The 56,263-nt window shown below is 66.2% G+C and carries 54 protein-coding genes, 1 tRNA gene, 1 other RNA gene, 2 pseudogenes and 2 riboswitches (1 of these 60 cut by a window edge); of the genes and pseudogenes, 24 read left to right on the top strand and 34 right to left on the bottom strand.

Annotation, left to right across the window (positions count from 1 at the left end; genetic code table 11):
- The 3 genes in view from MJ777_RS02300 to MJ777_RS02290 are tightly spaced (at most 51 nt apart) and all read left to right on the top strand, a layout consistent with a single transcriptional unit that may run on beyond the window.
- Positions 1-962, top strand: the 3' portion of a protein-coding gene (locus MJ777_RS02300) for an NAD(P)-dependent oxidoreductase (RefSeq protein WP_239307839.1). 25 nt of this gene lie to the left of the window's left edge; 962 of the gene's 987 nt are visible here — the last part of the coding sequence; its start codon lies off the left edge, out of view; its stop codon occupies positions 960-962.
- Between the two features lie 3 nt (positions 963-965).
- On the top strand, positions 966-2,123 hold the full coding sequence (locus tag MJ777_RS02295; protein ID WP_239307838.1) for a glycosyl hydrolase: 1,158 nt from the start codon (positions 966-968) through the stop codon (positions 2,121-2,123).
- A 51-nt stretch (positions 2,124-2,174) separates the two neighbouring features.
- Entirely contained in the window at positions 2,175-3,068 is an 894-nt protein-coding gene (locus tag MJ777_RS02290) for a hypothetical protein (protein ID WP_239307837.1), read from the top strand.
- 166 nt (positions 3,069-3,234) lie between these two features.
- Here the strand turns inward: MJ777_RS02290 and MJ777_RS02285 are convergent, their stop codons facing one another.
- The 4 genes from MJ777_RS02285 to MJ777_RS02265 form a co-directional block, all read right to left on the bottom strand.
- Positions 3,235-3,393: a hypothetical protein gene (locus MJ777_RS02285; RefSeq protein ID WP_239307836.1), complete on the bottom strand. Its 159-nt coding sequence runs from the start codon at positions 3,391-3,393 to the stop codon at positions 3,235-3,237.
- Positions 3,394-4,687: 1,294 nt separating this feature from the next.
- Positions 4,688-4,927: a DUF397 domain-containing protein gene (locus MJ777_RS02280; protein WP_239307835.1), complete on the bottom strand. Its 240-nt coding sequence runs from the start codon at positions 4,925-4,927 to the stop codon at positions 4,688-4,690.
- Positions 4,924-5,784: a helix-turn-helix transcriptional regulator gene (locus MJ777_RS02275; protein ID WP_239307834.1), complete on the bottom strand. Its 861-nt coding sequence runs from the start codon at positions 5,782-5,784 to the stop codon at positions 4,924-4,926. Before MJ777_RS02275 ends, MJ777_RS02280 begins: the two co-directional genes overlap by 4 nt.
- Positions 5,785-6,397: 613 nt before the next feature.
- The gene (locus tag MJ777_RS02265) at positions 6,398-7,906 is read right to left on the bottom strand and encodes an NAD(P)/FAD-dependent oxidoreductase (protein ID WP_239372820.1); all 1,509 of its coding nucleotides are present in this window, start codon (positions 7,904-7,906) and stop codon (positions 6,398-6,400) included.
- Between the two features lie 122 nt (positions 7,907-8,028).
- On the opposite strand from MJ777_RS02265, the gene MJ777_RS02260 reads away from it, so the two are divergent.
- A complete protein-coding gene (locus tag MJ777_RS02260) occupies positions 8,029-8,721 on the top strand; it encodes a TetR/AcrR family transcriptional regulator (protein ID WP_308194817.1) in 693 nt (230 codons plus the stop codon).
- 303 nt (positions 8,722-9,024) lie between these two features.
- On the opposite strand, the gene MJ777_RS02255 is transcribed toward MJ777_RS02260, so the two are convergent.
- The 4 genes from MJ777_RS02255 to MJ777_RS02240 are packed head-to-tail and all read right to left on the bottom strand — an operon-like array spanning position 9,025 to position 10,290.
- A complete protein-coding gene (locus MJ777_RS02255; RefSeq protein ID WP_239345325.1) occupies positions 9,025-9,462 on the bottom strand; it encodes a type II toxin-antitoxin system VapC family toxin in 438 nt (145 codons plus the stop codon).
- Positions 9,459-9,695 (bottom strand): type II toxin-antitoxin system Phd/YefM family antitoxin, encoded by a 237-nt coding sequence (locus MJ777_RS02250; protein ID WP_239307831.1) that lies wholly within the window; start codon positions 9,693-9,695, stop codon positions 9,459-9,461. The genes MJ777_RS02255 and MJ777_RS02250 overlap by 4 nt, the downstream gene beginning before the upstream one ends.
- Positions 9,696-9,721: 26 nt before the next feature.
- Positions 9,722-10,033 (bottom strand): type II toxin-antitoxin system PemK/MazF family toxin, encoded by a 312-nt coding sequence (locus tag MJ777_RS02245; RefSeq protein WP_239307830.1) that lies wholly within the window; start codon positions 10,031-10,033, stop codon positions 9,722-9,724.
- Positions 10,030-10,290, bottom strand: coding sequence for a pilus assembly protein HicB (locus MJ777_RS02240; RefSeq protein WP_239307829.1), 261 nt, complete (start codon positions 10,288-10,290; stop codon positions 10,030-10,032). Before MJ777_RS02240 ends, MJ777_RS02245 begins: the two co-directional genes overlap by 4 nt.
- Before the next feature lie 171 nt (positions 10,291-10,461).
- Between MJ777_RS02240 and MJ777_RS02235 the strand changes: the two are divergent.
- A pseudogene (locus MJ777_RS02235) lies at positions 10,462-10,557 on the top strand (Fe-S cluster assembly protein HesB); the annotation flags it as partial.
- Positions 10,558-10,980: 423 nt separating this feature from the next.
- Here MJ777_RS02235 and MJ777_RS02230 read toward each other — a convergent pair.
- The 4 genes from MJ777_RS02230 to MJ777_RS02215 form a co-directional block, all read right to left on the bottom strand.
- Positions 10,981-11,388, bottom strand: a complete 408-nt coding sequence (locus tag MJ777_RS02230; RefSeq protein ID WP_239307828.1) for a type II toxin-antitoxin system VapC family toxin — start codon at positions 11,386-11,388, stop codon at positions 10,981-10,983.
- The gene (locus MJ777_RS02225) at positions 11,379-11,648 is read right to left on the bottom strand and encodes a hypothetical protein (protein WP_239307827.1); all 270 of its coding nucleotides are present in this window, start codon (positions 11,646-11,648) and stop codon (positions 11,379-11,381) included. The genes MJ777_RS02230 and MJ777_RS02225 overlap by 10 nt, the downstream gene beginning before the upstream one ends.
- 233 nt (positions 11,649-11,881) lie before the next feature.
- Entirely contained in the window at positions 11,882-13,150 is a 1,269-nt protein-coding gene (locus MJ777_RS02220; protein ID WP_239307826.1) for a hypothetical protein, read from the bottom strand.
- Complete coding sequence (locus MJ777_RS02215) at positions 13,150-13,632, bottom strand: hypothetical protein (RefSeq protein ID WP_239307825.1); 483 nt, start codon at positions 13,630-13,632, stop codon at positions 13,150-13,152. Before MJ777_RS02215 ends, MJ777_RS02220 begins: the two co-directional genes overlap by 1 nt.
- A 430-nt stretch (positions 13,633-14,062) precedes the next feature.
- Here MJ777_RS02215 and MJ777_RS02210 point away from each other — a divergent pair, with 430 nt between their 5' ends.
- The 3 genes from MJ777_RS02210 (at position 14,063) to MJ777_RS02200 (ending at position 15,288) form a co-directional block, all read left to right on the top strand.
- Entirely contained in the window at positions 14,063-14,284 is a 222-nt protein-coding gene (locus MJ777_RS02210; RefSeq protein WP_239345329.1) for a type II toxin-antitoxin system HicB family antitoxin, read from the top strand.
- On the top strand, positions 14,281-14,508 hold the full coding sequence (locus MJ777_RS02205) for a type II toxin-antitoxin system HicA family toxin (protein WP_255723979.1): 228 nt from the start codon (positions 14,281-14,283) through the stop codon (positions 14,506-14,508). Before MJ777_RS02210 ends, MJ777_RS02205 begins: the two co-directional genes overlap by 4 nt.
- Positions 14,509-14,676: 168 nt before the next feature.
- Positions 14,677-15,288 carry an HhH-GPD-type base excision DNA repair protein gene (locus MJ777_RS02200; RefSeq protein ID WP_370652624.1) on the top strand — a complete coding sequence of 204 codons (612 nt, stop codon included), beginning with the start codon at positions 14,677-14,679 and terminating at the stop codon, positions 15,286-15,288.
- Between the two features lie 117 nt (positions 15,289-15,405).
- Here MJ777_RS02200 and MJ777_RS02195 read toward each other — a convergent pair whose 3' ends face one another.
- The 5 genes from MJ777_RS02195 to MJ777_RS02175 all read right to left on the bottom strand — a co-directional run bounded on the left by MJ777_RS02195 (position 15,406) and on the right by MJ777_RS02175 (position 21,326).
- Positions 15,406-17,538: a SpoIIE family protein phosphatase gene (locus tag MJ777_RS02195; protein WP_239372816.1), complete on the bottom strand. Its 2,133-nt coding sequence runs from the start codon at positions 17,536-17,538 to the stop codon at positions 15,406-15,408.
- A 278-nt stretch (positions 17,539-17,816) separates the two neighbouring features.
- A complete protein-coding gene (locus tag MJ777_RS02190; protein ID WP_239311670.1) occupies positions 17,817-18,872 on the bottom strand; it encodes a M56 family metallopeptidase in 1,056 nt (351 codons plus the stop codon).
- Positions 18,869-19,303, bottom strand: coding sequence for a BlaI/MecI/CopY family transcriptional regulator (locus MJ777_RS02185; protein ID WP_239311668.1), 435 nt, complete (start codon positions 19,301-19,303; stop codon positions 18,869-18,871). Before MJ777_RS02185 ends, MJ777_RS02190 begins: the two co-directional genes overlap by 4 nt.
- Positions 19,304-19,395: 92 nt before the next feature.
- Positions 19,396-20,769: a PH domain-containing protein gene (locus MJ777_RS02180; protein ID WP_239311666.1), complete on the bottom strand. Its 1,374-nt coding sequence runs from the start codon at positions 20,767-20,769 to the stop codon at positions 19,396-19,398.
- A gap of 83 nt (positions 20,770-20,852) precedes the next feature.
- Complete coding sequence (locus MJ777_RS02175) at positions 20,853-21,326, bottom strand: PH domain-containing protein (protein ID WP_239345337.1); 474 nt, start codon at positions 21,324-21,326, stop codon at positions 20,853-20,855.
- A gap of 411 nt (positions 21,327-21,737) precedes the next feature.
- Here MJ777_RS02175 and MJ777_RS02170 point away from each other — a divergent pair, with 411 nt between their 5' ends.
- Positions 21,738-22,583, top strand: coding sequence for a CPBP family intramembrane glutamic endopeptidase (locus MJ777_RS02170; protein ID WP_239311664.1), 846 nt, complete (start codon positions 21,738-21,740; stop codon positions 22,581-22,583).
- Between the two features lie 219 nt (positions 22,584-22,802).
- On the top strand, positions 22,803-24,479 hold the full coding sequence (locus MJ777_RS02165) for a CYTH and CHAD domain-containing protein (RefSeq protein WP_239372814.1): 1,677 nt from the start codon (positions 22,803-22,805) through the stop codon (positions 24,477-24,479).
- Between the two features lie 106 nt (positions 24,480-24,585).
- Here MJ777_RS02165 and MJ777_RS02160 read toward each other — a convergent pair whose 3' ends face one another.
- On the bottom strand, positions 24,586-25,476 hold the full coding sequence (locus MJ777_RS02160; protein ID WP_239311660.1) for a helix-turn-helix transcriptional regulator: 891 nt from the start codon (positions 25,474-25,476) through the stop codon (positions 24,586-24,588).
- Positions 25,477-26,101: 625 nt separating this feature from the next.
- On the opposite strand from MJ777_RS02160, the gene MJ777_RS02155 reads away from it, so the two are divergent.
- On the top strand, positions 26,102-26,563 hold the full coding sequence (locus tag MJ777_RS02155) for a DUF5666 domain-containing protein (RefSeq protein WP_239311658.1): 462 nt from the start codon (positions 26,102-26,104) through the stop codon (positions 26,561-26,563).
- A gap of 301 nt (positions 26,564-26,864) precedes the next feature.
- Here MJ777_RS02155 and MJ777_RS02150 read toward each other — a convergent pair whose 3' ends face one another.
- On the bottom strand, positions 26,865-27,119 hold the full coding sequence (locus MJ777_RS02150) for a hypothetical protein (protein WP_239372812.1): 255 nt from the start codon (positions 27,117-27,119) through the stop codon (positions 26,865-26,867).
- 64 nt (positions 27,120-27,183) lie between these two features.
- Between MJ777_RS02150 and MJ777_RS02145 the strand changes: the two genes are divergently transcribed.
- Together MJ777_RS02145 and MJ777_RS02140 are read left to right on the top strand one after the other, a co-directional pair.
- A complete protein-coding gene (locus MJ777_RS02145) occupies positions 27,184-27,438 on the top strand; it encodes a hypothetical protein (RefSeq protein ID WP_239372810.1) in 255 nt (84 codons plus the stop codon).
- 182 nt (positions 27,439-27,620) lie between these two features.
- Positions 27,621-28,346, top strand: a complete 726-nt coding sequence (locus tag MJ777_RS02140) for a response regulator transcription factor (protein WP_239372808.1) — start codon at positions 27,621-27,623, stop codon at positions 28,344-28,346.
- A gap of 141 nt (positions 28,347-28,487) precedes the next feature.
- Here the strand turns inward: MJ777_RS02140 and MJ777_RS02135 are convergent, their stop codons facing one another.
- Positions 28,488-29,495 carry an aldo/keto reductase gene (locus MJ777_RS02135; RefSeq protein ID WP_239345350.1) on the bottom strand — a complete coding sequence of 336 codons (1,008 nt, stop codon included), beginning with the start codon at positions 29,493-29,495 and terminating at the stop codon, positions 28,488-28,490.
- An 841-nt stretch (positions 29,496-30,336) separates the two neighbouring features.
- Between MJ777_RS02135 and MJ777_RS02130 the strand changes: the two genes are divergently transcribed.
- Positions 30,337-30,540 (top strand): cold-shock protein, encoded by a 204-nt coding sequence (locus MJ777_RS02130; RefSeq protein ID WP_013872098.1) that lies wholly within the window; start codon positions 30,337-30,339, stop codon positions 30,538-30,540.
- A gap of 365 nt (positions 30,541-30,905) precedes the next feature.
- Here MJ777_RS02130 and MJ777_RS02125 read toward each other — a convergent pair whose 3' ends face one another.
- Both MJ777_RS02125 and MJ777_RS02120 read right to left on the bottom strand, forming a co-directional pair.
- Positions 30,906-32,051, bottom strand: coding sequence for an aspartate-semialdehyde dehydrogenase (locus MJ777_RS02125; protein ID WP_239345354.1), 1,146 nt, complete (start codon positions 32,049-32,051; stop codon positions 30,906-30,908).
- The gene (locus MJ777_RS02120) at positions 32,048-33,316 is read right to left on the bottom strand and encodes an aspartate kinase (RefSeq protein ID WP_239308302.1); all 1,269 of its coding nucleotides are present in this window, start codon (positions 33,314-33,316) and stop codon (positions 32,048-32,050) included. Before MJ777_RS02120 ends, MJ777_RS02125 begins: the two co-directional genes overlap by 4 nt.
- 797 nt (positions 33,317-34,113) lie before the next feature.
- Between MJ777_RS02120 and MJ777_RS02115 the strand changes: the two genes are divergently transcribed.
- From MJ777_RS02115 to MJ777_RS02105, 3 genes are all read left to right on the top strand, one after another.
- A complete protein-coding gene (locus MJ777_RS02115) occupies positions 34,114-35,409 on the top strand; it encodes a nitrous oxide reductase family maturation protein NosD (protein ID WP_239372806.1) in 1,296 nt (431 codons plus the stop codon).
- Positions 35,410-36,603: 1,194 nt separating this feature from the next.
- A complete protein-coding gene (locus MJ777_RS02110; protein ID WP_239308298.1) occupies positions 36,604-37,188 on the top strand; it encodes a TerD family protein in 585 nt (194 codons plus the stop codon).
- Positions 37,189-37,373: 185 nt separating this feature from the next.
- The gene (locus MJ777_RS02105; RefSeq protein ID WP_239372846.1) at positions 37,374-38,378 is read left to right on the top strand and encodes a zinc-dependent alcohol dehydrogenase family protein; all 1,005 of its coding nucleotides are present in this window, start codon (positions 37,374-37,376) and stop codon (positions 38,376-38,378) included.
- A gap of 63 nt (positions 38,379-38,441) precedes the next feature.
- On the opposite strand, the gene MJ777_RS02100 is transcribed toward MJ777_RS02105, so the two are convergent.
- From MJ777_RS02100 to ffs, 6 genes are all read right to left on the bottom strand, one after another.
- Positions 38,442-39,692, bottom strand: coding sequence for a Fic family protein (locus MJ777_RS02100; RefSeq protein WP_239372804.1), 1,251 nt, complete (start codon positions 39,690-39,692; stop codon positions 38,442-38,444).
- 123 nt (positions 39,693-39,815) lie between these two features.
- Positions 39,816-40,262: a hypothetical protein gene (locus MJ777_RS02095; protein ID WP_239308296.1), complete on the bottom strand. Its 447-nt coding sequence runs from the start codon at positions 40,260-40,262 to the stop codon at positions 39,816-39,818.
- A gap of 246 nt (positions 40,263-40,508) precedes the next feature.
- The gene (gene recR / locus MJ777_RS02090) at positions 40,509-41,105 is read right to left on the bottom strand and encodes a recombination mediator RecR (protein WP_239308295.1); all 597 of its coding nucleotides are present in this window, start codon (positions 41,103-41,105) and stop codon (positions 40,509-40,511) included.
- Positions 41,106-41,166: 61 nt separating this feature from the next.
- Positions 41,167-41,589, bottom strand: coding sequence for a YbaB/EbfC family nucleoid-associated protein (locus MJ777_RS02085; RefSeq protein ID WP_239308294.1), 423 nt, complete (start codon positions 41,587-41,589; stop codon positions 41,167-41,169).
- A gap of 108 nt (positions 41,590-41,697) precedes the next feature.
- Positions 41,698-44,055, bottom strand: coding sequence for a DNA polymerase III subunit gamma and tau (locus MJ777_RS02080; protein ID WP_239372802.1), 2,358 nt, complete (start codon positions 44,053-44,055; stop codon positions 41,698-41,700).
- Between the two features lie 90 nt (positions 44,056-44,145).
- An RNA gene (ffs, locus tag MJ777_RS02075) (signal recognition particle sRNA small type) lies at positions 44,146-44,242 on the bottom strand.
- 132 nt (positions 44,243-44,374) lie between these two features.
- On the opposite strand from ffs, the gene MJ777_RS02070 reads away from it, so the two are divergent.
- Positions 44,375-44,459, top strand: a tRNA-Ser gene (locus tag MJ777_RS02070).
- Between the two features lie 562 nt (positions 44,460-45,021).
- Entirely contained in the window at positions 45,022-46,254 is a 1,233-nt protein-coding gene (locus tag MJ777_RS02065; protein ID WP_370651417.1) for an adenosylmethionine--8-amino-7-oxononanoate transaminase, read from the top strand.
- Positions 46,255-46,439: 185 nt separating this feature from the next.
- On the opposite strand, the gene MJ777_RS02060 is transcribed toward MJ777_RS02065, so the two are convergent.
- The 3 genes from MJ777_RS02060 to MJ777_RS02050 form a co-directional block, all read right to left on the bottom strand.
- Positions 46,440-46,874 (bottom strand): DUF3151 domain-containing protein, encoded by a 435-nt coding sequence (locus MJ777_RS02060; protein WP_239308291.1) that lies wholly within the window; start codon positions 46,872-46,874, stop codon positions 46,440-46,442.
- Positions 46,875-47,167: 293 nt separating this feature from the next.
- Complete coding sequence (locus MJ777_RS02055; protein ID WP_239308290.1) at positions 47,168-47,899, bottom strand: transglycosylase family protein; 732 nt, start codon at positions 47,897-47,899, stop codon at positions 47,168-47,170.
- A gap of 5 nt (positions 47,900-47,904) precedes the next feature.
- Positions 47,905-48,071, bottom strand: a riboswitch (cyclic di-AMP (ydaO/yuaA leader).
- A 363-nt stretch (positions 48,072-48,434) separates the two neighbouring features.
- Positions 48,435-48,635 carry a peptidoglycan-binding protein gene (locus tag MJ777_RS02050; RefSeq protein ID WP_239308289.1) on the bottom strand — a complete coding sequence of 67 codons (201 nt, stop codon included), beginning with the start codon at positions 48,633-48,635 and terminating at the stop codon, positions 48,435-48,437.
- A gap of 4 nt (positions 48,636-48,639) precedes the next feature.
- Between MJ777_RS02050 and MJ777_RS02045 the strand changes: the two genes are divergently transcribed.
- A complete protein-coding gene (locus tag MJ777_RS02045) occupies positions 48,640-49,152 on the top strand; it encodes a hypothetical protein (protein WP_239372848.1) in 513 nt (170 codons plus the stop codon).
- Here the strand turns inward: MJ777_RS02045 and MJ777_RS02040 are convergent.
- From MJ777_RS02040 to MJ777_RS02030, 3 genes and pseudogenes are all read right to left on the bottom strand, one after another.
- A pseudogene (locus MJ777_RS02040) lies at positions 49,116-49,289 on the bottom strand (transglycosylase family protein); the annotation flags it as partial. The gene MJ777_RS02045 and the pseudogene MJ777_RS02040 sit on opposite strands and share 37 nt — an antisense overlap.
- Positions 49,290-49,408: 119 nt before the next feature.
- Positions 49,409-49,583: riboswitch (cyclic di-AMP (ydaO/yuaA leader) on the bottom strand.
- A gap of 542 nt (positions 49,584-50,125) precedes the next feature.
- Complete coding sequence (gene fbaA, locus MJ777_RS02035) at positions 50,126-51,163, bottom strand: class II fructose-bisphosphate aldolase (protein WP_239308287.1); 1,038 nt, start codon at positions 51,161-51,163, stop codon at positions 50,126-50,128.
- A gap of 108 nt (positions 51,164-51,271) precedes the next feature.
- On the bottom strand, positions 51,272-51,514 hold the full coding sequence (locus MJ777_RS02030) for a hypothetical protein (protein WP_239372800.1): 243 nt from the start codon (positions 51,512-51,514) through the stop codon (positions 51,272-51,274).
- A 503-nt stretch (positions 51,515-52,017) separates the two neighbouring features.
- Here MJ777_RS02030 and MJ777_RS02025 point away from each other — a divergent pair.
- From MJ777_RS02025 to MJ777_RS02010, 4 genes are all read left to right on the top strand, one after another.
- Positions 52,018-53,040, top strand: coding sequence for a CAP domain-containing protein (locus tag MJ777_RS02025; protein WP_239372798.1), 1,023 nt, complete (start codon positions 52,018-52,020; stop codon positions 53,038-53,040).
- A 387-nt stretch (positions 53,041-53,427) separates the two neighbouring features.
- Complete coding sequence (locus tag MJ777_RS02020; protein ID WP_239308285.1) at positions 53,428-54,495, top strand: NAD(P)-dependent oxidoreductase; 1,068 nt, start codon at positions 53,428-53,430, stop codon at positions 54,493-54,495.
- Entirely contained in the window at positions 54,488-55,000 is a 513-nt protein-coding gene (locus MJ777_RS02015) for a GNAT family N-acetyltransferase (RefSeq protein ID WP_239345382.1), read from the top strand. Before MJ777_RS02020 ends, MJ777_RS02015 begins: the two co-directional genes overlap by 8 nt.
- A 234-nt stretch (positions 55,001-55,234) precedes the next feature.
- A partial coding sequence (locus tag MJ777_RS02010; protein WP_239372796.1) for a nucleotidyltransferase occupies positions 55,235-56,263 on the top strand: 1,029 nt, incomplete at its 3' end.

The raw sequence follows: 56,263 nt of genomic DNA, 5'->3' as shown, positions 1-56,263 counted from the left end.
CCGGTTTCATCGGAGCCCATGTAGTGGACCGGCTCCTGGACGCCGGCCACGATGTGATCTCGCTGGATCTGAATGCGCGCATGACCGATCCACGTGCCGACCACCGGATTGTGGACGTTCTGGACCTCTCCGCGCTTACCACGGTTTTTACCGGCTGTGACATGGTTTTCCATCTTGCTGGCATGTCCAATGTTGATCATGCTTTCGCCGATCCGATCCGAACGGTGCGCCTCAATGTGGAGGGCACGGCCAACGTGTGCGAGGCCGCCCGTGCCACCGGAGTGCGCCGCGTGCTGTTCGCGAGCACGGTCTGGGTGTATGGGGCCAGCGGGGGCGATTTGGATGATCCACGGTCGTTGACCGAGGACGTGGAATTCGCGATGAGCCGTGCCGGCCACGTCTACACGTCAACCAAGATTGCGGCCGAACTGCTCCTGCAGAGTTATCAGCAGACCTATGGCCTGGACTTCACGGTCCTGCGCTACGGCATCCCGTACGGTCCGGGCATGCGCGACGAGCTGGTCTTGGCTCGCTTCCTGCGGAAGGCGCTCAACGGGGAGCCGCTTACCGTCGCTGGTGATGGGCAGCAGTTCCGTAACTACGTCTTCGTCCGTGACCTCGCGGATGCGCATGTGCTTGCCATGGATGACGCGGCCCGTAATGAGACGATCGCGCTCGAGGGCAACGAACGGGTCAGCGTGCTGGCTATGGCGCAGGCGGTCCAGGATCACTTCCCCGGCGTCGAGATCGAACACGTCCCGGCACGCCCGGGTGACTTCCGGGGCCGGTCGGTATCGAACGCGAAGGCCGAGAGGCTGCTCGGCTGGCGGCCGATCACCGGCTTTGCCGACGGTGTCAGGCAGTATGTCGAGTGGTACCTGGCGGACCGACAGCCCACGAGTGACCAGCCGGTATCCGCCCGTCGGGCTGATGGGGTCGGCGCCCCGGTCTCCTCCGAGTAGAGCATGACGGACGATCACACGGAGGAACCGCTGGCCTTCCCGACGGGGCGGGAAGGCCAGCCTGGCCGGCGGGCGCTTTTGCTGTCGGGCTCGCTCGGGATGGGCCACGACGTCATGGCCCAGGCCTGTGCGCACTCGCTGGCTCTGCGTGGATTCTCCACTCGCACGCTGGACTCCCTGCGCATGATGGGCGGCCGGGCCGGGTCGGCGGGTGAGGGTGTTTTTCGCGGGATGCTGGCCGTTCCTGGGCTGTATGATGCCCTGCACTTTTCGCAGATGCGTCCAGGCGGCGGGCTGGCGAGGGCGATCGAGGCGACTTCGTCACGCTTTCTCGTACCCAAACTCCGCGTGGAACTGCGGGACCAGCCAGTGGAGCTGCTGTTGTCAATCTTCGCCACCGGGGCCGCCGCGGCCAGTCGGATCAAGCACGAACATCCCCGGATGGTGACCACGGTGTTCTGCACAGATGTCTGTGTCCACCGACTGTGGATACATGAAAATACCGACCTGTATCTGGTCACCTCAACCACGGCGGCGCGGTTCGTCCGGCGTTTCCATCCAGAGGCGAGGATCGCGGTGGTACCCACGCCGGTCCGTCAACCGTTCTATGACCCACCGACACAGGAGGCGGCCCGTGCGGCCCTCGAGATTCCCGCGGACGCCCGGTGCGTACTGTTGATGTCGGGTTCCTGGGGCCTCGGGCCGCTGGTCGAGGGCGCTCAGGCACTTGCCGAGGCCGGTATATGGGTGCTTGTGGTAGCTGGACGCAACGTCTCGCTTGCGGCACGCCTACGAGAACGTGCGAACACGCACCCACGGATCATCCCTTTCGGCTTCACCGACCGTATCCCCGAGCTGATGGCAGCAAGTGATCTTGTTGTCACCTCGTCGGGTGACACCTGTAGCGAGGCGCGGGTCATCGGTCGTGACCTCCTGTTGCTGGACGTCGTCCCCGGCCACGGCCGCGACAACCTGCAGCTTGAGCTCGACCGGGGGCGCGCGGACGTGACCTCCGCCGGTGCCATGTCCCTGCGTCGTTCGGCGCTCGCCGCGCTGGACCGTATCAAGCCACCATCGGTACGGGTGGTCGGGACGCCCGAGGCCTGGGAGCAGGCATTTGGTGCCGCACTCAGTCAGGTCGAGCTGGCTAATGGCTGGTAACGGCCAGACCGGCCGTATCCTGGCCGTTATCAGTCGTGTCCGGGAAGACATGTGAGCGACGCGCTCGTTGTCGGCGTCCCTGTCACTGTTGTGTCGGCGGCGCTGTATGGGACGGCTCCGCTCATCCAGGCTGTCGCGGCACGCCAGGCCCCGCCCGGTGGCGGGTTGGGGCTTGGCCTGCTGTTACGTCTTGTATTGCGACCGTTGTGGCTGCTTGGGCTCGCTGTTGAAGCCGGGTCGTTCCTGTTGGAGGTACTCGCGCTGTCGGTGGCGCCGGTCGCTCTTGTTGCTCCGCTCATGGCGGGCGACATGGTGGTCTTCTCGTTGCTGGCCCGGCGTTACCTGGGAGAGCGGATCAGCCGGGTGGGTTGGCGTGGGATGGCGTGCCTCACCGCGGGAATTGGGCTGTTGGCCCTCGCTTTCAGCAGCGGGGCCAAGGTCGGCACACCAGCAAGCAATCATGATCTGGCGTTGTTCCTGGCTTGTGGGCTGCTGTTCACAGCGGTCGGGGCGTGGCTGGCGAACCGGGCGGGGCGTGGGGGGCGGATCGCCCAAGCGGCTTTGCTGTTCGGACTGTCGGCCGGAGTCTGCTACGCCATCGCGACTCTGGCGACTCGCCAGATCGGCCTGTATCTGGACAATCATGAACTGGCCGGACTGCTGTCAACACCGACCCCTTATGTGCTGATCGCCTTTTCCGTTCTTGCGTTGGGCCTGGAACAGCGAGGCCTACAGGGCCGGGCCGCAGTGATCGCGTTCCCAGTGACCAGCGGGGTCTCAGCCTTTTTACCGGTCATGATTGGTTTGACCTTGTTTGACGAGACGGCGCCAGAAGGACCCCAGATGGCGGCATTTGTCATTTCGCTCGGCCTGGTCGCGATCGGGATCTTCGGTCTCGGTCGGGACCGTGCCGCGAGTGTCACGCGGGAGTCCGCAGCGGTCTGAGAGCGTGTGTGAGATCGGGCTTTCGATCAGGGAGCCGCGTCCAGGTAGCTTCCTGGCAAGGCTGTGGGCTGCACCGATACCGGAGGAGCGGTATCGGTGCAGCCAAGAACACGGCCAGGTGCAGCCTGGACGCGGCGAGCCGGACAGCTGACTGTCGAAACACGCCTTAGGGCTGAAATCGCTCCATTGCCCTGCGGACGCGGGAGTTCGCCTGGGCAAAACTGATCTTTCCGTCGACGTACGCCGCAAGAGCGTTGCGGCGCACCCGCTCGGTACGCGGGTCCTCAAGCGGGGTGTTGAGCAGGTTCGTCGTGGCAGTGGCCACGCTGATCACCTCCCGTTGTGCGGGAACAGGACGACGAAAAATCCGCCTGACATGCGCCAGGCGCGATTTGGATCAATGAGCTTCCGGGCCGACGGGGTTGGCACCCTGCCCGCGAAACGGTCGATCGCCTACGTTCCGCCAGTGCGCAATCGACGAAGCTGACTGGATCTAAAGGTCGGATGGGGGGAAAGGCCGAAACGCCCTGACCTTCGGGCCTCTGCCCAGGCTATGGCGTACATGACGGCTTCGCTCCCTATAGCGACAACGGGCACCAGCACCCGATGAGATAATCGAAATTTTGTGACACTACGTCAACGGGAAGGACGGCAAAGCGAGCGGACAACAAGAAAAGGATCACAAGGCAAGGACCACAACCCGACCCGACCTCTACAGAGTGCGCTGTCGGGGGCCCGATCGCAAGGCCTTTTTCATGATGTTGCTATCCGCGCTCGTCTGATTACTTTTTCGGCCGCGTCGTGCCACGGGGGTTCCGGTTTGCGATGGTTCAGCCGAGCTTCTGGAGGTGGTGAGGCGGGGCAAGAGTCGAACCGTCCCGGCATCAGAGCCACCTCAGGAGGTGCAGACGACGGCGCAGGTGAGTCGATGCCCCACCTCGCCATTCCTAAATTATGACAATTGCTGCATATCGGACACGATAAACTTCGCCTATCTGGACGAGATACTCTCTTAGGGGCTCCGGCAATAGGACTGTCCGGCTCGCGCCGCCCGGTCGGCGCTTCGCATCATCGCTCCCTGTCCATCGCTGCGCGATGCACGGGTACCCCGGCTCGTCAGTCGCCACCCAACACCTCCGGTGACTCCCTCCGCAGCCTCGCGATCCATCCGCCCGGGCGCCGCTCCCTGATCGAACGCCCTATTGCCGGAGCCTCTCTTATCACGTCCAGGCCGGGGCGCGGCCGGATCGGTTACGACATGGGCCGTATCCGTTCGGTGCGGGCCTTCCTCGGGAGCCGCCCACCCGTGGCCTGCCGACGGAAAGATAGGTCCACGATTGTCCGAAATGATCCTTGCGGGGTACCCTCAGGCTCCTTTGTGAGCCTGAGGGTACGCAAAAATCCAGCACACCCGGGATCTCTGGCCAGACGAAAAATAATGCTTACACGATTTTTGGCATACTAGCCCGCTTGGTGGTTCCGGGCGAGTGAAAAACCATGATCGCACTCTCTTTGGCCGCTGGGACCGTATGTCCCGGGTTCATTCCGGTGCCGAGCGGTCTGAGCGACATCCGGCCGCCCGGCAGCACCGTGTTGGCCTGTGGTTGTGATTCGGCGGGTCAGATCTGATCGAACTCGCCGTCCCTGACACCGGCAAGGAAGGCATCCCATTCGCCACCGGTGAAGGCCAGGACCGGGCCGGCTGGGTCCTTCGAATCGCGGACGAGGATGCCGTCGGCAGCGACCGCAACCTCTACGCACATGCCGCCGGCACCATTGCTGTAGCTGCTTTTGCGCCACACGGCCGTCTCGGCATCGATATCGATCTTGCTTGTGGTTGACATGCTGTTTTCAGTCATTTCATTTCCTCCGTCACTCTGGCTATCATCTCAAGGGACTGGTCGGGGCGAAGCGCGGCGGCCAACAGGTAGTCGGTCTTCAGCCGGTAGTGCCGAATTTCCGCCGCCCGTTCAAGATAGAGGCTCCCTGTCGCTTCCTCGATATAGACAACGTCGTGGTCTGTCGGGTCCGGAAAGCCGAGGATCGCGAAGGTGCTACCCATTCCCGCGTGGGCACCCGCGACGAAGGGAACGACCTGGAGAGTCACATTGGGTAGTTTCGCTCGCTTGATGAGATACTCGAGCTGCGCTCGCATCACGGCCGTACCGCCAACCGGACGGTGTAGCACCGCCTCGTCGAGGACGACCCACAACCGAGGAGGGTTGTCGTGCGTGAGTCGACTCTGTCGATCGAGCCGCAGTGCGACTCTGCGCTCCAGGTCCTCCTCCACGATCTCTGGGTTGTTGGCGCGGATGACGTGGCGGGCGTACTCGGCTGTCTGTAACAGTCCATGAACGAGCTGCGCCTCGTACACGCTTATCGAAGAGGCATCTCCTTCGAGGCCGATGTAGATCTCGAACCATGGAGGAACCACATCGTGGTAGGTATGCCACCAGCCACGTTTGCGAGACTCGCGGGCAAGCGCGAGGAAGGCTTCGCGTTTGGTCTCGTCCGTGACGCCGTAGAGCTGCAAGAGATCGTGGACGTCGCGGGTCCGGACCGGTACGCGGCCGTTTTCCATTCTGCTGATCTTTGAAATTGAGCAACGGAGGAGTTCGCAAGCCTGATCGACGGACACGTCAGCTTCCTCACGGAGCTGGCGGAGTTCGGCGCCGAGTCGCCGCCTTCGGACGGTTGGACCACTGTTAGTGCCCATTAATCCCCTTCGCGTAGAGCATTGCTACATTCTGCCAGTGCTTCATCACTTTTATGTGCTGGATGATGCTTTCCGTAACGACACGGTCGCGATTGCTCTTGCGGGAGCCGCCCGATGCGCTCATGCTGTTTGTGTTGATACTTTAAGTAAGATCAATAATTCGAAGGGTGAACTGTTGTCATGGCTGCGATGGGGGGAGATCAGGTGGGCGCGGGTGAAGCGATGATCAGACGCCGCTTTCTGGTCTTTGACGGAGACGGCGAGCTTGTCGCGACCTTCCCCGAGTGGGGTTCAGCCCATGCCTGGGCACATCAGCGGTCCATGGAGCCGCGTACGCCACAACCGGTTCAGATCGAGGACCGGTGTGACCGCCGGACGTGGACCATCAAGGCGGGACGTTGCCAGCTGACAGTATGGCGTAGCGATGTCGAATACCGCTCGTGTACACCAGAGGCCACGGCGGCGACTGACCGGTGGGAGCGCGCCTGGGCTTCCTGACCGACCGATAAGACCCACCGCGGTCAGGAAGCCATTACTACCAGCCTGGCTATGATCAGCAGCGAGGCCTGCGGCGCGACCGTAGGTGGCCGGCGCGCACGCTCGAAATCGCCCGCTACTGAATGCGGCGTTGGTGGTCGCGTCGCGGGAGGATGGGCGCGTCGCGGCCGGTGCCTATCGGTCGGCCGGAGGGCGCGGCCGGTGTCTTTTGTTCGTGGTATTCCTCTTCGACGTTGACGGTCCAGATGTCGTGGTGGGTGCCGTCGAGAATGTTCTCGACTGTGCGCATCGCGGTGAGCATGGAATGGTCGGCGTTGTTGTAGCGGTGCATGCCGTTGCGGCCGACGGGGTAAACGTTGGGGACATTCACGGAGATCCATTCTCGGATGATCTCAACGTTATGGCGGTAGTACTGGTCGTAGGTCGGGTATGCCTTCGGCACCCGCACGACGTAGCCGCGTTCGACCGCGCCGTGGCGTACGAGTCCGAGCAGCTCCAGTTCACGGGTGGCGAGCGCGATCAGCTCGTCGTCGAGCTTCGTCCACATGTCGTCGCCCTCGAAGACGAAGAATTCCAGGCCGAGACAGGTCCGCCCTTCCTTGACGAGGTAGGGCGACCAGGAGCCGTAGTTCTGGATCCGGCCGACCTTGACGCCCGGGTCATGGATGTAGATCCAGTTATCGGGAAAACTGAACTCGGCGGGGACGACGAGCGCGACGGTGAGGTAATCGCGGTAACGTAGATCGTTGGCCGCTTCGATGACCCTGGCAGGCGGTGGCGGGTCCATGCCCAGCACGAGGGCTGACAGTGGTGTTGAGGAGATCACCTGGTCGGCCGGCACCCGTGTGTGCTCGCCAGCCTTCGATTGGACGGTGACCGCGACCGCACGGCCGTGCTCATGGTGGATGGTCGTGACGGCGGTGTTCAAGGTGACCGTTCCGCCCATCTTCTCGATCTTGTCACGGCAGGTCTCCCACATCATGCCGGGGCCGTACTTCGGGTAGTGGAACTCCTCAATGAGGCTGGTGATGTCCTTCTGGTTTCGCCTCGGGAGGACCGCGTTGACGATCGCGGAGGACAGCGAGAGGTTCTTCACCCGCTGTGCGGCCCAATCCGCCGGCATCTCGCTGACCGGGATTCCCCACAGCTTCTCGGTGTAGGTTTTGAAAAACGTCCGGTACAGCCGCCAACCGAAGCGCGCGACCAGCCACGCCTCATAGTTGCTCTGATCCCGCGGCGGACGCAGCCGCGCGCGGGCGTAGGACCCGAGGGCGAGTGCCGCGTGCCCAGGCCCGAGGTTGCGCAGGGCGTTGAAGGCGCGCAACGGGTAGTCGTAGAGCTTCCCCTGGTAATATATCCGGCTCATCCGAGGCCGGAGCAAGAAGTCCTCGGCAGGCAGGATTTCGTGCCACAGCACCTCGACGGCCGCGACCTTGGTGAAGAACCGGTGCCCGCCGATGTCGAATCGCCAGCCGTCGCGCTCGACGGTACGGCTGATCCCGCCGACCACGTCGTCGGCTTCGAACACCGTGACGGCCGCGCCGCGAGCGGCCAGCTGATAGGCGCCTGTCAGGCCAGCCGGCCCGGCACCAATGATCACCGTGTGCGGAACCTGAGTCGACATGAGTTCTCCCACTCTTTCGCTGGGGCGACGAACGGCGCCACCGTGAGACGCATCTGCATAGCTTCTTGGACGGTGTTGCCTAATTTTCGAGATACCTGAGTCCAGGAGGGTAGCGTGGGTCCGTGGCCATCGACGCAGCGGGTGCCAGCGCCGTCGCGCTGGGCCGAGGCCGGCTGGCCAAACGCGAGGCGATCATGAAAGCCGCGTTCGAGGTCTTCGCGCGGCAGGGTTACATCGCCACCAGCCTCGACGACATCGCGTCGGCCACCCCGGTCTCCCGCCAGACTGTCTACAACCACTTCGGCGACAAGGAGAAGCTCTTCCTCACCGTCATCGACGAGATGATTACAGCGAACCTCGACGCGCTACGCAACGCGACGAACACATTTCCCGCACGCGTAGAGACTGTCGATGACGCCTCGACCTACCTGCTTGACCTCGCACGACGGATCACAGCGGTCTACGCCAGCCCGACCACCAGCGCGTTGCGCCTAGTTATCCAGACCGAGGCACCCCGCCACCCCCAGCTCCTAGCCTTGTGGCGTTCCCGTGTCACCACACCCGTATGGCCAGCCCTCATCGGCAACCTTGCCCGCCTCGCTCACGCCGGCGCCCTAAACATCGACGACCCAGCCCGCGCCGCCGGTCAATACCTCGCCCTCATCATCGGGACCTCCTGGCAGATGACAGAACTCGGCACCTTCGCTCTCACCGCGCCCTCCGATCGCGACGCCCCGGAACTCGACACCGCCATCCGAGCCAACGTCGCCCTTTTCATCCGTGCCTATGCACCCATCGCCACTCAGGCCTTTTAGGGCGTGTCTGATGGATGGTGGTCGATGTGGGCGATGATCCAGAAAGTGCCTGCAAGGCGGAGCAGGCCCGGATAGCGGTGTTCTATCCGGACCGACGGCAACGCGGCAGGATGCCTTCCGGGCATTGAGAACAGGGACCCGCACGGACGCGAAGCGTTCGGTGGGGGGGCGAAGCGATCGAAGATCCATCAGACTACGCCCTAGCCGTCCTGCTATTGGAAGTCTGTGAGTTCTGCTATTGGCAGAGCAGGGTGCGGCGCGGCCTGACTTGCGGCCGAGAACGTCAGTGGCCAAGGTGCAGGTTCAGGCTTCTGCCGTCGCAGGTACCGGGACGGCAATGACGGTAAGCCCGTCAATGCTGGCGAAGTCGGCGGGGTTGCAGGTGTATACGGGCAGGTTCTTGGACAGCGCGGTGGCGGCGATCATTGCGTCATACGCTCGGGCCGCAGGCTTGCGACCGGCTTGGCGCAGCGAGGCCGCCACCCGTCCGAACGCTCGTGCCGCTGCGGCATCGAAGGGGAGCGGATCAAAGTCGGCCTCGGCCTGCTGTACCTGGGCCTGCCTGTTGGCACGCTCGCCGTCCGTGGCTGCGGCGAGCGTGCCAACCGAGAGTTCGGCCAGCGTGACGGCGGTGATGAGCGGTTCCGCGGGCAGGCCGTCCGGGTCGGGTATGCGTGGCAGATGGATGACCGTGCTGGTGTCGAGCACCCCGCGCGGGTGGCGTACGGCGGGATCGGTCACAGTGCGGGGTCCAGCATGCTGTCGATGTCCTCGCGCAGGAGTACCGGGTCGACACGCGGTAGACCGCGCCAGCGCTCCAGCAGCAGCGCGGCTGACAGCGGGCGGCGTGGCAGGGGCCGGAGTTCGGCGACCGGATGACCGTCCCGGGTCACTGTCAGTGCCTCTCCGTTTGCGACCCGGTCCAGAATCTGGCCGCCATGATTGCGGAGATCTCGAACTGTTACTTCGATCATGAAATTAACGTATCACGCGTGAGACGTCAGCGTTCGGGCGTGGCCAGGATCTTGAAAAGCATGGTGTTGGTGTCGGTGAGCGTCTGGACGTCGACCCGGCGCAGGTATTCTTCTAGCGCGGCCTTGGCCACAAACGTGACCAGGCCCATCACAGCCCACTGGCCCTCGCCCAGCCGGACGCAGAACCCCTCGTCGGTGGCGTGCTCCACGACCAGCGCGACCAGCACGGTCGGCTCATCGACGATCTCGTTGTAAACCGTGGAACTGATGACCAGCACCGCCTGGGCTGTCGGTCCGGTGCGGGTGGTCCAGATCTCGCCGCGCCGCGGCGACCTCATTCGGCGGCGCCCGCCAGGTTGGGCAGCCCGGCCGCCGCGAGTGCCCGCTGGTTGGCCTCACCGAAGGCGAGCGCCACCTGGGTGATCGCCGGGTTCGCCCGCATCCAGGCAGCGTGGGCGGCACAGCGCCGGCGCATGTCCTCGGCGTCGAGCACGCGCTCGACCCACGCGTTCATCGACGTGTCCGCTGCCTCGGCATACCGCTTGACCGCCTCGTATGCCTCGTCCGAGAGCCGAAGCGTAATCGTCCGTGTCACGCGTAATATGCTAGCAAGATCTGCTATCAACATCCGTGGCGAGCCGGATACGCCGTCGCGGTGCCCCGCGAAGTCCGCGGTGTTCACGTGCGTCGCCTGCCAGCTCACAGGGGCGTTTCTGTCGCCCATCGGTGCGCGGCTCGCCGTGACATGGTCGGCTACGGTGATGGCGTGGGACTGCATCTGAGCCGGATCGACGAGGCGGACGAGCCGCTGTCGAAGGACCCGCTCGCGTTGTTGATCGTGATGGTGCTGGACCAGCAAATCGGACAAACAGCGAACGATGTTGGGTGATCCGTCCCGATTGGTATGCGGAAAGCGCTCGCACGGACGCGGAGGGTCGCCTACGAGGGGAGACGGTCTCCTCGGCGTGCGCTGTGCCCTCGGCCGTTTGGCGCCGTGGCCGTCGGGTGCCTATGGTGATCTGACTTTCTCCCCGCCGTCCTCCGCGACTGGCGGGGTTTTTTTCTAGATCGGGTACGTCATGACCCCGCGAGTCGCGGTCTTCATCGACTACCAGAACGTTCACTTTTCGGCGCGAAGCAGGTTCCAACCGGCCGACGCGCCACGTCACCACGGTCATGTTGATCATAGCCGGGTGGCTGAGCGGATCGTCGCCGGTCGACGCTTCGGCGGCGAGTTCGCGGCAGTCCGTGTGTACCGAGGCTGTCCGAGTCCGATCGCCAACCGCTATGTGATTAGTTCTATGGCGCAGCGTGGGCCAGTCGCGGCAATGTATTTGGCGTCACAGGTGAGAAGGACGGCGTCGATCTGTTCGGCCAGTGCGACGTAACCGGCGCCGTATGCGGTCATGTTTTCTCGAAGTTCCCAGACGCGTTGGGCGGTCGGCCCGCCGAGCAGTTCGCGACGGATCGGTAGGCGGATCAGGTTGGCGACGAGATTCGGGGCGTGCTCGGCTAGGCGGCTCGTACGTCTGGCCAGGCCGCGGAGCGCCGAGATGACCTCGATGTCCAGATGGGCGGGGGCGTAAGAGGCGTCGCCGCTGGCCATACGATCCCTCGCGGCCTTGCGCCGTGGGCTGTCATCCCCGGCGAGTAGATCGACGATCACGGACGCGTCAACGACGATCAGCCCCACCGTGCCTCCTGCGCATCACGGACTGCGCGTACGGCGGCGACCGCGTCGTCCGTGGTAAGCCCTACCGAGGCGCGAGCGCTGTCGATGTCGGCGAGTACCTCGTCCATGGTCGGGGTAGTCGCCTCGCGGCTGAGTACGTCGAGCACGTAGGCGTTCAGCGACTGCCGGCGCGCTTTCGCCCGTGCGGTCAGAGTGGCACGTACTCGAGCTGGGAGCGCCCGGATGGTGAGGTTGGTCGTGATCTCTTCGGCAGTAGTCATGACGTCATTCTAACGTCGAAGTCGCGTCTCGGCGACGTCAGATGTCGATCAGGTGAACAGCATGTGTCGCGCCATCGCGACGCTGCCGTCGCGATGGCGCGGGACAAACAAGGAACGGATGACGGGCGCCGGGTTGTGCCGGTGGGGTGCCTGCCTAGAGGGTTTCAGCGTGGGCCCAGGGCAGATCTGTGCGGTGGGTGGCCAGGGCGGGCGCCTGGCCACCCACGGGATCGTCACGATCCGAAGCAGGCCGCTGCGCCCCCGGCCGCGAGGATGGTCACCGAACACCACGTAGTGCGCGGATAGTAGGCCTTCATAACGACCGCAGCCGTGGCCGCTCTGTCATCGGAAGGAACGTTCTGGACTGATTCGGCGAACTCGGCGCCGAGCAGATTACGGAACAGCAGAAGGTGCTGGGAGGTCGGGCTGGCGCTGGAGAGCGGTACGAAGGTGACGCCCGGAATGCTGTCGATCGCCGACCGCTGCGCCTCAGTGCCGACCGCGAAGGTGTAGTAGCCGGAGGAATCGAGACTGGTCGCGTCGTCCGCGCGGCAGCCATAGTCGATACTGCCGTCGGGTAGCGTGTTGACGACGACAGGCAGCGGCGGCTTGGCCAGGTTGTCGCACAGCGACCAGTAGCGGATATCGGCGTCGGCGGCCGGCCACGGAGCCGGATCGTCACCCGTCGGTGTTCGGGGGGCCTTGCCGTGCACGACGAGCACCGAGCCGTCGGCTGGCGGCGTCACGCTTGCCGACAGGTAGGCGTTGTCCAGATTCGGGAAAAGGCCGCCGGTGCCCGAGGCGCCGCGCGCGAACTGAGGACTCGCCGCGCTGGCTGTGACGGTTGGCTGGGACGCGACCATATCGGGCCCGGAGTCGGCCGCGGTGCTGGCGCCGCATACCGGCGGCGTGTTCGAGACATCGTCCTGGGTGAAGGTAAGGGTTGGCAGATGGACGTCGGCCGCATTCCCACCGGCCGGAAGGTAGACGCGATAGATGAGGTAGCCGGTCGCGCCCGACGTGGTTTCCGCCGGCGCCAGCGGTAGCGTGTTGCTTTCGCCTGCCACCACGTCCTGGGTCAGCGTGACGGTGAAGTTGCCGCCCGGTGCCGCGGTCTGTTGCCACGGATTCACGCTGCCAGCGTCCGGGGCGGTCAGGAAGTCGGGGAGCCCAGAGCTGACCCCGTTGGTCGTGAACGGGGCGCGGTTGGAGCTGTACACGGTCAGGGAGGTGTAGCGGGCGTCGGCGTAGGAGCCCGCGACCGTGATCTTAAGACCGTCCTCGACCGTGAACGGCGTCGTCCAGTACACGGCGTCGCTGTCCGGGAGCGCCACGTTGGCAGTAGAGGGCGTTGTCTCCAGCCGCCAGGCGCATGACGGTGTCGACGCCGAAGCCGCGGCGAGGGCCGGCGTGTCGACGGCGAGAGTCGTCGGCGCGGCCAGCATGGCCACGGCAAGCGCCGCTGCGGCGTGGAACCGGCGGCGCTTCCTGCTCCTCGCCACTACGAGCACGTCCAGGCAAGCGAGCCGTCGATGGCCGTCCCCGCGGGGGTCGTCAGGTCGACGGTGGATACGCCGCCAGTCGCGCTGATGCTGGTGGGTACGGCGCCGGCGGGCAGAGTGACGTTGCTGCCATCGGGTTGCGTGAGCTGGAGTGTGAGGACACCGGTGTAGCTGCCGGGGCCGCGGTAGCCGGTCGCGAGGACGTTGAACGAGAGGGTGTAGCCGTCGATGGTGGCGGTACTCGCCGAGGCCGTGTACGTGAGCCGCCCGGCTGAGCAGTCGACCGTGGTGGCCGCCGTCCCGCTGAGGCTGACGGGCTCGGTGATCGAGAGCGTGACCGATCCGTCGCCGGTTTCGGGCGTTGCGGCGCTCGCGGCGCTCGCGGTGGTCGCGAGGCCCGCGGTGACCGCGAGGCTGGCGGCGGCCACGCCAGCCACTCGGACGGCCCGGCCGGGGGATCTCCGGATGCGGTGCTTACCCATGGCGTCTGCTCCTCAGCTCTCGGACCTGCGGCCGTATCCTCACCGGCTGGTGTGTGAGTTCGCCGTCCAGAACGTTCGAGTTCTATGAGTAAGTTAAGAGCGCCCGAGGATAGGACTGTCCGGCTCGCGGCTCGCGGCTCCCCGCGTCCCGCCCGGCCGCGTTGTCGTCAGTCGGCGCCCAGCACCAGGGCGCCTTCCTCCGCCGCCTTGCCGGACCGGGCGCGGATGAGCCGCTCACTGATCGAACGCCCCATCCTCGGACGCTCTTATTGGCATGGTGCTGGACCAGTAAATCGGACAAACAAGGAACGGATCGCGACGCGGCTCTCGATAAGTATGGAATCGATGACGGAACGTGGGTGCGGTCTGGGTGGCCTGCCGCTGGTAGGTACGCGCGCGATACGCGCCTGACAGGGCTACCATGATCTCCATGGAGCGAGCTGTCCGGCTGACCGCGATCGTCACCCACGAAGGCGACTGGTACGTGGCGCGGGCCCTTGAGGTCGAGGTGGCAAGTCAGGGCCCAAGCGTGGAGGAGTCGCTGGCGAACCTGCGCGAGGCACTGGAGCTGTACTTCGAGGATGAGCCGGTTCCGACGGTCTCCGTTGACGGGCCGATCGTCGCGCCCGTCGACGTCCGCTTGCCAGCGTGACACCCGCGCTCCCCAGAGTCTCAGGTCCGGAGGTTGTCCGGGCATTGCGTCGTGCGGGCTTTGACGAGGTGAGCACAAGAGGCTCGCACTGCAAGCTCCGGCACAAGGCTGCGGCCCGTACCGTGATCGTGCCGCTGCACCGTGAACTGGCGACGGGTACCCTCGCCTCGATCCTTCGCCAGGCCGGTATGGACGCCGAGGAGCTGCGAACTCTGCTCAGCTGAGCGGGGCCGTGGTCAGCCAGCCGATGCTGGGCGTCAGGCCGCACAGCAGTGAGCCCAGTCCAAAAAGGTGGCGAGGCCGGTCGGCACGACCGCGGTGCACCGCCCGGACGCCGACGGTCGGGTGGGACGGGACGCGGCGGCGTCGACTGTGCAGCGACCGGACCAGCGATGCGACGGCTGCCCCGGTCCGGCTACGGTGATGTCGTGGGACTGCATCTGAGTCAGATCGCCGAGGCGGACGAGCTGCTGACGAACGATCCGCTCGCGTTGCTGATCGGGATGGTGCTGGACCAACAGATTCCTCTTGAGCGGGCGTTCGCGGCTCCCTGCGAGCTGGCCCGACGGCTTGGTCGTTCCCTGAACGCGGCGGATCTCGCCAGGGCCGACCCAGACGAACTCGGCGCGGCCTTCTCCCAGCAGCCGGCGCTGCATCGGTTCCCCGGTTCGATGGCCAAGCGGGTGCAGAGCATGTGTCAGCTCATCGTCGACACCTACGACGGCAACGCGGCTCGCGTGTGGACGACCGCGGCCGACGGCAAGGAGCTACTGAGGCGGGTGGCGGCACTGCCGGGTTTCGGTACGCAGAAAGCCAAGATTTTTGTGGCGCTTCTTGGCAAGCAGCTTGGCGTGACGCCGCCAGGCTGGCGGGAGGTGTCCGCACCGTTCGGGGATGACGGATCGTACCTTTCTATCGCCGACATCATCGACACGGTCACCCGTGACAAGGTTCGTGCCTACAAGAAGGCGATGAAGGCCGCCACCAAGGTATCTACCGGCTGAACTGCGGTTTTGTTGTTTCCAACATACGTGTCATTGCCGTACCGCGCCACGCGGTAGATGAGCATGTGCGGGGCGGGCGGCCGGATTCTTGACGAGTTGCCGTCCAGCTGCACCCAGTCAGTCGTTTTCAGTCGGCGCAGGGAGATCGAGCTGGAACCAGACGGTCTTACCGGTCCGGGTGGGCCTGGCGCCCCAGCGGGTGGCCAGTTCGGCGACGAGCTGCAGGCCGCGGCCGCCCTCGTCGTCGACGGTGGGATGCAGCAGGCGGGGAACCCGGGTGTCTTCGTCGGAGACCTCGACATAGAGGGCGTGCTGGCCGCGCCGTAGGATCAGTTGGCCCGGGGCGTTCGCATACCGGATCGCATTGGTGACCAGTTCGCTGACCAGCAGTTCGACGGTGAAGGCAGCGCCTATGACTTCCCAGCGGCTGAGGGCGCTCAGGACGGCTTCGCGCGCGGCCTTGGCTGCCTGGGGACGCGGGGCGATCGCGGTGGTGGCGGTGGTAGCGGTGGTGGTGGCACGGACGAGTAGCAGCGCGACGTCATCGTCGTAGCCTTCGCCCCGGTCGATGAGGCTGAGCATCCGGTCGGCGGTCCTGCCGAGATCATGCGCCTGTTTCTGTTCGGCGTCACGATGGATGGAGCTGAACATGAGCTCGATGCGTCGACAGCCTTCGTCGATGCCGACGGTGGGGGACTCGACCAGGCCGTCGGTGAAGAGCGCAAGTGTGGTTTCGGCTGCGAACACGTGCCGTGTTTCGGTGTACGTCTGTTCCCCCAGCCCGAGGCCGAGGATCGGATCGCCGTGGCCTTCGAGGCGGCGGACCTTTCCGTCCGGACAGGTGAGGACGGGATCCAGATGGCCCGCGTTGGCAATGCAGATAGTGCCGGTAGCCGGCTCGAAAATCGCATAGATACAGCTGATGAGCGTTTGATCGGGGCCGCTGCCGAGGTTCTGGACAAGGTCGTCGAGATGGGTGAGGACGTCGGCCGCGGGCAGGTCGAGAGCGGCGAAGGCGCGGACGGCGGAACGGACCTGCCCCATGACGGCTGCGGCCGTGAGGCCCCGGCCCATGACGTCACCGATGACCAGCGCGACCCTGCCCGCAGACAGCGGGATGATGTCGAACCAGTCGCCACCAACTTCAGTACCGGCCGTCCCAGGTTCATAACGCCAGGCGATGTCCAGGCCTTCGACGGCGGGGGTTTCGTGCGGCAGCAGGCCGCGTTGCAAAGCGATGGCGGCGGCGCGCTGGCTGGCGTAGGCTCGGGCGTTGGCCACCGCACTGGAGATCCTGCTTCCCAGTTCGGCCGCGGTCTGCACGTCCCAGTCGGTATAACGACGCCGGGACGAGCCGATGCCGAAGTAGACGACCCCGAAGAACTGCCGGCCCACCAGCAGCGGAACCACGATCGCCATGTCGATCGCGACCTGCTCGAAAAAGTCGTGCGGTTCGGACATTTGGACGCTGTGTATTATTCGTTCTGTTATGTCGAAAAGCACTGGTCGGCGCGTGGCGAATGCTCGATGAGCGGGATTATCCTGATCAAGATAGACCAGAGTTCCCACGGTATTGATCGGAGTTGGCGAGGCGGAGCGCGGCGTGTTGGCGTGCCTGGCTCCGCGTAGCGCCAGCCTGTCCGGGTGGGTGTCGGCGTCGAGCGTTTCGTCGGCCAGGAGGACCTCGCAGTTGTCGGCGAATTCGGGGACGGCGAGGTCGACGATCGCCGCCAGCGTGTCCGGTAGTTTCAGGGACGCGCCGACCAGCCCGCTGGCCCGCCCCAGCAGGCGCAGCCGCTGTTCCACGGCCTCGCGATCGGCTTCCGCCTGTCGTTGTTCGGTGATGTCGATCGCGGCCACACCGATCGCCGTCGTGACGCCGTGCCGATCGCGGATCGGATAGTGAGAAGCGCTCCATATGCGGCGGTGCGGCCAGCTTGCCGGGGTGCGTCCGGTGATTTCAACATCGATGATCGGCTTCCCGGTGTCCAGCACCCGCCGGATCACATCCCATGCCTGAGGATCTATATCGGGAAGCAGCTCCGCGATCGTCTTGTCTCCGATGTCCGCCGTGGACAGACCATTGAAGGCGAGTATGGTCTTGTTCATGTAACGTATTCGTAGCTCTGTGTCGACAATCAGGAGGCCAATTGGAGCCAAGTCAGTGAGTCGCGCGGCCAGCTCAAGGCTTTCCAGCTCGTCCGATCTTGCTGGTTCACGACGACCCGGGATACCCGTGCGTCGGACCATCAGCGCGTGTGGGCCGGAGAGAAACGGGACGGATTCATGCTGTCACCTTGTGCCGCTGTCACCTTGTGCTGTCGTCACCCTGTGGCCGAGGTCGAATACGCTTGGCGTGAACAAATCCATCCTGGTGAGTGACGCGACGAGTTGAAAAGATCAAACGCGCCGCTTTTCCGCCGGTCAGGCATGTGGTTGGCGATGCCCGCTGCCAGCCGCGATCAAACGCGGGGCGAACGCGGGGGCGAATCGAAATGCGAGGATCAATGCGAGGGCGGGGCACGCGCTCAGACGGTCACCAGGACGAACACGGGGAACGCGCTGACGGCGGCGGCCGTCAGATAGATCGTCGCATGCGCCCACAGCGGCGTCCGGGGCGATGGATCCAGCAGGCGCGAGATGCGGGCGACCAACGGAGTGTCGATCGGCGACCGGGCGCTCTCGGCCACCGGAGCGTTCGTGTCCCCGCTGTCTATCGTGCCGCTGCTGTGGCTGGCACGCGCCGGCCACAGCGTCCGGCATCGTTCAGACAGCTGGTGCTGGGGCACACCGCTGATCGCGACCGCGCCCGCCGGCACCGGGGAGCGGGCGACGCCGAGCCTGGCCAGTGCGCGCGCGAGCGTCTGCCCACTGGTGCGCCGGGCAGCGGCGTCATCGGCGAGCATCTCGACCAACAGAGACACCGCGGCGGTTGCTTCACGGGCCGGTGACAGAAAGGGGAACGTTTCCTGCCAGGCCACGAAAGGCTGGATGACGAGATCGTGGCGGCTCCGAGCATGAGCTTCCTCGTGCACGAGGACGGCTTCCAGCTCGTCCGCGGCGAGCGCGGTGAGCAGCCCTTTGGAGACGACTACCCGGGTGTGACGCACACCGGGCAGGCAGTATGCGACCGCGACCGGATGGTCCAGAACGCGGAGCCGACTACGTCGGCAGGCCTGTTCACCGTGGTCGTGACCGGCGAGGTCGACCAGATGGCGGTGACGGCGCCGTTGCCGCAGGGTCCGGGATGTGCATAGGGCGAGTACGCCGAACAGGCGGGCGGCAAGCGCGGATGCCACCGCGAGACCGATCAGGTTGATCCAGCCGAGCCCGGCCAGCGGCTCACCGGCCGCCAGATGGCTGGCATGGTCGCGGACACTCACCGGCATGTTCGTCGACAGCGGCGCGAAGGTGAAAGCGATCACCGCTAGCAGCGCGGAGACTCCGCCCGCAAGCCCGACGGCCTGCCACAGCACGATCGCCGACCGCGGGCAGCGGGACGGCCAACGGGCCGCCGCGAGCAGCCGCGGAACCGGCCACGCAAGGGTGCACGCGAACAGGGTGAGAACGGCCGCGGTCGTCATAGCGGGTGAACAGTACCTCTGTCGGCAGGAGGTGGTTCGTCCTGTGGACGCAGTGTGTCCGATCCATCATCCTCGGCGCCCGCCGGCCGGGTCAGCGCCCGGCGAAGGATCTCGGCTTCGGCCGGGGAGACCGAACCGACGAAACGGACCAGCGCCGAGCCGCGATCATCGGTGGTGTCGAGGACCGCCAGCATGGCCTCGGCGACAACGGCGTCCCTGCTGCTCGACGCCCGGTAGCGGTGCGCGCGCTCGGCGCGCTCCCGTTGGACGAAACCCTTGCGCTCGAGGCGTTCCAGCACCGTGAGGACGGTGGTGTAGGCAAGGTCGCGTTCGTGGTCGAGGCGGGTCGCTACCTCACGCGCGGTCAGCCAACCGTCTGTATCCCACAGTACGTCCATGACTGACCGCTCAAGGTCACCCAGGCGCGCCATGGGTCCACTCTACGACGCGCCAAGAGATGACGTGACCTGATCCATAGATCTCGTGAAGCTGGCCCACGGCCCGACAGAAGCGGCTATAAGGATCACTGGCCATGAAAGGGCCGCGGTAGGCGTGCAGTGCGGCGGGCCGCTCGGCAGCGGCCGGGAATGACAGCCAACTGATGGTCGGCTTCTTCGACGTCACGATCGGTAAGTTCCGCCTGGATGCGTCGACCGGCGGTATCGAGATGGATCGTGGCCAGGCCGAACATCCGCTGTAGTGGTCCCTGGACCCGGCGGATGCTCTGGACTTTTTCCAACGGGACCCATCGTGTGACTCGGCGTACCCGACCGTTTGTCGTTACGATACAGGTCTTGCTGTCTCCCCAGGCGAGGTAGCGGTAGCGCAGTGGAGCTTTCCACCGGGCGCGGGCCGGGGCGCGCCGATCGGCGGTGGGCGCCGCGGGAATGAGCTGGGACAGTAAGAACGCGGCTTGGCCATGGTCCCCGACCGGCAGCACAGCCCGCAGCTGGCGTCCCTCGGGCCTGTTCTCGTTCCTGACCCGCCGGCCCGCCACCTCGACCTCGAGGCGGCACCAGCGCAATGGCCGCCACAGGAGCGGTTCGACCAGCTGGACCGCTTGGACACGGCCGAACGGAATCGTCTCCGTGGCGGTCTGGATCGCGCCCGAGCGCAGATGGAGGCCGTCGGCGGCGACGGAGACGGTGAGCTCGAAGCCGCTGTTGAAACGCCGCCAAGCCGCGGTGAGCATCCCGATCAGGAGACCCACGGCACCCCCCAGAGCACCGATGGCCGCCGGGATCGCTACCGCGACCGCGGCGAAGACGACGGTCGCGCCTATCGTGACAACTCCCTGGCCGCTCAGCAGTATGGAGGTGGCCAGCCGCCGGGTGGACAGCGCCACCAGCAGCTGTTCCGGGGGTGGCGGTGAATCCTCGGCGACCCCGTGCGCGAGGGCCAGCAGGCGTGCCCGCAGGATCTCCGCGTCCGCCTTGCGTAGACAGGCCAGCCGGCCGGCGGAGCCACCGGATGCCGCCATCCGCAGATGGAGTTCGGCGAGGCCCAGCACCCGCGCCAGCCCGGATTCCACCAGGTCGATCGCCTGGATCTGGGATAGCGGGTACCGCTGCGAGCTGCGGCGCAGCAGCCCTGTCTCGATTCGCAGCGTGCCGTTGTCAACCTGCCACCGGGTGACCAGCCACGAGATCACACCGATGACGACGACCACGGCGACAACCGCGAGATCCCAGTAGCGTCCCTGCCCACCGCTGTCCTGCTGGTGGGTTACGGCGCCGGACAGCAGGAGAGTCGCCAGCACCACGAGGTGGCGCCCGGCCCGTACCAGCGGTGACAGAGGGTGCAGACGGCGCCATCCGCCGGCAAGTCCCGCGATGGGTTGGCCGTCGCTCCGCTCACCGGCCTGTTCACCGGCTTGCTCACCGGCCGGTCCGGCCATCGCGGACGCTTCTGCCCTGGACGGCCCCGCCGTCAACCGTTGTATCGCCGTTCCGTCCATAGCGGAGTGCTCGTCGGCGCTGTTCACAGCCCGGCCGCTTTGGCTTCGCCCAGAGCGGCCAGCGCGTCACGGAGCCGGGCCGCTTCGGCCGCGAGGAGTCCCGGGATTCTGGCGTCACTCGCTGCGGCTGCGGTGTGCATGCGTACAGTAGCGAGCCCGAACATGCGCTCAACGGGCCCAGCGGTGACGTCGACGAACTGCATCCTGCCGTAGGGAATCACGGAAAGTTTGCGAATCATGACACCCCGTCGAATGAGGAGGTCGTCCTCGCGTTCGGCATAGGCCCAGGCCCTGATCCGGTGATGGAGAAGCCGTTCCCAGGCCAGCACCACGGCGGCGATCACCAGAGCGAGTAGTCCGCCGAGCCCCGCTGAGCCTATGAATGCGCCCAGCAGGCCGACGGTCGTGATCGTCGGAGTGGCGATGAGAGCCAGCTGGATCCGGCGCATGACCAGCAGGCGCGTGGACGGAGCTGTCCAGTCCTGGGCGTCGTTCATGTGATCCGTTCGCTGGGCCTGTCAGCCCGTTGCCGTGGGATATCCGCTTCGCGGTCAGCGGCCCGGAGCCGTGGGCTCGGCGCTGGGGTGAGCGTGACAGAGCAGGATGTCATCTGCCGTTTTGTCCCATCTGCATGTTGCCGTGCCCGCTCGGTACGCACTTCTCGAGTGCATACGATACATATATTTTATGCAATGTATGGATTTTATAGAGTAAATAGGATCTTTTTTGTATTTTAAGATCATAGTTGTTGTGGTTAGGATGATTTTGTCCTGTGCTGGTGCTGTTGTCCAGAGTCTTCGCGGAGCCGGAGCCCTCGGCCGGTGACATCCGCCGTCAGAATCTGGGCGGGCAGCATGCGGAGCCGGCCATCAGGACGTGCGGTTCGCCTGGACGGCTACGGTCGCCAGATGGGTGTGCGTGGGGATGAGCGGACCGTGGTACCGATCGAGGCCGACCGGTCAGCCGCTGGCGCTGGTGGCCTGGGCGGGGTCGGCCGGCCGTTGTCCCGGCGGCTGTTCGTAGCCGAGGTGTGGCTCGTCCTCGGTGTCTCGCTGGGAGCCTCCGCGCTGTGGGCCGCTGTCCGTTACATCGGCGACCTGACCGCACCTGTGCCGCTTCGTCGGCAGGTTGCCGAGCTGAACTCGTCGGCGGCTCCGGGACGTCCGTGGCTCGATCTCGCATTGCAACTGGTCGGTATCGCAACCGCGCTGGTGCCCGCGCTGTTGGCGCTGAACCTGCTCGCGCGCGACGGCGGCGGCCCGTCCGCCATCGGGCTCGACTGCCGCCAGCCCAGCCGCGACGTCGGCTTCGGGGCCGGGCTCGCCGCCATGGTCGGCGGTACCGGGCTCGGGCTGTACCTGCTCGCCTGGCACTCGGGCGTGAACCTGACCGTGGTTCCCACAAGCCTGCCGGCTGTGTGGTGGCGCGTCCCCGTCCTGCTGGCGTCGGCGGTGGAGAACGCGCTGCTCGAGGAGGTCGTTGTGGTCGGCTACCTGTTGACCCGGTTGCGCCGGTTTGGCTGGAACGACCGGACAGCGCTCGCCACGAGCGCTGTCCTGCGTGGCTCGTACCACCTGTATCAGGGTTTCGGTGGTTTTGTCGCTAATTTACTTATGGGCCTGCTGTTCGGTCGGATCTATCAACGTCACGGGCGGATCGGTCCACTTGTCGTAGCTCATTCCCTGATCGATTCAGTTGCTTTTGTCGGTTATGTGATTTTGGTCGGCAAGGTGTCCTGGCTCCCCCAGCCATGATCTTGTTGGGCGCGGGCGTTGGGGTGGGCATCGAAGCAGACATCGCGGCAGGTGGCGAAGCGGGCATCGGGGCGACAAGGTAGTTAACATTCGTTGAACAACGGTTATCTTTTTGTTGTTTATTGTGTGCGATTGGCGTGACCGAATTGTCGCTGGTAGCGAGATTATTGCCATTCGTTGATGGCGGCGCTTCGGTCGGATGTGATGAAAGGGCACGGCATGGGCAGTGAACTGAGGGAAGTCGAACGTAAGTTCGCGGTCGATCCAGCCTTCGTGCTTCCCGCGCTGGATCAGTTGCAAGGAGTCACTAGCGTTACCGAGCCGGAAACGGTCACCCTGGAAGCCGTCTACTATGACTCCGACGATTTTCGGCTGGCCAACAATAAGATCACATTCCGGCGGCGGACCGGAGGGCACGACGAGGGCTGGCACCTGAAGCTGCCGATCAAAACTGGTGAGCGTACCGAGATCCAGCGCCCCCTTTACCCGGTTGCGGACGGCGTCGACGGGGCGAATGATCCGGCTGGAAGGAGCGGCCAGCTGCCGGTCGCGGCTGATCCAGTACCGGAAGTGTCCGCCGTCGCTCACGCCGCCGCCGGACCAGCCAACGGCTGGGCAGACAGCGTTCCGCCCGCTGAGCTGGTGGAGCTGGTATCCGTCCACCTGCGCGGTGCGCCGCTGCAACCGGTGGCGCGGCTGGTCACGAGCCGCACGGCGATTCGCCTCCGCGATGCCACCGGAGCTGATCTCGCCGAGGTGGTTGACGACTGCGTCAGCTCCCAGACTCTCGGCGGGAACACCGCGCGCCCGCGGCGCCGTGAGTGGCGCGAGATCGAGGTCGAACGTGTCGGTGCTGGTGAGAACAGCCTGCTGGACAGGGTCGGCGCTACCCTGTCGGCGGCTGGCGCGTCCCAGGCCCTGGAGCCGTCCAAACTCGCGCGGGCGCTGGGGCCGACGCTGGCGAACCAACGGCGATCCGCGGCGGCGCCGTCCCGGGGCAGGCTGCGGCCGAAGTCGCCGGCCGGCGAGGTGGTTCGGGCCTACCTGGCGGCCCAGGTGGAGGTGCTGCTCGCCACCGATCCCCGCGTGCGCCTGGACGCACCGGATGCCGTGCACAAGATGCGGGTGGCGACCCGCCGGTTTCGCAGCACGCTGCGTACCTTCGCGCCGATGTTCGACCCGGCGGTCGGCAGCCACCTGGACGGGGAGCTACGCGATCTGGCCGGTGCGCTGTCCGCGGCCCGCGACTGCGAGGTGATGGTCGAGTACTTCGACGGGCGGATGGCCGAACTGCCCGGTGAGCTGGTGCGCGGTCCGGTCGTCGAGACGATTGACAGCCAGCTGCTCGCGGGCCAGGCTGAGGCTCGCGGCGAGACCTTGGCGATGCTGCGCAGCGAGCGTTACCTGACGCTCATCGCTGATCTACAGGTAGTGGTTGCCGGACCGCTGCGTGGCCCGGCAGCGCAGCCCGCGCGTATCGCTGTCCCGCAGCTGATCGGACGCGCCGATCGTCGGCTGACTCGCAAGGTCGCCGCGGCCCTGGCCACGCCGTCCGGGCATGAGCGGGACATCCAGCTGCACAGCGCCCGCAAGCAGGCGAAGCGCTTGCGATACGCGGCCGAGACAGCCGTACCGCTCTTCGGGTCCGACGCGGTGGAGCTCGCCAGGCTGGCCGAGCAGATCCAGGAGCTGCTCGGCACACATCAGGATGCCACCGTCGCACAAGGGCTGCTTCGTGGGTGGGGCACGGCGGCCGCGGATGCCGGCAAGCCGACCGCGTTCACGCTTGGGCTGTTGTTGGGCCTGGAGGAATGCCGTGCGCGGACCGCGGAACGGGATTTCATCGACTTCTGGCCGGCGGCATCCCGGCGGCGGCACCGCCGCTGGCTGGGCTGATCCGTACATTCTACGGCGTGTTCCGGAAGCCGCCGTTCGATCAGGGAGCCGCGGCCAGGGGCCGCCTGGACGCGGCGAGCCGGACAGATGACCTTCGAAACACGCCCTAATGGTCGTAGAAGCCGTGTGACCGGTCGTTGCCGACCCACCGTGCCGGCAGTTCCGTCAGCTGCCGGACCCGGTCCCGGTCAGTGGGGGTGACCGGGGTCTGCAGCAGGATGGTCGCATCCGGGTCGTCGGTGGGACGGAACAATGAGATGATCAAAAGGATCTCCCCGACGGTCGCGGTGGCGACCGTCACCTTCCGGCTGGTGAACTCGTGTGCCGACCGGTTTTCCCACCACTGCTTCAGATCAGGCTTGTCGGCCTCGAGCAGCATGAATATCTCCTGGACACGTTCGTCCTGGAAATCGCCGTCGGCGCGTGAGCGGAACTGCGCGAGCACAGCCTTGGTCACGGCTTCCCACTCATGCAGCGTGCTGCCGAGCAGCCGGCTGGTGACCATCAGATACAGGAGGTTCCGGCGCCGATCGTCGACGAGGCCGGGGTCCGTCCACAGCGCCGCATAGGCGTCGTTCCAGCCGATGATGTCGAAGCTGTGGTCCAGAAGCAGCGCGGGACTGGTCGGCCAACTGTCCAGAACGGGTTGGAGCAGCCGCGCCACAGCATGGCGTTGATCGTGGGTGTGCCGCGCCCGGCGCGGCGGGGCGTGCAGGCCCGCGAGTGCCAGGGCATGCCGTCGAGCATGATCGTCCAACCGCAGAGTGCGCGCCACAGCTTCGACGACCGGTCGGGAAGCCGCTACCCGTCCTTGCTCGAGCCAGGTGTACCAGGCGAGCCCCAGGCCGGACAGCTGTGCCACTTCCTCTCGTGGTAGCCCGGGTATTCGTTCACGGTGGGCCTGCAGGAACTTACCGAGTTCGCGTTGCCGGGACTCCCGTTGGACGCCGCTGCTCGCCGTGTTGCCTACCGCACCGTGCGCCGTACTTTCTGTCATGGCTAACCGTCCTGTCGGTTATCGCCCGGACACTTTTCGCAAGACCCGGCGGCGGGGGAAGCCATGGGGCACCCGCGGGCGGAGCGATGGCCACCTGTCCGTCGACGGGGCAGGTGCCGTTGACCTGGCAGCTGGCTTTTACGGGACACCTGTCGATGTTGACATCAGCAGGACCGCCGCTTACCGGCATTCAGCGCAGTGCGACCTTGCCCTCCCCGGTTGGCCGGAGTTCGGCCGCGGCTCCCCGGCTTGGAGCGCCCGGCAATAGAGGATGCGGCATTGCGAGGCTGGGGTGCGCACCTCGCGTCATCGCTGCCCATCCATCGCCGCGCGATGCACAGGTACCCCGGCTCCTCGGTCGCCCCACAAGCTCCGGCGCATCCCTCCGTCGCCGCGCGATGCACGCACCTCAATCCCGCTTCTTGATCCACGCCCCTGTTGTCGGGCATTCGTAGCGCGTGTTTGAGATCGTCATTCCGGCATACTGATCAAAGGCCCGGCCCCGGACAGGTTCTCACACAGTTCTGACATTTCTCTGACGAAAGACACACGGCGCCCCGGCAAGGTGACGGTGTCGCGGACCACGGTGGCCGCGTTCAACGGAGGTGACGGCGTGAGGATATCAATGGCAACGAAGCTCGCCGCGATGGCGGGCGCTGCGGTCATCGCGGCCGGTAGCGCCGCGACCGTGGCACTGGCCGACTCGGGAGGGCCTGTCACACCGGCCGCGAATGCCACGACGGCCACCGCCGACCCGATCTCGGAGGTGGCGTCTGATGCTCGAGGCCATCGCGCCTGGCTCGCGGACAAAGGCGTGCACGGGGAGTTCGTGGCGCGGACGGCGGACGGGTTCAAGACGTTCGATGTGCAGAAGGGGACCGTGACAGCGGTGTCCGGTTCGTCGTTGACCGTCCGCAGCGATGACGGATACACCGTCTCCTACTCGATCACGGATAGCACGATTGTGCGCCGAGGCAAGAACAAAGCGGATATATCGGCGGTGAAGGCCGGGGAGAAGATCGTGATCGGCGCCCGTGTCGACGGCCAGACACGGACAGCGCTCCGCGTGATCGTGCAGGTCAGCTGAGCCGTTTGTCAGGGGAGAGAGCGGTGGCATCTGGCTGACTGGCGGTGAGCGGCCGGATGGTGAACTTAGAGCGCCCGGCAATAGGGGCGTGGATCAGGGAGCGGGGCTGGGGTGCGTGTATCGCGAGGCGGCGGAGGGAGTCACCCTGGTGTTGGGTGGCGACCGACGACAACGCGGTGAGGTGCGTGCCCCAGCCCCGCGACGCCGCGTCCCCTGTTGCCGGGCGCTCTTAGCCCCGCCTTTGGTGGCCACGCCGGTCCCGGCGTGGCCACCAAGCCGTGCCGCGAGTGCCGTGGCCGGGTCAGGCGGAGCAGGACCAGCTGATCGAGCCGGCCAGGGTACGGCCCGCCGAAGTCTGGCCGGTGAATGACAGCGAACCGCCCGAAGACGTGATCGTCGCAGTGGTCGCGATGGCCTCCACCGCGTACGGGCCGTCCGTGGATGAGCCGACGGAAACGGTGACCACGGCCGGGTAGGAGCCGGCTCCGTGGTAGGCGGCGATCCGGACGGTCGCTGTAACGGTGTACCCATGAATGACGCCGCTGGCGGATTCCACGTAGCGCCGGCCTGTGTCGCAGCTGACGGTTGTGTCCACGTGACCGGCGACTGTGATTGGCGATGTGATCGACACTGTCAGAGATCCCGGCCCGCCGACGCCGCGTCCGGCGGACGTACCACCCGTCGCCGGTGCGGTTGCCACGGGCACGGTTGCCACGGGCACGGTTGCCGTCACCGATGACGAGGTGCTGGAGGCCTGTGTGGTCGCCGCGGACACGGCCGTGCCGGCGGTGCGGGCACCGGGTTGGCATGCGGACAGCGGAAGAACTGCCATGCCGACGAGGAGCATGACGGCCATCCGGGATCGGCTGGCGTGATGACGGTTCATCGTTTGACACCTCGTATCGGAGCGGGACAGCGGGTGCTGTTCTCAGCTCTGGAGCCTGCCCGGCGTTTATGAGAGCCGGATGTATGAGCAGGCGGTTCGGCTCGCATGGAACTCATATGTTCGTCCGGTGTGATTGCGACCCGCGGGGCGCACGGAGGGCGTGGGAGGGACATGAGCGAGAACGGGAGCCGTGATTCGCGGTCGATGCGGGTCCTGGTCGTGGATGATGAGGCGAACATCGTCGATCTTGTCCGTATGTCCTTGCGCTTCCACGGCTTTGACGTGGTTACCGCAGCTTCCGGCCGGGAGGCGATGACCGCTGTCACCGAGATGGCACCGGATCTTGTGGTGCTTGACGTGGGGCTGCCCGACACCGACGGTTTCGAGGTCTGCCGTCGGCTGCGTGACGCTGGAGCCGAGACCCCGGTGATTTTTTTGACCGCTCGTGATCGCCATACCGACAAGGTCGCTGGTCTGACCTACGGCGGCGACGACTACGTGACCAAGCCCTTTTCCATCGATGAACTGGTAGCCCGGGTGCGCGCGGTGCTCCGGCGGGCACGGCGCGACCAGTCACCGCTGGCCGCGCAGGTCCTGGTCTTCGCCGATCTCGTCCTGAACGAGGACAGCCACGAGGTGGCCCGGGGCGGTCATCCGCTGGAGTTGTCGCCCACCGAGTTCAAACTGCTGCGATATTTGTTGGCGAACCCGCGCCGGGTATTGTCACGTGCCCAGATCCTCGACGCGGTCTGGAATTACGACTTCGACGGTGGCCACACCATCGTCGACCAGTATGTGAGCTACCTACGGCGTAAGCTTGCACCGCACGGACCGCCGTTGATCCATACCCAGCGCGGCTTCGGCTATGTGCTGCGAGAGCCTGGCGCGCAGCTTTGACCGTATCGATACGTGACGATCGTCGTGTCTGGTCAAAGGCCGCGCGATGCTGGTTTTTCGCGCGGCCGGCGACTTTGGTCTGGGTGTCTGGTCAAAGGCCGCGCGATGCTGGTTTTTCGCGCGGCCTTTGACCCCGGTGAGTTACCCGGTCGGTCGGGATGGCCCGGCGCCGGCTCCGAGACGATCGATGCCCAGCTCGATGTCATCGATGTCCTCCGCGGTCAGCGCGAGGGTGGCGGCCGTGATCCATCCATTGACCTGGCTTGGCCTGCGCGCGCCGACGATCGCCGCGGTCACACCGTCGAACGCGAGGGTCCAGGCGACGGCTACCGAGGCGACGGTCGTGTTGTGCCTTTTTGCCACCGTTCGCAGGATGTCAGCGAGAGCGAGGTTGCTGTGCAGTGCCTCGCCGGTGAAGTCCGGTGAGGCACGCCGCCAGTCGTCGGCCGGGAGGTCGGCCGATCGCTGCGCTGACCATGCCCCGCTGAGCAGCCCCGACTGCATCGGGCTGTAGACGATTACCCCGATGTTGTGCTTGGCGCAGTACGGCAGGATGTCCGTGGCCACGGTCCGCTTGATCGCTGAGAACGGCGGCTGGAGAACATCAACCCCGCCCGCGGATGCGGCACGCTCGAGCAGGTCGACGTCGAAGTTGGACACGCCCACCGACCGGATCTTTCCTTCCGCGCGCAGTTCGTGCAGTGTCGCGACGGAATCCTCGATCGGTGTGCCGTCCTTCGGCGGCCAGTGCAGTTGGTAAAGATCGATTCTTTCGATCTTCAATCGTCGCAGGGACGCGTTGACCTCACGGCGGATCGACTCGGGCGAGCCCACTCTGGCGGGCAACAGGTCATGATCTGATTTCCAGGTCATGCCGCACTTTGTGAACACGTATGGCCGGTCGGCTTCGCCGATGTCCGCGAGCGCCCGTGCCACGACCTCCTCGGAGTGCCCGCGGCCGTATACAGCCGCTGTGTCGATCCAGTTCACGCCGTGCTCGACGGCATGCCGAATGGCGGCCACCGATTCATCGTCGTCCTGGGCGCCCCATCCGAATGCGTGCTCCGCACCGCCGATCGCCCAGGCGCCGAAGCCAACCCGGGTGATGTTCAAACCGGTCGGGCCCAAGAGCATTGTAGGAAGGGTCATGGTCAGTGTGTACCCCCATGCGAGACTCCGGATCTGGGTGGAACGAGGACTCCTGGGATCCAGGCGGCTGGCTCCGACCGGACCGTACCGGCTTCTCCAGCATGAAAGCATTCACGCGACCGGAAGTCCCGCGGCCAGGAATGTCAGTAATGTCATGTTTGTCTTGTTGACATTCCTGAAGATGAGCGGCCTCCGCCGCGGCCGGCCAGGGCCGGTGCGCGGCGGCGAGCGGGAATGCCGTCTGGTCGCGGGCGGTCTGGGCGTGTCGTCCGCGGGCGTTGGACAGCCCGGGTCATTGGATGGTCGCACGGTGATCCGCTGGTGAAATATGCACCATGATTTTTACTATGAGTAGTCATATTGGTGGTACGGGTTATCTGTCGGCTGGCAGGTGGGATGCCCGCGCCATGAGTACGCGGCCGGGCCGCATAGGAACACCCAGGCCGGTCCCGGGGGTGTCAGCCGCCTCGGGGGCTGGTAGCCACGATCGGCTCCCTGGAGGCGTTGACCATGGGCAGTTCTGGTGGCACGCCCTGACGGTGGCCGGCCGCGGCGCTCTGCCGGCGCGGACGATGGAGGTGCCCGCGACCGGTAGTCGCGGTGGGTTACCTCGGGCGATGCGCCGCCATCCGCTACGTGAGGTATGTAGTGGACTTCCTTCCCCGGAGACCTCCCGTGATGGCCTGTAGCCGTGTAGCGTCTTCCATGGCCAAGTTCGGCGGTTGGCGTCTACAAGGGACGCGGACGGCGAACACTGTCGTGGGAGCGCCAAAATCTCACTTCAGACGGTCCGGGGCCCGCGCGGTGTGGGTCCTGACTGCACCAGCAGGGAGAACGGCACGTGGCTCAGGGCACGGTTAAGTGGTTCAACTCGGAGAAGGGCTTCGGCTTCATCTCCGTGGACGGCGGCGGTTCGGATGTCTTCGTCCACTACAGCGCGATTGACATGGACGGGTACAAGAGCCTGGAAGAAGGGCAGCGGGTCGAGTTCCAAGTGACCCAAGGACAGAAGGGTCCACAGGCTGACGCCGTTCGGGTCGTCTGAGCCACGAGGGACGTAACTCCACAGTCGTAGGGCGAGGGTCCGCCATCCCCAGCTGAGGAGGCGGGCCTTCGTTATCTGTCGGTGGCGGGCGACACGTTCGGATTCATAACGCATCGCGTTTCTTTTTCGTGTTGTTTCTTTTCTGGTAGATTGCGTGTTTCCGCATAGCCGCTGACGTGCGCTCGAATATGTCGGGTCCGTCAGCTGCCATCTTTTTTGTTGAATAGGAGCGCCTGGTAACAGAGGACCGCGGCGTCGCGGGGCTGGGGCACGCCCCTCGCCGCGCTGCCGGATTTTTTGCCGAGCGTATCCGCCGGATGGAACGCTCGTAGCAAAATTTCCGTCAACCACGCCGACGCGGGGGACTATCGACCGCGGGACACCAGGAGTTCGGCGATCTGCAGGGTGTTCAAGGCCGCACCCTTGCGGAGGTTGTCGCCACAGACGAACATGGCGAGCTCACACGGGTCGTCGGGCGATTGCCTGATCCGCCCGACCCAGGTCGGATCGGTACCGACGACATCTGCCGGCGTTGGGAAATCCCCTGCGGCCGGGTCGTCTAGGACCGCCACACCTGGCGCCGCGCGCAGGACGGCTCGTGCCTCATCCGCCGTTACCGGACGCGCGAACCACGCGTGTACCGCCACCGCGTGGGTCGTCACGACCGGTACCCGGACACAGGTCGCGGATACCCTGAGGCCGGGGAGCCCGAGGATTTTCCGTGACTCGTTCCGGATCTTAATTTCCTCGGACGACCAGCCGCCGTCCTTGTAGGAACCGGCCCACGGCACCACGTTCAGCGCGAGCGGCGCGGGGAACGGGCCGAGCCCGTTCTCCCCGATCGCCTTGCGGACGTCTCCGGCACTCTGTCCGAGTCTGAGCTCGATGTCGCCGGCCGTGCCGGCAGGCAGGCCGGCCGCGTCGGCCGGCGGCATGTTGCGGTGGGCGAGCCCGGCATCGAGGACGACCGCGAGCTGGGCGTACAGCGTGTCGATACCGGCTTGGCCCGCTCCGCTCGCTGCCTGGTAGGAGGTCGCCACCAGGGAGTCCAGCCCGAACACCCGGTGTAGCGCGCCAACCGCGACGATCATTGACAGCGTCGTGCAGTTCGGGTTGGCGATGATCCCACGAGGTCGCCTCGCCGCAGCCTGCGCGTTCACCTCGGGGACGACGAGCGGGACGTCGGCATCCATCCGGAAAGCGCCCGAGTTGTCGACCACGGTAGCCCCACGGGACGCGGCGACCGGTGCCCACTCCTTGGAGACCTCATCCGGAACGTCGAACATCGCGATGTCGACGCCGTCGAAGACCTCGGGAGCCAGCGCAAGCACCTCGACGTCCCTGCCGCGCAGCCGCAGTTTCCGCCCAGCGGACCGGGCGGAAGCGATCAAGCGGATCTCTCCCCAGATGTTCGGGCGTTCCGTCAGCAGCGACAGCATCACGGTGCCGACCGCACCGGTCGCGCCGACTACAGCGAGTGTTGGGCGGTGGGCGGCAGTCTGTGTCGTCATCGGCCGGTGCCCGCGTACACGACGGCCTGGCCGTTGGGATCGGAGAGGTCGAAGGCACTGTGGACGGCCCGGACTGCTACGGGCAGGTCGGTGTCGCGGATGACGACCGAGATCCGGATCTCGGAGGTTGAGATGATCTCTACATTGACCCCGGCGTCCGCGAGCGCGCCGAAAAAACGGGCTGACACCCCTGGATGCGACTTCATCCCGGCGCCGATCAGGGAGAGTTTGCCGATGTGATCGTCGTACAGGGTCCGTTCGAAGCCAATCTGGCCACGGACCTTCGTCAGCGCGGTCAGCGCGGTACGGCCGTCGGCTTTCGGGAGGGTGAAGGAGATGTCGGTCCGCCCGGTGCCGGCGACCGAACCGACCTGCACGATCATATCGAGGTTGACGTCCGCGTCAGCGACGGCTCGGAAGACGGCAGCGGCCACGCCGGGCTTGTCCGGGCAGCCGGCCACGGTCACCTTCGCCTCGCTCTGGTCGTGTGCGACTCCGCGGATGATGGCCTGTTCCACGAGATCTGCCTCCGGAATCTCGGTGACCCACGTACCCGGCTTCGAGGAGAACGAGGAACGGACGTGGACGGGGACGGTGTAGCGGCGGGCATACTCGACGCACCGAAGCATGAGAACTTTGGCGCCGCAGGCCGCCATCTCCATCATTTCCTCGTATGAGATGCGCTCGATGCGGCGTGCGTCCGGCACGATACGCGGGTCGGCGGTGAAAACGCCGTCCACATCGGTGTATATTTCGCAGAAATCAGCCCGCAAGGCGGCCGCGAGGGCCACGGCGGTCGTGTCCGACCCACCTCGGCCGAGCGTCGTCACGTCCTTCGTATCCTGGCTGACACCCTGGAAACCGGCGACGATCGCGATCGCACCTGAGTCCAGAGCGTCACGGATGCGTCCCGGTGTGACATCGATGATGCGGGCCTTGCCATGCGCCGAAGTAGTGATCACTCCCGCCTGGGAGCCCGTGAACGACCGTGCCTCGGCACCCAGGTTTGAGATCGCCATGGCCAGCAGTGCCATCGAGATGCGTTCACCGGCGGTGAGCAGCATGTCGAGCTCTCGGGCCGGTGGTACCGGCGTGATCTGTTCGGCGAGTTCCAGCAGGTCATCGGTCGTGTCACCCATCGCGCTCACCACGACCACCACATCGTCGCCGGAACGGCGCTGAGACACGATCCGTTCGGCGACCCGTTTGATCCGGTTGGCATCCGAGACGGAGGAACCGCCGAACTTCGTCACCACGACCGCCATGGGGCCCAGGCTACTTGGCACTCAGGGGACGGAGAAGAGCTGCGGTCACGGTGCTTTCGGGTGGGCGATCAGATTGCCCCACCGGAGCGGGCGGTCGTCTTGCCCGCGCTGGGGAACGAGGCGTTGCCGCCACGGCGGCCATTATCATATTTTTTTGATTTTGAAAATAGTTTTTTGGAATTTTCAAAAAAATTAAGCATTCGATAATAGAGGTTTAGATCAAGGAGCGGGGTTGGGGCGCGTGCATCGCGAGGCGGTGGAGGGAGCCGCTCTGGTGGTGGGTGGCGATTGACGAGCTGGGGTGCCCGTGCATCGCACGGCGTATGGCCGGGGAGCGATGACGCGAGGCGCGGGCCCCAGCCTCGCGACGCCGCTTCCTGCTCGGACGCCCCGCTGCCGGAAGCCTCTTAACCGCTATTTTGCGTGGGGCGTAATGATGTACGCGGTGGGACATGTGTGGGTTACGCGTGGGTCATGCGTGAGATGGCTTGCCTGGCGCTGTTTCACCGAGTGTTCCAGTGGTGGCACGGCGCTGCTGGTTGGTCACATTTTTATGATGTGGGTTGAAGTGGGTTCTTCGTTGGTTTGTCAACCGATAATCATTAATTTTTCTTTCATGCATATGATGCTGCTATTACGGATGGTGGCTGACGTTCGCGCATCGTGGGGGCCCATGAGGATGCGGGCCGGTTCACCGCTATGCTCCTTTCGTCCTACTTGGGGGGGACACCAAGATTGGGACCTACGAAAGGCTTAGAGAGCCAGTGATGATCAACTGCAGTGCCCGGTGGAGTCCCGTGGCAAGTACCGAGGCACTAGGCGTGGGCCCTCGAGGCGCCTCTCCGCTGGGCGACGTGGCCGAGTGCTCCCAGGAGCGCCGTGCCGGGCGCCACTCGGCTGCCAGCCGGCTACCAGCCACCGTGGTGTTGTCCGCTGTTCTCCTGACCGGTGGGCTTGCCGCGTGCAAGCCAGCCGATTCGAGCCTGACGCAACCCGCCCATAGCACGGCGGCCCCCGCGGGAAACCAGGCACCGATCCAGACGCCCGCGGCTCCCACGGCTACCGGGAGCACGCTGTCTGCCGGGTCGGTTGTTTCGTCTCCGGCAGCCACAGCGACCGCCCAGGCCTCAGCGCCTGCCGCCGCATCGGCCTTGCCAGCCCTGGTTGCCGGGCTGACGGGGATTCCGGTGCCGCCGGCGCCGTTGCGTCAGGTCGGGGTGTCGACCACCCAGCAGTTGACCGCCGCGCTCGCGAACGCCCGGCCAGGGGATCTCATCCAACTCGCGGACGGGCAGTACAGCGGGCACTTCGTCGCCAACCGGGCGGCGACCGCGAAGGCCCCGATCACGGTGCGTGGCTCACGCAACGCAGTGCTCGATGGTGGGTCGATCAACAGTGGCTATGTCTTTCACCTTGACAACGCCGATTACTGGCGCTTGGAGGGTTTCACGGTCCAGGACGGCCAGAAGGGGGTGATGACCGACCAGACCAGCGGGGCGGTCATCACCGGACTACTGGTGCGGAACATCGGTGACGAGGGCATCCACCTACGGAACTTCTCGACTGACAACATCGTCGCCGGGTCGACGGTCAGCGGTACCGGGCGCAAGGATCCGGGCTTCGGCGAGGGCATCTACATCGGCTCGGCCGAGTCGAACTGGGCAAAGTTCAGCGGTGGGAAGCCGGATAACTCCGATCGTAACCAGATTATCGGTAACGCAATCAACGGAGTGACCGCGGAGGCGGTTGACATCAAGGAAGCCACAACCGGTGGCGTCCTGCGGAGCAACACCTTCGACGGCTCCGCCATCACGGGTGACAACTACGCGGATTCGTGGGTCGACGTGAAGGGCAACAGCTGGCTCATCGAGGGCAACGTCGGTGTCAACAGCCCGAAGGATGGTATCCAGACCCATGTCGTCGTCGACGGCTGGGGAATGGGAAACATCATCACCGGCAACAAGCTCGACGTCCGCGGTCCCGGCTTCGGTGTCAGCGTTGACAAGCCGGACAAGACCAGGAACACCGTCTCCTGCACCAACACCGTCACCGCGGCGGCGAGCGGGTTGTTCAACGTGCCCTGCACGCGGTAACGCTCTCCGCGCGCGGTAACAGTCTCATCGCTGTAGGACCGCGGGTGGCTCATGAGGTTTCGGGCCACCCGCGGTCACTGTTTCCAGCTGTATGAAGTCGTCGATGCCCGCGGCGAACAGCGCGTTACGCGAACCAACAACGCATCGGCCGATCTGTTGCGCGCAAGGCTCCTTGCTGGCAGTGTCTGCTTCGATTTCCATGATTGAGTCGAAAATACAGAATGAACCGCCCCGGGTTCTTTGGAGACCGGGATGCCTGCGCTTCGGTCGGCATAGCAGCTTCGTCCTGCGGGTAGTAGCGGGACTCGAATTCGGCGGGCTTGTTTTTACGATCCGGTGACGGCGCGGTTTTTGACGGTCGACCCGGCTCTGGATCGCACGCGTAGTCCGTATGGGTATGTCGGGGGAATCCGCTCAACGACGCGGATACGAGTGGGTTGTGCGGGTTCTGGTGCAAGGTCGGTACTGGTATCGGTATCGATGTGGCGGTTGTGGGTACCGCGGCGTGCATCGTTCTTGAGCCGTGCGGTCTGGTTGAGGCCGGTGGCGTGCTGGCCGGAGCCGGAGCCGGAACCGGAGCCGGAGCCGGAGCGGGTGCGGGTGCGTTGGTGCTCGGTGGTGGGGTCACGATCATGGCCGAGACCGGTGGTGTGATCGTGGGTGGCACTGTGGTGGGTGGTCTCATCGGCGGCGTGTCCGCCGCGGTAGCAAGCGCCGACGGCGGTTCCGGCAGCCGCTCCAGTGGCTCTAGTGGAAGATCCAGTATTTCCAGCAGCCGCTCCGATCCTGCGTCCACAGAGTGCATCGGGTATGACCATGGTCGTCGCTGGGTGGTGTTGACATCTGTCACCAGTGATGGCACTGCCGGGCCCCTACCGCACCCAACCGGACCGACTGTAGGCGGGTGCCCTAGCGTGTGCGAAGGTTCTTTCGTAGCTGTTGGAGCGCCCGGCAACAGGGGTGTTGATCAAGGAGTGAGGCTGGGGTGCGTGCATCGCGCGGCGATGGCTGGGGAGCGATGACGCGAGGTGCGCACCCCAACCCCGCAATGCCGCGTCCCCTGTTGCCGGGCGCTCTTAAGCCCAAGTCGCGCGATCATGACCTTTTCGCGTCGCCGGAGGTTCCTGGGGTAAGTCTGTACCTGCACGGGACGATCCGCACCGACGCGGACCGATCAGAGGAGACGATCTACAGATGGCCATCAGCCTTGCCAAGGGCGGCAACGTCAGCCTTACCAAACAGGCCGCCGACGCGGGCACACCTCAGCTCACCGCGTTGACGGTTGGGCTCGGGTGGGACGCTCGCACCACCACTGGCACCGACTTCGACCTGGACGCCTCCGCCATCGGGGTGAAGGCAGACGGTAAGGCTCTCACCAACGAGCATTTTGTCTTCTTCAACAACCTGAAGTCCCCGGAGGGCGCCATCACGCTCACCGGCGACAATCTCACCGGCGCGGGTGAGGGGGACGACGAGTCGATCGTCATCAACCTTGGCCAGGTGCCGGCCGACATCGACAAGATTGTCGTTCCGGTGTCGATCTACGGTGCGCAGGACCGGCACCAGAACTTCGGCCAGGTGCGCAACGCCTACATCCGTGTCGTCGACCAGACCGGCACTGAGCTGGTCCGTTATGATCTTTCCGAGGACTACTCCACTGAGACGGTAGTCATTTTCGGTGAGGTTTACCGCAACGGCGCCGAGTGGAAGTTCCGTGCGGTTGGCCAGGGCCACAACGACCTCGGCGGTCTCGCCCGTGATCATGGCGTCAACATCTGACGCATCGCTTTCAACGTATCATCTGGCTCTTTTCGCCTATATGGCATGATCCGTCGGTGGACGGCGATACTTCAGGTCACCGTCCACCGAGGGCGGTTTTGTCGACGGTGACAGCGTATGGGCGGCAAGCGGTAAGCGGTAATGCAGCGGGCTGATCGGGGAACATCAAGGGCATGACACCGATGATGACGGCCTGGCAGGTCACCACACCGGCTCCGGCGACGGCGCGACCGCTGCGGCGCACGGCCGTCCCCGTGCCAGAGCCGGCTGCCGGCGAGGTGCGTCTACAGGTCGTAGCCTGTGGGGTCTGCCGTACGGACCTACATCTGGCCGAGGGCGATCTGCGACCGCGCAGGCCCAACACCGTTCCCGGGCACGAGATCGTCGGTTATGTCGACGCAGTCGGCCCTGCGGTGAAAGGTGTTGCTATCGGTGATCGGCTGGGAATCGCCTGGCTGCGGGAGACCGACGGGACATGTACCTACTGCGGCCGCGGCGCGGAGAATTTGTGTCTGACCTCCCGCTACACCGGTTGGGATGCCGACGGCGGTTATGCCGAGTACGCCGTGGCCCGGGCGGACTACGCCTACCGGCTGCCGGATGGTTATTCCGATGCTGAACTGGCACCGCTGCTGTGCGCAGGAATCGTCGGATTCCGGGCGCTGCGTCGCGCTGAGCTCCCGGCCGGTGGCCGGCTTGGGGTATACGGCTTTGGCGCATCCGCCCACCTTGCCGCGCAGGTGGCACTGGCGCAGGGCGCGAGGGTCCACGTGATGACCCGCTCCGAGGATGCGCGACAGCTCGCGCTCGCGCTCGGCGCGTCTTCGGTCGGCGGGGCCTACGACGCCCCGCCGGAGCCGCTCGACGCAGCCGTTCTGTTCGCCCCGGTTGGCGACCTGGTCCCGGTCGCGCTGGGGGCCCTGGACCGCGGCGGGACGCTGTCGGTCGCCGGTATCCACCTCTCCGATGTGCCGGTGCTGAGCTATCAGCGCCATCTGTTCCAGGAACGGACGCTGCGTAGCACGACCGCGAACACCCGGGCGGACGGGCGCGAGTTTCTCGGGATCGCGCGGCGGCATCGGCTCGCGGTCACGGTCCAGCTGTATCCGCTCGACCGAGCGGACCAGGCGTTGATCGACTTGGCCTCGGACCGGGTGAACGGCGCCGCGGTCCTGCTCCCGGCCGGCTGAACAGCGCGAGCGTGGCGCGGTACGTAGCGGTCGTCGGGCGTGGCGCTCCCAGGGAGGCGCTGGTCAGCCTTGTTTGACCGCCAGTAGTCGGCGTTCGGCGGAAGTCAGCAAGTCTGATATTTCCCGGTTGAGGTACCCGGTGGCGCCACGTCCGATCTGCCGGCGGCGCAGGATGCCCGCGCCGACAAGCTCCTCGGCTGCGGCCCACGCGGCCTGCACGGACACGTCCAGGATGCGCGCCGCGCTGGTTGCTGTGATCACAGGGGAGGTGGATAGTACGGTGAGTAACCGATCGACTGTCGCGGGTTCTCGCGGCCGGTTGCGGACCACGACTGTTCGCTCGCGGAAAGCTGTCAGTCTGGCATCCCAGGACCGGCGTAGTTCGGCGATCTCCTCGGCGAACGTACGGGCCTCCTCGATCGCCACGACCAGGGAGTCGAGAAAGAAGGTCAGCCACTGGTTCAGCGCCGCGTGGGCGGCTCGACCACCAGGCGGGCCATCATGGCAGTAGGCGGCCAGCGCCGTCACATACCTGTCGGAGCGGCTCACAAAGGCGAGGCTGATCGGCAGCACGGCGGGTGTGACCAATCCTCGGCGGGCGAGCACGGCATGGATCAGCGTCCGTGCCACCCGCCCGTTGCCGTTGTCGAATGGCTGGATGGTCTCGAACTGGGCGTGGACGAGCCCAGCCTGGATCAGCGGTGGGTGAGCGTCGCCTGAAGCATAGGCGACAAGATCGGTCATCAGCCTGACCACATCGGACGGTGGCGTAGGTATGAAGGCCGCGTCGAGGGGGTTCCATTCGCTCCCGCCGAGCCAGGTCTGGACGGATCGCGGGCCGGTGTGCCGGTGGCCTGGCAGCAGGGTGCGCTGCAAGCTGACAATACCGTCCACGGTGATGGCCTCAGTGCCGGGAAGATCGGTGACCGCGCGCCGGAGCGCGGCGATGTTGCGGGCGACCCGGCGGGCGTTCACGCTGAAACCCTCGACGACATTGTCGGAGCCGGCTCCAGCGGCGAACTCCGCCAAGGCGACCTGCTGGGGAGCGACCTGGATTCCCGCGATCCGGGACGACGCGACTGCCTCGGCGCGCAGCAGAAAATCTGCCAGCTGGTCCAGGCTCACCACGACCGTGCTGGTCAGTGATCGGATGCCCACCTCGATCGCTGTCGCGCGCGCGATGAGATCCTTGTGAAGGACCGGCGGAGACCCGGCCAGCGGATCAGGATAGTACGGGCGATACACCCCTGTGCGGCGTCCGCGCAACGGCGCGGCCGGGTTCGGGGACCAGAGTTGTTCCCCGTATCGACCCATCGCCGGATTCCTCTGTTTTCAGCACTTCGACACCAGCCAACACTACGGCCTTTCCCCGAATAGCCGCTTCGCGACGATTCGCCGGGCCCCTGGCTCTTGGGCTGGCCGCCGCCCGGAGGCCGCTCAACTCCTGCCCCGGCCCAGCAGGTGTAGCAGCCCGGCCGCAGTTGCGCTGAGCGTGGCGGCGACGAGTACATCCCGGGGCAACAGATCGGCGGACTCCCGCTGGATGCGTCCGTGGAAGCGGTCGAAGCGGCCCGGCCATGGACTGCGTCCGGCGAAGTAGATTCCGATTTTGTCGGTGTCGGGAAGGCATGCCCCACTCATACCGGCAAGCACCGCGAGCCGCCGGCCGGGTGGCGCGGCCGCGGTCAGAAGGCCCATTGCGATCAGCCCTGCCACGCCGTCGCGCCGGGCGACCGGGATCCAGCTCAGCCCTGGGCCGGTACCCCAGTGCGGCAGCATGTCCATTGCCAGATGGGAGGCGAAGCCCACCGCAAACGCGGGCAGCGGCCGGCGTACTGCCGTCCCGAGCAGCGCTCCCGCACCTACATGTGCACTAATGATCATTTGTTGTGCGCTCCTGAGGGTCGTAGGAGTTCATCCGCGCGCGGACGACCGGGCCGCGAACGTCACCTGAACAGGCTGTATGTCTCTTTCCTCGCGGCCAAAGGCGGCGCGGGAGGGGTGCGGCCGCGCCGTCCTGCTGAACTCGACAGGAGTTGCCCACAGTAGCCGAGAGGCGTTCGCACGCCGCCACGCGCGATGCGGGGTAACACTGTCTATCCCAACAGCGCCTGACCGGGGAGCGCCCGGTCAGGCGACGACGCGACGGCCTTCGAAGGCGCGGCCGAGAGTCACCTCGTCCGCCCATTCCAGGTCGCCGCCCATCGGTAGGCCACTGGCCAGGCGGGTGACCTTCACGCCCATCGGAGCGATCTGCCGAGCCAGATAGGACGCGGTGACTTCACCTTCGGTGTTCGGATCTGTCGCGAGAATCAGCTCGGTCACCGTTCCATCGGCCAGCCGAGCGATCAGCTCCCGGATATGCAGATCGTCAGGGCCTATTCCGCCGATCGGATTGATTGCGCCGCCAAGAACGTGATAACGCCCTCGGAACTCCCGCGTCCGCTCGATGGCGATGACGTCCTTCGATTCCTCGACGACGCAGATCTGTTCTGGATCACGCCGCTGGTCCGAGCAGATCCGGCACAGTTCCGCCTGCGCGACGTTGAAGCAGAGCCGGCAGAACCGTACCTTGTCTTTGATCTCGTTCAACGTGGCCGCGAGGCGCCGCACATCAGCGGGGTCCGCGGAAAGAAGATGGAAAGCGATCCGCTGCGCGCTTTTCGGGCCGATACCCGGCAGCCTACCGAGCTCGTCGATCAGATCCTGGACGATCCCCTCGTACATCGTTACTGACCTGCCCCGATGCGGTTACCAGATACGGCCCAGCCGTCCATCGACATGGCTGTCACCCCAGGCCCGAGGTGTCAGAACCCGGCCCGGATCCGCCTGCTAGACCTGACCGGCCCGCCGGACCTGGCGGTCCGCCGGGAATACCGAGCCCGCCGAGGGCGTCGCCGAGCCCGCCGGTGACCTGGCCCATGCGATCCGAGGCAAGCCCGCGCGCATTGCCGGCGGCGTCCCGGACGGCCGCGAGGACGAGGTCCGCCAAGGTCTCGGTGTCGGCCGGATCGACCGCGGCGGGGCTGATGGTGAGATCGACCAGCTCGCCGCCGCCAGTCACAGTGGCTTTCACCAGGCCTCCGCCGGCGGTGCCCTCCACCCTGGTGCCGGCGAGCTCCTGCTGGGCGTTCATCAACTCGGCCTGCATCCGCTGGGCCTGCATGAGGAACTGGCCGAAGTCCGGCCCAGGTGTCTGCGGGTTCGACATGTCCCTGAGCCTACGTCCGGGTTCCGATACACCTTGCGGGGAAGGCCGCGATTCGCGGTCCAGCTGGTTGGGTGTGCCCGCGGATATCCGGCTGGTCTCCTGGCGCGCTCAGTCGGCGGGTTGCTCGATGACAGTGGCGCCGAGATCGGACCGCAGCAATGCCATCGCGGCGGCCTCCCCCGACAGCGACGCCTCTGGGTGGGCTGGCGCGTCATCGTCGTCAGGGGAGGCTTCATCGTCGATGTCGCCGTGGCTGGCCGTTGCCGTCACCGGTGTTGTTGGCGTCATCGGTGTTGTTGGCGTCATCGGTGTTGTTGGTGTCACCGGTGCTGTTGGCGCCGCAGCTGACGTTGTTGGCGCCGCCGGCGTCGCTGACGATGGCGGGTACATGGGCGAGCGTCCTGTCACATCCACGCCTGCCTGGGCGCTGGCATGACCGTTGCCCACGGCGGGTGAACCCGACCGGTCGGCGGTCGTCGCCGCATGACGGATCGGCCCGGCCGGCGGAGCCTGCGCCGAAGGCGCGGACGCGCCCGCGAGCCCGGCCGCGTGCCGCGCGGCCGCCGGTGGCCCCGGCCGCGTCGGTGGAGGTGCTGCCGTCAGCGGGGGTGCTGCCGGTGGCGGGGGCATGACGGCCACAGCGTGCACTGGCCCGGTCGAAGCCCATGGCGCACCGAAGCCGGCTGGCACCAGCCCATGATTCTCGCTCGGGCGGCCTGGCGGCCTGCCGCCCTGGACGAAGCCCCCGGCGGCACCAAAGCCATGTGATCCACCGGATCCGGGCGGTGCACCGGCAGCGCCACCCGTCGACCCGCCGGCTGTCGCGATGGTGATCCGCCAGGTCCCGCCCAGAATTTCGGTCAGCGCGGCGCGTAGGACCTCGATGTTGCTGCCCTGGCCGAACATCCGGGCGATCGTCGCGACCGTGAACGCGAGGATGACCTCGTCACCACGAACATCGGTGACGGAGGCGTACTCCTGAAGCAGGGCATGGGTGGCGGGCTTGCGCGACCTGGCCGCACGTAGCACGTCATCCCACGCCGCGTGCAGCCGTCCCACCTCGGTCCCAGTGGTGGATGGTGTCACCGCGGTGGCGCCGGATGTGAGTGATGGGCGTGCTCCGGCCGCGGGACCCCCGGAAGATCGAGCGGGGGAGGGCGGTTCTGCCGGGCCCGGGGCAACCGTGGGAACGGGCTTTCCGGCGGCGGCCGGAACCGGAGTGGATGCTGTCTGCATGTGCGCGGCCGGCCGCGATGGTCCCGGGCTGCCGGTCGCTGCCGTGGCATGCGCCGGACCGGCGCCGCCGCCCGCGTCCGCTTGCCGTTCCAACCGCTCGAGGCGGACCAACAGGGCCGATGGGTCGGACCCGGCAGCGGGTAGCAGCGTCCGTGCCATGACCAGTTCGAGCAGCAGCCGCGGGCTGGTCGTCCCGCGCATCTCCTTGAGACCGGCATGCACGACATCCGCGGCCCGGGAAAGCTCGGCCGGGCCCATCCGGCCGCACTGGCTGCCCATCCGCTCAAGCTGGTCGGCCGAGTAGTTCTCCAGCAGCCCCTTGGCGGGAGCGTCCGGCACCGCCGCAAGGATGATCAAATCTCGTAGCCGTTCCAACAGATCTATGGCGAAACGGCGGGGGTCGTGCCCGGAGGAGACGACCTTGTCGACAACGGTGAACGCGGTGGCGCCGTCCCGCGCGGCAAGGGCGTCGACCGCTTCGTCCAGCAGGACGCCATCGGTCATCCCGAGTAACGCGACCGCCCGATCGTAGGAAAGGCCATCCGGCCCGGCACCGGCGAGCAGCTGGTCGAGCACGGACAGCGAGTCACGCACGGAGCCAGCGCCGGCTCGCACCACCAGCGGCAGCACCGCCGGGTCGACGTCGACCCCCTCCGAAGCGCAGACCGACGTGAGGTGGTCGCGCAGTGCCCCGGGCGGCACGAGTCGGAACGCGTAGTGATGGGTGCGGGAGCGGATGGTGGCGATGACCTTGTCGGGCTCGGTGGTCGCGAACACGAACTTCAGGTAAGAGGGTGGTTCTTCGACGACTTTGAGCAGGGCGTTGAAAGCCGCCGCTGTGACCATGTGGGCCTCGTCGACGACATACACCTTGAACCGCGCCGAGGCTGGCGCGAAGAAAGCACGTTCCCGCAGATCGCGGGCATCATCCACCAGCCCGTGGGAGGCGGCGTCGATCTCGGTGACGTCCATGGACATACCGCGACGGATCGACACGCACTGCTCGCACACTCCGCACGGTTCGGGCGTCGGTCCGTTCACGCAGTTCAGGGATGCGGCGAGGATGCGTGCGGATGACGTCTTGCCACATCCACGCGGGCCGCTGAACAGGTAGGCGTGGTGGAGGCGGCCGGTCCGTAGCGCCTGCATGAGCGCGCCGGTGACGTGCTCCTGGCCGACGACCTGGGCAAAGGTCGCTGGGCGGTACCGGTTGTACAGCGCGCCGCTCACACGATCACCGGCCTACTCCGTCGCTCGCTCCGTCGGCATCCCGGGCGTTGCCAGGGATCAGGGCTCTCGTCGGGCTCATGGCCCCGCGAAGAGGACGACCCCTCGCACACCCGCCAGAGCCTGCTTACCCTTGCTGCCTTCCGGCCCTGGGGGAGTTCACGAGGGTGACGCCGCGCGAGGGGTCTGCAAGGGAGTCTAAGGCCTGCTGGATGGATCTTCAGCGGCGCATCGGTGATCCGCGAGTCATCGTTTGGCTGAGCGTAATGGATCTTGATGCCCGGCGGCGTTGATGCCGCTGGGATCCGATAAGCTCGTCAGCGGAGGATTCGCCTAGTGGCCTAGGGCGCACGCTTGGAAAGCGTGTTGGGGGCAACCCCTCGAGGGTTCGAATCCCTCATCCTCCGCAGCGATCATGCAGCTCTGTCAGGGCAGGGGCCGCAGGCCTTCCGATTATGAGAACCGATCCCTGATCGTGTGGTCTTGTTTCTGGTCTCATGCGCCCGGCAAGGGCTGCTCGCCCGCGCCAGGGTGCGTCCCACCGCAGCCAGCTGACCGTGCCCGCCGCCTCATGCAACATCGGGTCGGTCACATGCTGGTAGCGCCTGCGCATGCCCGAGGACCACCCCATGATCCCCATAACGATCCGGTCCGGCGCCCCCGGCAGAAGCCGGGCCGTCGCCGCGGCAGGCTGCCATGTCGGCAGCATCCGGCATGCCGGCAGGGCCCGTCATGCCGGCAGCATCCGCGTCCGCGGACGTGTCGGCCGCTACGACTGAGCACCACACAGACACGAGCCGTCAAAGAATCTCCGGCCCTGCGCCGCGTGTCCCGACCCTGGAGGGTGATGTGTCATCGAGTAGCCCCACCGGCCTGCCCGGCCAGGTGGGCCTGGGCAGCCGGACAGCCCTGTCGGCGGATCGCCTGCTTGCGCTCGACCAGGCGCACGTCTGGCATCCCTATGGGCCGATGCCCTCCACACATGAGACGTTCCTCGTCGAATCCGCCTCCGGGACACGCCTGCGCCTGGCGAGGCCAGTCGAAGGCAGGTCTGAGCTGATCGACGGAATGTCCTCCTGGTGGGCCGCCATCCACGGCTATGCGCACCCCGCTCTGGACGCCGCCCTGCATGCCCAGGCGGCAAAGATGAGCCACGTGATGTTCGGCGGCCTGACCCACGAGCCGGCGATCAGGCTGGCCGCCCGGCTGGTGGAGATGACGCCTGAGCCGCTGCGCCACGTGTTCCTCACGGACTCCGGCTCCGTGTCCGTCGAGGTCGCCGCCAAGATGGCGATCCAGTACTGGCGGTCGACGGGGCGTCCGGAGAAGGTTCGGCTGATGACCTGGCGCGGGGGCTATCACGGCGACACATTCCATCCGATGTCCGTGTGCGACCCGGTCGGCGGCATGCATCAGCTCTGGAGGCGGGTGCTGCCGGCCCAGGTCTTCGCGGACCAGCCACCCGTCGGCTTCGATGTCCCGACCGACCCGAGGTATCTGGCGGACTTCGCGGACCTGCTGGCCCGCAACGCTGACCAGATCGCGGCGATCATCGTGGAACCCGTGGTCCAGGGTGCCGGTGGGATGACCTTCCACAGCCCCGGCTACGTCCGGGCACTGCGGGAGCTGGCGTGCGACCACAACGTGTTGCTGATCCTTGATGAGATCGCCACCGGCTTCGGGCGTACTGGGAGGCTGTTCGCGGTTGAACACGCCGGTGTCAGCCCCGACATCATGTGTGTGGGGAAGGCCCTGACCGGCGGCTATCTCTCGCTGGCCGCCACCTTGTGCTCCGAGGAGGTCGCCCGGGGGATTTCGCGGGGCGAGATGCCGGTGCTGGCTCACGGCCCGACCTTCATGGGGAACCCGCTCGCCTGTGCGGTAGCCAACGCGTCACTGGACCTGCTCACGGAGGGGGGGTGGGCGGCTTCGGTCGCCCGTATCGAGGCCCGGCTGGCGAGCGGGCTGTCGTCCGTGGCCGCGTTTCCCGGAGTCGCCGATGTGCGGGTCCTGGGCGCGATCGGGGTTGTCCAACTTGATCATCCGGTGGACGTGCCGGCCGCGACCAGGGCCGCGTCGCGCAACGGCGTCTGGCTGCGGCCGTTCCGGGATCTCCTTTACACCATGCCGCCGTTCATCTCGACCGATGCCGACATCAACGCGATCACGTGCGCGCTGCACGCCGCCGCACAGGTCGGTTAAGAGCGCCCGGCAATAGGGGCGTGGATCAAGGAGTGGGGCTGGGGTGCGTGCATCGCGAGGCGGCGGAGGGAGTCACCCTGGTGTTGGGTGGCGACCGACGACAACGACGGGATGCCCCACCCGGACGCCGCGAGCCGGACAGTCCGCTATAACCGGGTACAAGGCGACCGGTATCCACAAGCGGCTCAGTCGCTTGTGAAGCCCAGCGCGCCGGATGCCTCGGAATCGCTGTCGGCGAGGAACTCCCGGCAGCGGGCGGCCTCCTCGGTTTCACCGATGGCGGCGGCGGCACGGCTCAGCGCCGCGAGCGCGCGCAGGAAGCCCTGGTTGGGCTCATGGGACCACGGGATCGGCCCATGCCCGCGCCAACCGGCACGGCGCAGCTGGTCCAGACCGCGGTGGTAGCCGGTCCGCGCGTAGGCGTAGCCCGTGACAGCCGCGCCCGCGTCCAGGGAGCGCTCGGCCAACATCGCCCAGGCAAGGCTTGAGTCCGGGAAGCGGCCCGCGACAGCCTCCGGGGCATCGCCGGCGCTGAGGGCCCTGGCGGCGGCCGGATCGAGAGCGAGCCTTGTCGGAGGCGGACCGCCAAGGAGATCCGGCCGTTCGGGGGATGTCGTCATGAGGCCCATCCTGCCGGATCGCGCTCATGCCGCATCGCGTGGGGAGCTTTCACGCGGCGGACCTGGTGGGAGGGGGGTGGGCCATCAGGTCCGCCGCGGGATCGGGGGCCGAAGCCGACATCGTCTTCGGACAGCCGGGAAACCGTGGTTCAGAGCGCCCGGCAACAGGACTGTCCGGCTCGCGCCGCCCAACACCTCCGTCGCACTCCTCCGCAGCCCTCGCGATCCATCCATCCGGACGCCGCTGTCTGACCGGACACCCTACTGCCGGAGCTTTTTACGCGTGCCCGCGCTCACAGCGCCGACGGGCTGGTGACGGTGATGTCCCAGAGGTTCTTACCGACCACACCGGTCTGTCCGTCGTCGACCCGGGTCAGATAGCTGTACAGCGACGCGAGACCCTGGGATTCCCCGCCGAAGCGGCCGTCCACCTGCAGAATGAACTTCTTCTCACGCATCGTGCTCTGCCAGACGTAAGCGTCAGCGCGAACTTCACCGGCCAGCGCGGTGGAAAGGGTTGTGCCGGCGAAGTTTGACGATGCCAGTTGAGCCTTCGCGCGTTCCAAGGTCATCGGAGGCTGCGCTGGGGCAACCGCCTGCTGGACCACCTCGGTGCTGGGCACGGCTGCCGCTGTCTGCGGTGCTGGGCCGTTGTTGGTCAGGCCCATCTTGACTGAGCAGGACGGCCAGGGGGACCAGCCGCGAGCGTTGTAGAGCTTGTGGGCGGCATCGTCCTGCAGTGCCGGTGGCGCGTCGCTGGGAAGACCGGAATAACCAAGGCCATGCCAGGTCCCGGCGTCGAACTGGTAGGCGCCGTAGAAACCGTTACCGGTATTGATGTGATAGTTGTTACCGGACTCGCACTGGCGGAGTTTGGCGAAGTCGTCGGCGGTCGCGGCGCTCGCTGGGCTGGCCGCGACGGCGAGACCACTGCCCACGAGTGCTGTGACAGCACCGGTGGTGCGCAGGACCTTGACGGCGGTGGACGACTGTTGCGGGGCGCGGTGCCTGCCAACAGACGGCATGTGGGTCGGTCCTTCCCGTCGCCTACGAGGTGAGCTGTCGGGTTCGGGCTGGGAACATGCCCGGCCGGTGACGCCCATGCGCGTCGCCGGCTTCACCCCAAGGACACCGGCGTCTCCGGTATCCGGATGTGGTTCCCCCGATCCCGTCCTAGCGGCTTCGCGGTAGGTCCTGCCGCGGCGGACGGGGACGGGATTCGGCGTCCGTTCGCGCGGCCTCGCCGATCTGGCGAGTGGGGAGGACTCTAGCGAGCCTGGCTCTTTCGAAGCAAATCGGGGTGTCGGATGAACTACATGGATCTGGCCTACATCCCCCGAATGAACTATGTGGGCCAAACTGAGAACTGTACCTGGTGATTGGGAAAGCTCCGCTGGAGGGTTGCTTGTGTTGGGTTTTTGTAACGACGAGTAATCGGGCCGGTCGTTATAGTGTTTATCTGTTGTGTTTGTTGTCACCTTGGTGTGGCCGGCCCGACTCGTCGTGCGCGGGGTCTATATCAGTTTCGTAGCCGTCAGGCGGTAGCTGTTCGGTTCAGGCTCAGCTGAAGGTGGCCGTCCAGGTTTGCGGTCCGCAGATTCCGTCCACCGTCAGGCCCTTGTCAGCCTGGAGATGGCTCGCCGCACCAGCCGACTCCGGTCCGTACTGACCATCAATCTGGATGTTGTAACCAAGACCATTCATCTGCTGCTGCCACGACCGCACGTCCGGTCGCACCTGGTCGACCAGATCGGTCGTCAAAGGCGTGGCAGCGGCAGCGACAGCGACAGCGGTCGACGGGGTGGCCGCGTTCGCCGCGCGCCATGCCCAACGCGAGGAACCGCTTCTGCCGTATGAGCGTGCCTGCCACGAGCTGCTGTCCGACGAACCGGTGCTGTCTGGGCTGGCGCTGGCGCTGCTTGGACTCGACGAGCTGGCGCCTGACGAGCTGGTGCCCGACAAGCCGGTGCCGGTGCTGTTTGATGACGAGCTGGTGCCTGACGAGCTGGTGCCTGACGAGCTGGTGCCTGACGAGCCGGTGCCTGACGAGCCGGTGCCTGACGAGCCGGTGCCTGACGAGCCGGTGCCTGACGAGCCGGTGCCCGACGAGCCGGTGCCCGACGAGCCGCTGCCCGACGAGCTGGCGCCAGCCCCGAGTTGGCCGGCGCTCATGCCCCGGCCACAGACGGGCCACTGGCCGAAGCCGGATTGGGTGGCGAGCTTGAGCGCGGCCTCGTCCTGGGTGCTCGGGGATGCGCTGCTGGGCAGTCCGGTGTAGCCCAGGCTCTGCCAGGTGCTCAGCGAGAACTGGTATGCGCCGTAATAGCCGTTGCCGGTGTTGGCCGTGTAGTCACCGCCGGACTCGCACTGGCGAAGCCCCTCCCACGTGGTGGCGGCGCTGGCCGGCTGTGACATCGCGATGCCACCACTGATCGCCGCGAGCAGGGCCGGGGTCAGCACCATGGCTCGGGTACGGACCCGGGCCCGGCGAATTCCGCGATGTCGGCCGCGAGAACTTGTACGGGACATATTGGTAATGCCCTTCCCCACGCCTGCGAGGTGAGCTGTCGGGTTCGGGCTGGGACTGCCCGGCCGTTTTCACGGCTTCACCCCGAGGACGCCTGGTATCGACGCCCGGAAGTGGGTCCCCCGTTCCTGCCGCAAGTTTGGTTTTCGTCGGGCGCGGGCAGGATTCGGCGTGCCGCCCGACGTGTCCCCGCCGTATCGACGGGCACGGCGCAGACCATAACCAGCATCGCTGGTGGCTGAACAAGCCGTGAATGCGCTTCGTGACTATGCGCACATCGGGCTGGGTGCTCTTGCCGTATCTCGAGATCGGCTGCTAACGCACGCCGGCGCGCGCTCATCACTTTCCAGCGGCGGAAACCACGGGCAGCGGCGGGGTGGCCACCGTGCCGCAGCTGGCCCGAGTAATACCGCGTGCACCCGGACAGGTTGTTTGCGTAGCCCGCGGCGCCGCATCGAATTCGGGTTCCCAGCACTCATAGCGGGCGTTCACACGACATCGTCCGATGCATTCTGGGGGAACCTGTTTTGAATCTTCTGTCCGGGCGGTCGACAGCGTCGACAGCTGTGATTCAAAACAGGTTCTACGACGGGGAAGGACAGGGCGGCATGGACCGGTGTGGTTGGGTACGAGGATCCGGTGGTGGCCGAAGGAGGCGCGAAAAGCGATGCTCGCGCCTCCTTCGGCCGGTGAGCCGGCCGGCTCGGCCGGTGAGCCGGCCGGCTCAGCCGGTGAGCGAACGCCCGGCGGAGCGCAGGTCCTCGCAGGCCCGCACGACGCGGGCGGCCATGCCGGTCTCGGCCGCCTTGCCGTAGCTGCGGGGGTCGTACTGTTTCTTCACACCGACCTCGCCGTCAACTTTCAGCACTCCGTCATAATTCTTGAAAATATGGTCGACGATCGGCCGAGTGAACGCGTACTGAGTGTCGGTGTCCACATTCATCTTCACAACGCCGTAGTCCAGCGCTTCGCGGATTTCGGCCGGGTCGGAGCCGCTACCGCCGTGAAACACCAGGTCGAACGGCTTGGTATCGGCTGGCAGCCCGAGCTGTCGCGCGACATACTGCTGTCCGTCCCGAAGGATGCTTGGACGGAGTTTCACGTTGCCCGGCTTGTACACACCGTGTACGTTTCCGAAGGTTGCGGCGAGCATGTAGCGGCCCCGTTCGCCGGTGCCGAGAACCTCGGCGGTTCGCCACATATCCGCTGGTGTGGTGTAGAGCTTCTCGTCGATCGCGCCGACGACCCCATCCTCCTCACCGCCGACGACGCCGATCTCCACTTCCAGGACGATCTCAGCCTGGTGGCATTCGATCAGGAGAGCGTCGGCAATCTTGAGATTTTCCTCGAGTTCGACCGCCGAACCGTCCCACATGTGTGACTGGAAGAGGGGGGGCCTTCCTTCGCTGAGAACCCGTTCCTTGGAGATCGCGAGCAGCGGACGCAGATAAGTGTCGAGTTTGTCCGCCGGGCAGTGATCGGTGTGCAGGGCGATATTGATCGGGTAGGCCTTTGCGACATGATGGGCGAACTCGGCGAGCGCCTGGGCGCCGAGGACCATGTTCTTCACCCTGGTGCCGGAGAGGAAATCGGCGCCACCGGTGGAAACCTGTACGATGCCGTCACTGCCGGCATCGGCGAAGCCCTTCAGCGCGGCGTTCAGAGTCTCGGACGAAGTAACGTTGATCGCCGGGTAGGCGAACGCCTCGGTCTTGGCCCGGTCAAGCATCTGCGCGTAGACGTCCGGGGTGGCGATGGGCATGGGTCTGGCTCCTGTGAGCAGTCGGGTTGCATGTCTGTCCGGTTGGTAATGAACTGATTTGTTCGGCAATCATGGGCGGGAAGCCGCACGATGAGTATGATGAGCGGGTCATCGGGGCGGGCGGGACCCGTGAGTGTGGATGGCCCGTTCGGCGCGGCGCTCTATGCTGGCATCTTCACGCTCGTATTCGTCGACAGCGGCGTCCTTATCGATATCGATTTCTGGCTGCCTGGTGACACGATCCTGTTCGTTGCCGGTCTGCTCGCGGCAGACCCGCACACGGGCATGTCGCACAGTGCGCCCACGTCCGGGATCGTGCTGGCCGCGACCGCTGGCGCCGTAGTCGGTCATGTTACCGCGCCGAGGTCTGGCGGGCCCTGTCTCCAACGGCGTCACGGCCGGATACGTGCCTGTGCTGATGCCCTCTACCAGGGCTTTGGCACTCTGGCCCGGCTTGCGGCCCGGTTTGTCCGACGGATGCGGACGTTTGCCCCTGGGCGTGCGGGAGCGGGCACCACGGCTGGATTGCCGGCGCTGCCGCGATGTTCCCGGTCGCGATGTTCCCGGTCGAGGCGGGGCGAGGCGGCGGTTGAGTTCCAGCGTCGTCGGTATCGCGGGCGGGCCCGTTCCGGCGCTACCGGGGGTAGCTGGCCTGGGCCGCTGGTCGCTTATCCGATACGGCGCGTCCTCGGGCTCCTCAGGCACAGCGATACGCTGGCCCGATCTGCTCATGACTATTCGGTCAAAAGCGATATCAGATGGCTCGCCATGCCTAGTACTCGCTACCCTTGTCCCTGCTGGAGGGGATGCGGAGGGGACACGACGCGGGGGGGACCGACCATACGGAAGGTTCCATGGATCGACATCGCAGACATCGCCGTTCCCGGCAGGGCTGGTCCGGTGCTGTCCTGGCAGTATTCGTTCTTGTTCTTGCCACGACCGGGCTGCTTCTGACTCAGCTTGTCCACGGGGGAGGGCCCGCCGCCGCGGACAATTCGACTGCCTCCTCGGCCCTGATGTCGTCGACATCACCGGTTGAGCTTGCGGCTCAATCTGTATCGCGGCAGATTGTCGACCGCGGCACGGTCAGCGGGACCGTTCAGATTCGCACCGCTGTCCCAGCCGACGCGCAGACGTGGGTGGCCTACGTTCTGCGAGGGCCCGGCACGATCGTCCGGGTGGCGCCGGTTGCCCCATATGAGATCAGTCTCGATACCCGTTCGGTACCTGACGGCATATACACCTTGAACGAGGCCGTGTTCAATGGATCGCGGACCCCGTGGGTACGGACGAGCCGAATGCGGATCATTAACACGCCCGCACCGGCAAGCACCTCGGACGCACATGCGTCGCCCGCACCGGCGATCATCCCGTCGCCGTCGTTCGTGCCGAGCCCGCAGCCGCGGTCCGCGGCGGGCGCGCAGGCCACGGTGACAGATCCCGCGCGCACGGCCGCGCCGGCCATACCGGTCGCCGCCACCGAGGCGGCGCCGGCAGACCCGGTATCCCAGGTGGTAACGCTTACGAACACCGAGCGAGCTAAAGCTGGCTGTGCTCCGCTGACCGTTGACTCCAGGCTGACAGCCGCGGCCCAGGCGCACAGCGATGACATGGCCACCCACAATTACTTCAGTCACACAAGCCAGGACGGCCGGACGCCGTTCCAGCGTATGGCCGCCGCCGGGTACCAGTTCTCGATCGCGGCCGAGAACATCGCGGCTGGGCAGCGCACTCCCGCTGAGGTCATGACCGGCTGGATGAACAGCGCCGGGCACCGTGAGAACATCCTTAACTGCTCGTTGAAGCAGATCGGCGTCGGCTATGGCGTGGGGGGCAGCTACGGGATGTACTGGACGCAGGATTTCGGGACGCCCTAGGAGTCACCGAGCGGGGCCGGGGCGCACGCACCCCAGCCCCGCGTGGCCGCGTCCCCTGTTACCAGTCGCTTTTAACGTATATTTCGCTGCTTGTCGGGCGCTGGCGTACGCCGCATGATGCCGGCAATTGCGTTCGGACGGTCACAGCCATCGGTTCTCAAAAGCGGTTACTCTTGGGTGCCGATCACGTAGGGTCGATATCATGCGACTGGAGCGACCTGTCGACGCGTTGGGCGTGACGGTGCGTTAGGTCTATCTAGTGGATCTTGATGGATCCGGGTGTGTCCGGGCCAGGGAACCCGGTGGATCGTGAACCGATCTTCCGAGAAAGTGGATCCCCGCGGTCTGTGTTTCACCGGGTGGACCCCAGGGGCGAGAGGGGGCGACGTGGTTCGTGCGGTGGTGACCGGCGCTGGCGGATTCATCGGGGACGCGGTTGCGCGGGAGTTCCGGCTACGCGGCTACGACGTCGTGCCGGTAGACGTCCGTCGCGGTCCCGGCATCGTCGTGGCCGACGTCACCCATCCGGGTGACTGGGAGAAGCTCCTTGTCGGAGCGGATCTTGTCGTGCATGCGGCAGCGGTCGGGACAGGCGGCGGCGGCGAACTGACCGCGGTCCGCGCTGGCGTGCCGAGCCGGTCGGTTCCGCTTACGGACGGTGAACTACGCAGGATCACAGTAGCGGGCACGGCCAGCGTCCTGGACGCATGCCAACGTGCTGGTGTCGGCCGCGTTGTCCACATTTCCTGCGTGAGCGTGCTGGGCGGCTCCTTCCCAGCCGAGGCTGACGAGGCCGTGCCCGTCACCATGACAGGCCTGGCGCGGGCTGACGCGCTGGCCGCGGCCGAGCACACGGCAATAGCCGCGGCCGCCCGCGGTCTGGCGGTGACGGTGCTGCGGGCCGGCGACGCGTACGGACCACGGGCGGGCAGATGGACCCTGTGGCCGTTGCTGCTGCTGCGGGCTGGCCGATTCGTTCTGGTGGACTCTGGCCGGGGCGTGCTGAGCCCGGTCCACGTCGACGACCTTGTTTCGGCGATCGCCGCGGTAGCGGACTCCCCGGCGACGGTAGGTGAGATCCTGCATGCTACCGGTGGCACGGGCATCGGGGCAGCCGAGTTTTTCGGCCGGTATGCGCGGATGGCGGGCCTGCCGCTGCCACACTCGGTACCCGCGGCGCTGGTTCGTAGGCTCGACTCGGTCGACCGGCTGCTGATCGAGCGTGGGTGGTTGTCCGGGCGGGTGAGCTCGCGCCTGCATCCTCGATCTTATGTTGATCTTGGCCCCCTTGCGTTGACGGAGCTGACCCGAACGGGTACCTACTCGATCGCAAAGATCAGACGCCTTGCCGGCTGGCAGCCCCGCGTTGGCCTTGACGAGGGGATGGCCCGCACGGAGGTACTGCTCAGAGAGCGGGGACTGCTCGGCGTTGCGGAGCCCGCCAGCCGTGGGTGAGGGGCCGGCCCTGACGACATCCAGGCTGCTCGCGCTTCCCCTGACGGTGTGGAACGCGGGCTTCGTGGCCGAGGAGCTGGGACCGCTGCTGGCGGGTGCGTGTCTGCACCGGGCGCAGGGGATCGCTGTCGACGCGGCGGGCGATCCGACCGCCGCGCTACGGCGGGACCTGCGCCGCCGAGCCGGTGCGGGTCGCGGTGTGATGACGTGGACGGTGCGCGGTGACGACTCAGCGGCTGTCGGGCTGCTGGCGGTGGACGCCATTGACCGGCGTGCCCTGGTGTCGGTGTCCATCGGACGTCCCTACCGGCGTCGGGGGTATGCCACCGAGGCGCTGCGGGCGCTGGCCAGTTGGCTGGAGTTCCGCGGTCAGGTAGTCGTCGAGAGCCGGGTGCGGGTGGGTGACCGCACGGGTGAGCGGCTGGCTGTGGCGACCGCGTTCGTGCCCGCGGACATAGTGCTGGCGGATGGTTGGCGGGTCTGGTTCCGGCCGCCACCTCCGTAGCGTCACCACTGTCCGGGCGGCACGGTCCCGTTCTCATCGTTTTCGTAACTTAGAGTTATCTAACTGGCCCCGATGTTTACCTCGCCGCAGGATGCGGCACCATAGATGCGATGTCGCGAATGGGACGGTGTGGACCAGTCGCCCAGCTCGCGCGTCCGTGTCGGTTGGTCATCGGCGCGTGTCATGGATGGGGGACCGTACGGTTGGCGCGAAGGCGCCTGGGAGGTTCTCAGAGTGAGCGTGGAAACTCATCGTGAAGTCGCACTTACGAACAGTCCGGACGAGGCAGGTCCAGTGCGACCGCGCGGGTCCGAGGTCACGTATGATCATCTGATTATTCCGCCGCATTGGCGCCGTTCGGACGAGTCCGGGCCAGGGGCGTACAATCCACTGTTCCCGGATGATCCGTGTATCGATCCGCATAATCCACAGACCGGTCCCATCACGGGCGCCATGACCGGCCCTCTGCTGGTGGGTACCACCGCTCGTGCGTTCGCCAAGCTCGACGACCTGGTCCGCCTCAATGCCGACGACCGCGCGGTCATCGACGCCCGGCGGGATGACGCTGAGCAGGCCCTGCGGGCGATCTTCCCGCCGCGCTGCGCGTTGCCTCTCGTCGGTGTGGCGACCATCGGTTCCGCGGGGCGTGACACGATGATCCGCCCGCTGGACGAGGTTGACATCTTCGTCGTGTTCAGCGCCGCCAACAGCGCGTGGAAGCGCTTCCGCTGGGACTCACGCGACCTGCTGCTCTGTGTCCGTAACGCGATCGGCGGTGACCGCATCCAGACGATCGGCACGCGTGGCCAGGCCATGCGCATCGTCTACAACTCAGCCCCGGACGTCCATCTCGTGCCCGCCTTCGACCATCCGCGGGCTGGTTATGTCATGCCGGACTGTGTGGGCGGATGGCTGCCGACCCGCCCTGAGCGGCACGCGAGCTGGATGGCGGACGCGGGCCCGCGGGTCGCCTCGGCGGTTCGGCTGCTCAAGGCGTGGAATCGAGTCTGTGGTAGCCATCTGCGTTCGTTCCACCTCGAGGCGCTCGCGGGCAAGGTTCTGATCAACCGTGGGCTCAACACCCGGCAGGCGCTGGCGGAGGTCTTCAGGCACATCGAAACCAAGGGATTCACCGCCTACGACCCGGCGGAGGTCGGAGGTGACCTGTCGACGTACCTGCAGCCAGGCGACTGCGACGCCCTTGCGGAGTCGGTGCGTTTCGCCCGTGCCCATGCTGATGACGCTGTTGAAGCGGAACAGGCG

Origin of the sequence: Protofrankia sp. Cj5, assembly GCF_917627405.1 — a bacterium.
In the GTDB taxonomy this organism is placed as follows: Bacteria; Actinomycetota; Actinomycetes; order Frankiales; family Frankiaceae; genus Protofrankia.
This window is presented reverse-complemented; position numbering and strand designations above follow the sequence as displayed.

Coding starts and splice junctions, on each gene's coding strand:
- MJ777_RS02295 (WP_239307838.1), top strand. CDS start 966: ATGACGGACGATCACACGGAGGAACCGCTGGCCTTCCCGACGGGGCGG.
- MJ777_RS02280 (WP_239307835.1), bottom strand. CDS start 4,927: ATGACTGAAAACAGCATGTCAACCACAAGCAAGATCGATATCGATGCC.
- MJ777_RS02275 (WP_239307834.1), bottom strand. CDS start 5,784: ATGGGCACTAACAGTGGTCCAACCGTCCGAAGGCGGCGACTCGGCGCC.
- MJ777_RS02265 (WP_239372820.1), bottom strand. CDS start 7,906: ATGTCGACTCAGGTTCCGCACACGGTGATCATTGGTGCCGGGCCGGCT.
- MJ777_RS02250 (WP_239307831.1), bottom strand. CDS start 9,695: ATGATCGAAGTAACAGTTCGAGATCTCCGCAATCATGGCGGCCAGATT.
- MJ777_RS02245 (WP_239307830.1), bottom strand. CDS start 10,033: ATGAGGTCGCCGCGGCGCGGCGAGATCTGGACCACCCGCACCGGACCG.
- MJ777_RS02225 (WP_239307827.1), bottom strand. CDS start 11,648: ATGACTACTGCCGAAGAGATCACGACCAACCTCACCATCCGGGCGCTC.
- MJ777_RS02215 (WP_239307825.1), bottom strand. CDS start 13,632: ATGGGTAAGCACCGCATCCGGAGATCCCCCGGCCGGGCCGTCCGAGTG.
- MJ777_RS02210 (WP_239345329.1), top strand. CDS start 14,063: ATGGAGCGAGCTGTCCGGCTGACCGCGATCGTCACCCACGAAGGCGAC.
- MJ777_RS02200 (WP_370652624.1), top strand. CDS start 14,677: ATGCGACGGCTGCCCCGGTCCGGCTACGGTGATGTCGTGGGACTGCAT.
- MJ777_RS02195 (WP_239372816.1), bottom strand. CDS start 17,538: ATGGTCCGACGCACGGGTATCCCGGGTCGTCGTGAACCAGCAAGATCG.
- MJ777_RS02190 (WP_239311670.1), bottom strand. CDS start 18,872: ATGACGACCGCGGCCGTTCTCACCCTGTTCGCGTGCACCCTTGCGTGG.
- MJ777_RS02185 (WP_239311668.1), bottom strand. CDS start 19,303: ATGGCGCGCCTGGGTGACCTTGAGCGGTCAGTCATGGACGTACTGTGG.
- MJ777_RS02180 (WP_239311666.1), bottom strand. CDS start 20,769: ATGGCCGGACCGGCCGGTGAGCAAGCCGGTGAACAGGCCGGTGAGCGG.
- MJ777_RS02175 (WP_239345337.1), bottom strand. CDS start 21,326: ATGAACGACGCCCAGGACTGGACAGCTCCGTCCACGCGCCTGCTGGTC.
- MJ777_RS02170 (WP_239311664.1), top strand. CDS start 21,738: ATGGGTGTGCGTGGGGATGAGCGGACCGTGGTACCGATCGAGGCCGAC.
- MJ777_RS02165 (WP_239372814.1), top strand. CDS start 22,803: ATGGGCAGTGAACTGAGGGAAGTCGAACGTAAGTTCGCGGTCGATCCA.
- MJ777_RS02160 (WP_239311660.1), bottom strand. CDS start 25,476: ATGACAGAAAGTACGGCGCACGGTGCGGTAGGCAACACGGCGAGCAGC.
- MJ777_RS02155 (WP_239311658.1), top strand. CDS start 26,102: ATGGCAACGAAGCTCGCCGCGATGGCGGGCGCTGCGGTCATCGCGGCC.
- MJ777_RS02140 (WP_239372808.1), top strand. CDS start 27,621: ATGAGCGAGAACGGGAGCCGTGATTCGCGGTCGATGCGGGTCCTGGTC.
- MJ777_RS02135 (WP_239345350.1), bottom strand. CDS start 29,495: ATGACCCTTCCTACAATGCTCTTGGGCCCGACCGGTTTGAACATCACC.
- MJ777_RS02125 (WP_239345354.1), bottom strand. CDS start 32,051: ATGACGACACAGACTGCCGCCCACCGCCCAACACTCGCTGTAGTCGGC.
- MJ777_RS02120 (WP_239308302.1), bottom strand. CDS start 33,316: ATGGCGGTCGTGGTGACGAAGTTCGGCGGTTCCTCCGTCTCGGATGCC.
- MJ777_RS02110 (WP_239308298.1), top strand. CDS start 36,604: ATGGCCATCAGCCTTGCCAAGGGCGGCAACGTCAGCCTTACCAAACAG.
- MJ777_RS02105 (WP_239372846.1), top strand. CDS start 37,374: ATGACGGCCTGGCAGGTCACCACACCGGCTCCGGCGACGGCGCGACCG.
- MJ777_RS02100 (WP_239372804.1), bottom strand. CDS start 39,692: ATGGGTCGATACGGGGAACAACTCTGGTCCCCGAACCCGGCCGCGCCG.
- MJ777_RS02095 (WP_239308296.1), bottom strand. CDS start 40,262: ATGATCATTAGTGCACATGTAGGTGCGGGAGCGCTGCTCGGGACGGCA.
- recR (WP_239308295.1), bottom strand. CDS start 41,105: ATGTACGAGGGGATCGTCCAGGATCTGATCGACGAGCTCGGTAGGCTG.
- MJ777_RS02085 (WP_239308294.1), bottom strand. CDS start 41,589: ATGTCGAACCCGCAGACACCTGGGCCGGACTTCGGCCAGTTCCTCATG.
- MJ777_RS02065 (WP_370651417.1), top strand. CDS start 45,022: ATGCCCTCCACACATGAGACGTTCCTCGTCGAATCCGCCTCCGGGACA.
- MJ777_RS02060 (WP_239308291.1), bottom strand. CDS start 46,874: ATGACGACATCCCCCGAACGGCCGGATCTCCTTGGCGGTCCGCCTCCG.
- MJ777_RS02055 (WP_239308290.1), bottom strand. CDS start 47,899: ATGCCGTCTGTTGGCAGGCACCGCGCCCCGCAACAGTCGTCCACCGCC.
- fbaA (WP_239308287.1), bottom strand. CDS start 51,163: ATGCCCATCGCCACCCCGGACGTCTACGCGCAGATGCTTGACCGGGCC.
- MJ777_RS02030 (WP_239372800.1), bottom strand. CDS start 51,514: ATGACCGACTACGGCGCCAGCGGTCGCGGCCAGCACGATCCCGGACGT.
- MJ777_RS02025 (WP_239372798.1), top strand. CDS start 52,018: ATGGATCGACATCGCAGACATCGCCGTTCCCGGCAGGGCTGGTCCGGT.